Below are 57,671 nucleotides of genomic sequence, written 5' to 3'. Positions count from 1 at the left end.
GGGGCTGGCCGACAGCTTGGGCACCACGCCCGGCACCTCCACGGTCAGGCCGCCGGCCGAGGTCACCGACTCGATCACGCCGCGGGCGCGGTAGTGCGGGTCTTCGGCAATGTCCTTGACGGTATAGATGCGGCCCGACGGCACCTGCGCGTCGCGCAGCACCGCCAGCGCCGACTCGACCGTTTGCGTGCGGGTCCAGTCTGCGATCGCGGCATCGATCTCGTCGACGCGCGCGACGCGGCCGTCGTTGCGCTCCAGCGTGGGATCGTCGGCCAGGTCGGCGCGGCCGATGGCAAGCATCATGCGCTTGAAGATGGCGTCGCCGTTGGCCGCCACCAGCACGTATTCGCCGCTGGCGCAGGGATAGGCATTGGACGGCGCGATCCCCGGCAGCGCACCGCCGGCGGGCTGGCGCACCGCGCCGAAGGCCGAGTATTCCGGCAGCAGGCTTTCGCTCAGGTTGAACAGCGACTCGTACAGCGCCACGTCGATCACCTGCCCCTCGCCGCCGCGCGCATCGCGCTGGTACAGCGCCAGCAGCACGCCCATGGCGCCGTGCAGGCCGGCGATGGTGTCGCCCAGCGACAGGCCGGCGCGCACCGGCGCGCGGCCGGGCTCGCCGGTCAGGTGGCGCAGGCCAGCCATGGCCTCGGCCACCGCGGCAAAGCCGGGCTCGTCCTTCTTCGGGCCGGTCTGACCGTAGCCCGACACGCGCAGCATGATCAGGCGCGGGTTGTCGGCATGCAGCACGTCCCAGCCCAGGCCCCACTTCTCCATGGTGCCGGGGCGGAAATTCTCGATCAGCACATCGGCCTCGGCGGCCAGCTTGCGCACCAGCGCCTGACCTTCCGGCTGGCGCAGGTCGATGCAGACCGACTCCTTGTTGCGCGACTGCGCCTCCCACCACACCGAGGTGCCCTCATGCAGCATGCGCCATTTGCGCAGCGGGTCGCCCTGCCCGGGCGGCTCGACCTTGATGATGTGGGCGCCAAAGTCCGCCAGGGTCTTGGCGGCAAAGGGGCCGGCGATGAGTTGTCCGAGTTCGAGGACGCGAATGCCCTCAAGGATCTGTTGCGCCATGGGTGTCTCCGTGCGATGCGGCAGTCTTGTTGCAGTGCGGCAGCGCCATTGACTGGCATGCCATACATTGCGTTCGGACGGAGTTTGCCCCAACGCGGGGCCGGCCAGGAATCGGCAATCGGAGAAGCGGGCTTTCTCGGAACGCGAAAGGCCGCGTAGAGCCTCGCCGCAGGCGCGTCAGAACGGCGCGCGATCCCCGCACAGGTGGGTGATCAGCAGCCGCGCCGAGACCGTCAGGCCGGCCGGGTCGCGCAGCCCGATCAGCAGCGAGCGGCGCGCCCAGGCATCCTGCAGCGTCACCAGCGACAGCCCCATCGACTTGACGTGCGGCTCGGCCGCGATGCGAGGCAGCACGCCCACGCCCAGCCCGGCCATCACCATGCGGCACATCGCGTCGAAGCTGCGCACCTGGATGCGCAGCCGGAACGGCCGGTCGAGCCGGCTGCTCTCCTCCAGCAGGCGCGCCGCCAGCGAGGTTTCCTGCGGCAGGCTGACGAAATCGAATTCGAGCGTATCGGCGTAATGTACCGGGCCGCGCGCGGCGAGCGGATGGTTGGGCGGGGTGATGATGACCAGCTCGTCCTGGCGGTATTCGATCGTCATCAGCCCGGCGGCCGGAGTGCGGTCGGCGAAGATGCCGACGTCGGCGCGGTTCTCGACCAGCGCGGCAACGATGTCGCGGCTGTTCTGCTCTTCCAGCTCGATGCGGATGGTCGGATGGCGCTGCATGAACGAGGCCAGGTCATCCGGCAGGAACTGCGTGATCGCCGAGGTGTTGGCGCACACCCGCACCTGCCCGCGCACGCCGGAGGCGTAGTCCGACATCACGCCGGCCATGCGCTCGACGTCCTGCAGGATGGTCAGCGCATGGTGGAAGCAGGCCTGGCCGGCCTCGGTCAGCTGCACGCCGGCGGCATGGCGAAAGAACAGCGGCGCGCCGACCGCGGTCTCGAGGTCCGAAATACGCTTGCTCGCCGCCGCCACCGCCAGGTGCGACTGGCGCGCGCCGGCCGAGATGCTGCCCTGCCGGGCCACGGCAACGAACAAGCCAAGCGTGACGAGATCGAAGCGGGCCAGGTTCATGGAAGCGGACGGGAAATGAAAACGGGCGCGCCGGTGGCAGTGCCTGCGACCGGCACGCCGGCCGGCGCGGCGGCGCTCAGAGGTTGCGGCGGTCCATCACCGCGCGGGCGATGGTGCCGGCGTCGACATACTCCAGCTCGCCGCCCACCGGCACGCCGCGCGCCAGGCGCGACACCTTGAGGCCGCGCGCCTTGAGCATCTCGCCGATGTAGTGCGCGGTGGCCTCGCCTTCGCTGGTGAAATTGGTGGCGACGATGACCTCGCCGACCGGGCCGCCCAGCTCGGGCTCGGTGGCGCGCGCCAGCAGCCGGTCCAGGTGGATCTCGCGCGGGCCGATGCCGTCCAGCGGCGACAGCCGGCCCATCAGCACGAAATACTTGCCGCGGTAGGTCAGGGTCTGCTCGATCATGACCTGGTCGGCCGGCGTTTCCACCACGCACAGCACCGAGGCGTCGCGGCGGTCGTCCAGGCAGGTCTCGCAGATCTCCTGCTCGGTGAAGGTGTTGCAGCGCTGGCAGTGGCGGATATGGTCCGCCGCGCCGCGCAGCGCATCGCCCAGCTTGCGCGCGCCCTCGCGGTCGTGCTGCAGCAGGTGGTAGGCCATGCGCTGGGCGGACTTGGGCCCGACGCCGGGCAGCACCCGCAGCGCCTCGACCAGCGCCTGCAGCGAAGTCGGCGACGACGCTTTCACAATCGCCTTAGAACGGCAGCTTGAAGCCCGGCGGCAGCGGCAGGCCCGAGGTCATCGAGCCCATCTTTTCCTGCGTGGTGGCCTCGGCCTTGCGCACGGCGTCGTTGAAGGCCGCGGCGACCAGGTCTTCCAGCAGGTCCTTGTCCTCGCCCTCGGCCAGCAGGCTGGGGTCGATGGTGACACGCTTGACGTCGTTCTTGCAGGTCATGACCACCTTGACGAGACCGGCGCCGGACTGGCCCTCGACCTCGATCAGGGCCAGCTGCTCCTGCATCTTCTTCATGTTTTCCTGCATCTGCTGGGCCTGCTTCATCAGCCCGGCGAGTTGACCTTTCATCATGATGGAATGCTCCTGGATTCGGTAAGAGTTCGGTGACGGAAATTCGGTAACGCCAGCCTGGCCGCCGGTCAGGCGGCGCGCGGCTGGATCGAGCCTGGCACGATCTGGCCGCCGAAGTCGCGCAGCAGCCCCTGCACGAAGGGATCGGCCTCGATCGCGGCTTCGGCCTGGCGCTGGCGTTCGGCACGGGCCTCGGCGTCGGCGGCGGCGGCGGTGACCGTGACCCCGCCGACCTCGCAGACCACGCGCACCGGCTCGCCGAAGTGGTCGCCCAGCGCCTGCTGCAGCCGCTCGGCGACGCCGTTCTCGCCCAGCGCCGCGACCGGGATGCGCAGGTGGAAGGTCCGCCCCACCACCTGCGTCAGTTCACTCTGGTACGCCAGCTGTTGCGCCAGGCCCTTCAGCGGCAGGCCGGCGGCCAGCACCGGCCAGTCGCCGGTGAAGGCCGGCGGGGTGCCGTCCTCGCCCGCGGCAGGCGGGCGCGGCGCGACGAATTTGGTCGACTCCGGCGCGGCCGGGGCCGGCGGAACGGCAGCGGACTCGCGTGCGGGCGCGATATCGCGCGCCTGGGCAGGCCCCGGGCGCGAGACGTTGCGCGGCGCCGCAGCACGCGCTGCGGGTTCGCTGAAACCGTAGTCGTTGTAGCCCGGATCGCTGTCATAGGGCCCGATCACCGGCAGGTCGGGCGGCAGTTCTTCCCACGGCGGCACATCGCTGCCACCGGCGACCTCCCAGGGCGGCACGGATTCCGGTTGCGGTTTGGCGGCCACGGCGCGTGCCGCGGGCGCTGCCGCCGGCGCGGGCGGCTGCGGCGCCGCCGGCCGCGCAGCCGGGGCCGGTGTCGCAGCGGGACGGCTCGCTGCTACGGCCGCGGGGGCGCGCAACGGCTGTGCCGGCGGTCGTTGCGCAGCGGCCGGCGCGGCGGGTGCGGCGGGCATGGCCGGCGGCTTGCGGGCGCCGCCGCGGGCGGCGGAAGCCTGGCGCGCGGCGGCCAGCGCCGCGGCCGCAGGCGACATGGCGCCGCCTGCCGCGCGCGCCGGCGCAGGCTCGGCCGCGGCAGGCTGCGCCGGCGCAGCGGCAGGCTCGGCCACGGGCGCGGCTGGCGCAGCCGTGGGCGGCAGCGCGGCTGGCGCCGGAGCGGAATCGGTAATGGAGGCAGCGGAGGCAGCCGGTGCAGCGGCGGCAGTCGCCGCCTGGCGTGCCTCGGCCGGTCGCGCCGCCGTCGGCATGCCGGCATTGCGCGGGCGTGCAGGCGCTGCGCCGCCGCCCTGCCCCGCCGTGGCGGCTGGTTCGGACGACGGCCGGAACGCCAGCATGCGCAGCAGCGTCATGGTGAAGCCGGCGTATTCGTCGGGGGCCAGCGCCAGTTCGCTGCGGCCCAGGTTGGCGATCTGGTAGAACAGCTGCACTTCCTGCGCGTCGAACACGCCGGCCAGGCGCCGCACCTCGTCGGCTTCGGGCCATTCGTCCTGCACCGACGCCGGCACAGCCTGCGCCAGCGCCACCTTGTGCAGCAGTGAACCCAGGTCCTGCAGCGCGCCCGCGAACGACAGGCTGCGGTCGGCCATGGCATCGGCGATCGCCAGCATGGCGGCGCCGTCCTCGGCGGCCAGCGCGTCGAGCAGTTGCACCAGGTAGCCCTGGTCGATCGCGCCCAGCATGCCGCGCACGGCTTCCTCGGACACCTGCCCCGCGCTGTAGGCGATGGCCTGGTCGGTCAACGACAGCGCGTCGCGCATCGAGCCATGCGCGGCCTGGGCCAGCAGCCGCAGCGCATTGCCGTCGTGGGCAATGCCTTCCTGCGCCAGGATATGGTCCAGGTGCGAGACGATATGCCCCGGCGGCATCTGCTTCAGGTTGAACTGCAGGCAGCGCGACAGCACCGTGACCGGGATCTTCTGCGGGTCGGTGGTGGCGAGGATGAACTTGACGTGCCCGGGCGGCTCTTCCAGCGTCTTCAGCATGGCGTTGAAGGCGTGGTTGGTCAGCATGTGCACTTCGTCGATCATGTAGACCTTGAAGCGCCCGGCGGTGGGAGCGTAGACGGCCTTGTCGAGCAGCTGCGCCATCTCGTCGACGCCGCGGTTGGAGGCGGCGTCCATCTCGATGTAGTCGACGAAGCGGCCGCTGTCGATTTCCTTGCAGGCCTTGCACTGCCCGCACGGCTCGGCGGTGATGCCGCCGCTGCCGTCAGGGCCGGTGCAGTTCAGGGCCTTGGCCAGGATCCGCGACAGCGTGGTCTTGCCGACCCCGCGCGTGCCGGTGAACAGGTAGGCGTGGTGCAGCCGCTGTTGTTCCAGCGCGTGCGTGAGCGCGCGGACCACGTGCTCCTGGCCGACCAGCGTGGTGAAATCCCTGGGGCGCCATTTGCGCGCTAGAACTTGATAACTCATGGCGGCGATTGTAGCAAAAGGCGGCCCCGCTCCGGCCGCCCTTGGGAACGCCTCAGCCGCACTCGCCGACGTAGCCGCAATTGGCGCATTTGGCGCAGCCATCGACCTTGTGCAAGGCGTGCGCGCCACACTCCGGGCACGGCTTGCCGGTGCCCACGCCGGGCGCGCCCGGCGCCGCGCTGGCCGGCCCGGCAAGGTCGGCCCCGGCCGCCAGCGCCAGCGCGCCACCGTCGCGCTGCGCCAGCCTTGCCGCCAGCGCCGCCACCGGCACCTGGCCGCCGTCGGCATCAAGGAAGCCGCGCTTGATCAGGATGCGCTGCAGCGCATAGCCCAGCGCCGCGACCTCGGAGTCATGGAAGCGCGGCACCTCGGTGCCATCCTGGCGCACCAGCGTGCCGTAGCGCACCGTGCCCTTGTCCCACACCACGTTGCGCATGTCGGCCAGCGCCTTGGCCACCGAGCCGCCCGAGCGCGCCACCATCGACAGCAGCCGCATGGTCGAGGTGATCCATTGCTGGCCCTCGCTGCGCTGGCCCGCCGGCATGAAGAACTCCACCGGGCGCTCGATCTCCACCGGCTTGCCGTCGGCGACGCCGGCCACGCGCATGAAGTTGACGGTCAGGTAGACGGTCTTGTGGCCCTCGTAGGTCAGGTATTCGACCTTGGAAGTCACGCCCTCGAGGTCGCCCACCGGCCGGCTGCCGAACGGGCGCACCAGCGGATTGTCGTCGGCCGCGGGCACGGCCGGCGCGACGGGCGCCTCGACCGACAGCACCGCGCCCAGCACCGAGTTCGGCCGATATGTCGCCAGCCCCTTCAGGCCGGCCTTCCAGGCCTCGAGGTAGAGGTTGCGGAAGGCTTCGTAAGGATAATCCTCCGGCACGTTGACGGTCTTGCTGATGCTGGTGTCGATATACGGCTGCACCGCTTCCAGCATCCGCATATGGTCCAGCGCCGACATCTGCAGCGCGGTCACGAACGCATCCGGCAGCTGCGCCATGTCGGCTCCCATGTGACGGTAGAGCCGCCAGGCATGGTCCGCCACCTCGAAGCTGCGGTAGCTGTTGTCCGGCATGCGCTTCTTGCGGTTGTAGGTCCACGAGAAGGCCGGTTCAATGCCATTCGACGCATTGTCGGCAAAGGCCAGCGTGATGGTGCCGGTCGGTGCGATCGACAGCAGGTGCGAGTTGCGCAGCCCATGGCGGCCGATGGCCTCGCGCACCGGCTCCGGCAGCCGGCTGGCGAAGCCGCTCTGCAGGTAGGCGCCGGCATCGAACAAAGGGAAGGCGCCCTTCTGCACCGCCAGTTCCGTCGATACCAGGTAGGCCTCGTCGCGCATGCGTTCCGCGATCCGCGCCGCCAGCTGCCGCGCCGGCTCGGTGTCGTAGCGCAGCCCCAGCATCACCAGCGCGCTGCCCAGCCCGAGGAAGCCCAGTCCGACGCGGCGCTTGGCGTGGGCCTCGGCCTGCTGTTCGGGCAACGGCCAGAAGGTGACGTCGAGCACGTTGTCGAGCATGCGCGTGGACACACGCACCACCTCGGCAAAGGCGTCGAAATCGAACGCGGCCTGCGGCGTGAACGGCTGGCGCACGAAGCGGGTCAGGTTGATCGAGCCCAGGCAGCAGCAGCCATACGACGGCAGCGGCTGCTCGGCGCACGGGTTGGTGGCCTCGATGCGCTCGCAGTAATAGAGGTTGTTGTCGGCGTTGATCTGCGACAGGAACAGGATGCCCGGCTCGGCATGGTCGTAGGTGGCCTGCATGACCTGGTCCCACAGGTTGCGCGCCGGCACGCGCCGGTACACCCACTGCCCGTCGTCGCGGCGGTACGCGCCGGCGGCGATCATGTCGGCGCCCGGCTCGGCCTCGTGCACCAGCTCGACCTCGGCATCGGCCTGCACCGCCTGCATGAAGTCGTCGGTGACGCCGATGGAGATATTGAAGTTGCTGAGCTCGCCCTTGTCCTTGGCGTGGATAAAGCTCTCGATATCCGGGTGGTCGCAGCGCAGCACGCCCATCTGCGCGCCGCGACGCGCGCCTGCCGACTCCACCGTGGCGCACGAGGCGTCGAACACCTTCATGAACGACACCGGCCCCGAGGCACGCGAATGCGTGGCGCGTACCAGCGCGCCGGCCGGACGGATCGCGGAGAAGTCATAGCCCACGCCGCCGCCGCGGCGCATGGTTTCGGCGGCCTGCGCCACCGCGGTGTAGATGCTGGGGCGGCCGTCGCGCGGCTCCGACACCGAATCGCCCACCGGCTGCACGAAGCAGTTGATCAGCGTGGCCTGGATACCCGTGCCCGCCGCCGAATTGATGCGGCCGGCCGGCACGAAGCCGTTTTCCTGCGCCCACAGGAAGCGCGCGCTCCAGGCTTCGCGCTGGTCCTCGGGCTCGGCCTGCGCCAACGCGCGCGCCACGCGCTGCCTGACATCGGCGATGCTGCGCTCCTCGCCCTTGGCGTACTTCTCGAGCAGGACTTCGGTGGAGATTTCCTGCGGCGCCAGCGCGCCGCGAATGATCTGGTCGTTTGCGTTCATGTATTGGCTCACCACGTGTGCAGGTTGGTGAATGGTCGGGCCAGCGCGGCACGCATTGCCTGCGCCAGATCAACCCTGCGCCATGGCGCGGGCAATGACCCGCGCCCGCCAAGGGCATTCGATGCAAATTCTGCGCGCGCCCGCGCTCTGGGGTACAATGCCGCTCGGACGGGCCTCCTCGCATGGTGGCGCGGTCAACCTGGTCAGGTCGGGAACGAAGCAGCCACAGCCGTTTTCCGCCAGTGCCGAGGGTCAGGCTCGTCCACCTCACACTTCCCTTCCGCCGTACCCCTTCCCCCTTTCCCTGTCACCCGTCTACGGCACGTCACGCAGCGATCCCGCAGCGCAGTCCCTGTCACTTTAGTACAGCCCGGCCACCACCGCGCGCGCCATGCGCCCCATTTTGCGCCGATTCCGCTGCCCGTGCCCGCGCGCCGCGCCGGGGTTCAGAACAGCGAGCCTTGTTGCGGAACCTGCGGCGCCAGGTGCTCGGCGGGAATCCATTCGCCCTCGGCGGTGGCCACGCCCGCCTCGATGCGCCTGCCCGGGAACATCGGCGCGATCGCCGCCGCGTAGCGGCCCAGCTGCGCGCGATAGGCGGCATGCTCCTGCGGCAGCAGGCGCAGCTTGTAGTCGATGACGACGACGCGGTCGTCGAATTCCACCAGCCGGTCGATACGCAGCAGCCGGCCACGCGCGTCATACAGTTCGACCTCGTTGCGCGCGCTGCGCGCCTCATCCGCGGTCAGCAGCGGCGCCAGCGCCGGCGCGCGCAGCATCGCGGCCACTGCAGCCAGCGCCTGTTCCACCTGTTGCCGCCAGGCTGACCGTGCCGCCGCGGTGTGCGCGCCGGTCAGCGGGAACCAGCGCAATACCGTATCGAGCGCGGGCACGCCGGCAAAGGCTTCGGGATAGCGCGTCAGGCGTTCCAGCAGCGCATGCACCAGTTCGCCATGGCGGGCCGCGGCGGCGTTGAAGACGATGCCGTCGGACTCCTCCTCCACCTCGGCATCGTCGTCGGCAAAGCCTGCCTGGCGCGGATCATCGACGGCATCGCGGTAGCGCAGCCGGAAGTCGGTGAAGTGCACCGGCTCGCTCAGTCGCGCGGGAAGCAATGCTTGCGCATCAGCCGCATCGCCCTGCGCGTCCGGATAGGCCGGCACCATTTCGCCGACGCCCGCAGCCTGCAGCCGCACATACCAGCTGCCGGCGATCTCGGCATTGCCGTCGCCCGCACTGGCGCGGCTGGCGCGGCCCTTGACGCCGCTGACCAGCAGCCCCTGCTGCGCGCGCGTCATCGCCACGTACAGCAGGTTCCAGTTCTCGCGCTCGCCCAGCGCCGCCTCGGCTTCGAACAGCGGCGCGCGCGCCAGCCCACGCTCGCTGCGCTTGCCGTACGCGGAGAAATGGCGCGGCACCGGCGACGACGGCGGCCAGTCGACCAGAATGCCGCCGCGGTCCGCGGCCGGCTCGCTGTGGTTGGCATCGAGCAGCACCACGAACGGCGCTTCCAGTCCCTTGGCGGCATGCACGGTCAGGATATGGACCGCATCGAGGCCGGCGTAGGCCGGATCGTCCTCGGCCGGCTCGAGGTCTTCGGCGCGCTCGCCCATGCCGCCTTCATCGGGGCTTTCGCCTTCGTCGCCGCGGCGGATTTCCTGCAGCTCGTCGATAAACTTCGGCAGGCTTGGATAGCGCCCGCCGTCCAGGTCGAGCGACAGCTTCAGGAAGGCGTCGAGGTTGGCCAGCACCTGTTCGCGGATATCCGGCGGCGCGGCCTCGGCGTAGCGCCGCCGCACCTCGCCGCCGTGGAAGATCTGGTCGATCAGGTCATGCACTGGCTGGTGCGGCGCGATGCGCAGCCACTGCCGCAGCCGCGGCGCACCCTCGCGCAGCGCGTCGGAGACCTGCGCCGGCAGGCCGCCGGCCTCGAGGCGCGCCCACCAGCCGCCCTCGCCCTCCATTTGCGCAAGGGCCAGCAAGTCGTCGTCGGTGGCGCCCACCAGCGGGCTTTTCAGTACGTGTGCCAGGTCCAGGTCCGACTCGGGCGTCATCAGGAACGCCAGCAGCGCCGACAGGTCGAGCGCCTCGAGCGTGGCCAGCAGGCCGCCGCGACGCGGGCTCAGGCACGGGATGCCGGCCTCCCGCAGGGCGCGCTCATAGTCGGCCAGATGGGTCTTGCGGCGCACCAGCAGGTGCATGTCGCTCCAGCGCGCGGGCCGCTGGGTGTTGCCTTCATGCACCGGCACGGTATCGCGCACCAGCCGCAGCCAAGCCGCCACGCGCCGCCCTTCTTCAAGCCGCAGCGAATCGCCGGCCTGCCGGCGCGGCTGCAGCAGCGTGTCGCGATGCGCGGACGCGGTTCCGGCGCTTTCGGCCGGTTCGTCGTCCGCACCCTCCGCCGCGCTTTCACCGGCTTCATCGGGCTCCACCAGTGGCAGCAGCCACACCGGCCCGCCACAGCCGCCCAGCGCCGTGGTCTGGGTCGAGTACAGCGGATAGCGGCCCTCGGCGCGCGCGCTGTCGAACACGGCGTTGACCCAGTCCAGCACTTCGGCGCGGTTGCGCCGGGTCCGGTTGGTGCGCAGCACGGTGGCGCCGAACGCGTCGCGCAGCATCTCGCCGGCGGCGCCGAAGAGCCTGGCATCGGCGCGGCGGAAACGGTAGATCGATTGCTTGGGATCGCCCACCAGGAACACCGTCGGGCGCTCGCCCAGCCCCGCATACCCGGCCAGCCAGCCCTGCAGGATGCGCCATTGCAGCGGGTTGGTGTCCTGGAACTCGTCGAGCAGCAGGTGTCGATAGCGGGCATCGAGCCGCACCTGCAGGTAGGTCGCGGTCTCCTCGTCCGACATCAGCCGCGCGGCCTGCCATTCGAGGTCGGCGAAGTCCATCGCGCGCTGCTCGTCCTTGTGCTGCTGGTAGCGCGTCAGCAGCGCATCGCCGATGCGGAACAGGGCCTGGTTGATCGCCAGCACCGCGGCTTCGCAGCAGCGTGCGCTGATGTCGTCGAGCATCGCGCAGATCGCGGCATGCTCATCCAGCAGCGCATCAACCATGCCCTCACCGCCCGCGGCCTTGGCCAGTGCCGCGGTGCGCCGCAGCGAGCGCGGCCCGCCCGTGGTGGTGAAGAACGCGGCGCGCAGCTGCGCGAACACGCGTTCGGCGGGCTTGCCGGGAGCGGCGCCGGCCTCGCGCCAGGCGGCGATCGCCATCAGCGCCTCGGTGATGCGGCCGGCGTGGGTCTGCTCGCTCTTGCCGGCCTTGCCCAGTCGCGCCGCGAGCGCTTCGCAGGCATCGCGCCAGCCTTCGTCGGCCAGCGCCTGCAGCAGCACGTCGCCCTGCGCGTCCTCGCCCAGGCAGTCGGACAGCGCCTGCAGCGGATCGCCGCCCTCCTGCATCGCCCACCACTCGCTGCGGGCGTGGAACATCGCGTCGAGCAGCGTGCGCGCCTGGAAGTCGCCCACGGTATCGACCAGCGTTTCCCACGCCGTGCGCAGCTCGGCGTAGGGCGGCGTGGCCAGCGCACGCCATACGGGGGCCCAGGCCTCGCGCTTCATGCGCAGCGCATCCTCGCGCAGCGCCGCGCCCGGCACAATGCCCGACGCCAGCGGCGCGCCGCGCAGCAGTGTGCCGAACCAGCCGTGGAAGGTGTCGATCGCCATGCGCCCCGGTGCCGCCAGCACCTGCGCATGCAGCCGGCGCGCGCGCGGCAGCGCCTCGCGCGCGGCGTCAGCCGAAAGGCCGCGCTGCACCAGCGCGGCGATCACGTCGTCATCGCTGTCGCGCGACAGTTGCGCCAGCACTTCGAGCAGGCGGTCGCGCATCTCTTCGGCGGCCTTGCGCGTAAAGGTGATCGCCAGAATCTCGTGCGGCGCCGCGCCGGCCAGCAGCAGGCGCACCAGCCGCGCCACCAGCAGCCAGGTCTTGCCGCTGCCGGCGCAGGCTTCGACCACCACCGAACGCGCCGGATCGCAGGCCGCGCGCGTGAACTCGGCTTCGGAAACCGGCGCGCCATCGCGCTGGTAAGGCTGGACCTCGTGCAGATCGTGAGGCGTCATGATGTCAGCGCCGGCACGGCGGTGGAGTCCCAGAAACCCTTGCGGCACAGGCCTCGGGCGGTGCAATACACGCACGCCGAGGCATCGCCGAAGGCCGGCAGCCTGGCGCCCTGGCGCAGGCGCATCACGTCGTCGCGCATCTGGCGTTCCAGCCAGGTGACCGCGGCTTCGAAGTCCGGCAGGCCGACCTCGCGCTGCGCCGCCGGCGCGCCGTCGCGCGCGCCTTCGAGCGAGACCCAGCTGCCGGCCGCGGCATCGGCGCGCAGCAGGCCGTAGAACGGCAGCTGGCAGTCTTCCTCGACCTCGGCCAGCTTGCGCTTCAGGCGCGTGGCGCTCTGGGTCTTGTAGTCGAGCACGGCATGCGCGCCGCCAGGACCCTGGTCGAGCCGGTCGATGCGTCCGGTCAGGCGCAGCGGCTGGCCGTCGGGCATCGGCAGGTCGATGCCGGCATCGAGCTCGCCGCCGCGCCAGAACCAGCCCTCGGCCTCGCGCGCGGACTGCCACGCGACATACGACGGCAGCACCTCGCGCCAGCGCCGGTAGTAGGCAATGGCGTTGCCGTCCTCGGCCATCAGCGCGCCGAAGACATCGTCGGAGATCTCGCCCAGGCGCGCCAGGCGCTGCGCTTCGGACAGCGTTTCGCCGCGCTCGCGCCGCGCCTGCAGGTCCTTGTGGTAGGTCAGCAGCACGCGGTGCAGGGTCTCGCCAATCTCGCGCTTCTCCAGCTCGTCGCTGACCACTTCCAACCCGGCCAGGCCCAGCATGCGGCCGGCGAAGAACTGGTAAGGGCAGCGCCGCAGCGCGTTGTACGCCTGCGCGCTCCAGCGCACCGGCACCAGCGCGGGCTCGGCCGCAGGGGCCGGCATGCCGCGCACATCGGCGAAGGTCTCGTGCGCCTGCGGCGCGGCGGTACCTTCGATGCTGACCCCGGCGCGCGCGCAGCACGCCGCCAGCCGCTCGATCCAGCCCGACACGTGGTGCGGCTCGCCGCGGCTGCCGTAGCGCTGCCAGGTCAGCACCACGTCGTCGTTGTTGAGCAGCACTTCGGCCAGGTCGCGCGCCTGCTGCGCAAAGCGTGCCTCGCGGTCTTCCAGGTCCAGCTCGCGCCGCATCTGGTTGGAGAAGAACATCAGCTCGGCGGCGCTGGACGGCAGCTGGGCGTCGTCGCAGCCGACGATCACCACGCCCTCGAAGCGGCGCATGCGCGCGCCGTTCAGCGGCAGGATGGTGATTCGCGCCGGCCCGCTGGCCGACGGCTCCTTGTAGGCCACCGATTCCAGCAGCGCCGACAGCATCGCGCGGAACTCGCCCTGCGACAGCGTGGCGTGGCCGCCGGTCTCGTCGCGCGGCAGCTCCTGCAGCCGCGCCAGTGCATCGAGCAGCTGGCTGCCGGCATCGTCCGCGGCCAGCGCGGCGCGCATGCCCAGGCCATCGAGCATGCCGTCGAGCCGTTCCAGCCAGGTCGCCAGCGGATGCTGGGCGAAACCGCGCGGCCAGCGCGCGGCCTCGTCGGCAAGCACGGCGATCAGCGCATGGGCCGCGCGGCGCGGCGCCTGCCCGGCATCCTCGTCGTCAGCGGGGGCCTGTTGCGTGTTGGCCGGCGCGTGCGCGAACATCTGGCGCAGCCGCGCCCAGCCGCCGGTAATGCCCTCGCGCCGCACCTGGCGCTCGAGCAGCGCGATGGCCGCGCCGCGCGCGGCCACATCGGGCAGGCAGAACGGACTCTTGAGCAGGTCCAGCAGCGCGGCGGTATCGCCATCGCGCACCAGCAGGTCGAACCAGCGCATCAGCGCGGCGGCGGCGCGCGTGGTCGACAGCTTCCAGCCGGTCTCGTCGCGCACCGGCGCGCCGGCGCGTGCCAGCAGCGCGCGCGCGCGGCGCGCCACCACCCGGTCGTGCGCGACCAGTGCCACTTGGCGTCGGCCCGCATTGAGCCATTGCACCAGCTGCGCGGCCGCCGCGGCGGCTTCATCCTCGAAGCGGGCACAGCCGACCACGCGCACCGACGGGCGCTGCGGCGGCAGCGCGGGCATCGCCGGCGCGGTCGCGTGGAGCGCGGCTTCACCGTCGCCGGCGATCCTGGCTTCCGGCCACAACGCCAGCAGCGCGTGGTACCAGACGGCCTCGCCTTGGTCCTGCCCGCTCCAGTCATAGCCCACCTGCAGCACCGGCACCAGCTCGGCGGCATCGCGCAGGAACGCTGCCTCGAGCGGCGTGGGCGGGGTCGGCGCAATCCAGACCACCGGGCCGCGCAGCTGCTGCGACAATTCGCGCAGCGCGCGGCGCTTCGCCGGCAGCGGATCATCGGGCCCGGACAGCGCCTGCCAGAACGCCAGCACGATGCGGGCCTCCTCGCCCAGGAAGCGTTCCGACAGATGCGCATAGGTCCGCGCCAGCGCGCCCTGCAGCAGGCCTGCGCGATCGTCGCCGTCGACCTCGTCGTCGTCACGGATGGCGGCGTCTTCGAGCCAGCGCGCGCTGAGCTCGTCGCAGATCGCCAGCAGCGTCTGCGACAAACCCCATGCCGCGGTTTCGTTCTGCGCGCCGAAGGCCCGGCGCAGCCAGTCCTGCCCGCGCACCGCCTGCTGCACCGCGAGCAGGCGCGCGGCCGGGCTGCGCACCGGCGCGCCCTCGGGCGGCAGGTCGAGCAGCCAGTGGCCCAGCGTCAGCACGCGTGGCAACAGCCGCGGCCGCCCGGCCGCACGCGCCGCGGCGTCCAGCGCCTGGCGCACGCCCGGAATCTGCGCAGCGGTCGGCACCACCACGTGCGCAGCCGCCTCGGACGCGCCGCAGCGGTCGAGGAAATACCAGGCAGCGGTGGCCGCCTGCTCGAGAAAATCAGGACCGGGGCGAAAGCTTAGCGACGTCATGGACCGTCATTGGGGCCTTGGCCGCAAGGATGCGGGAACGGCGTCGGGTTGGAACGAATCAGGAACAACGCGTGGCAACAATGACGCGGCGCCGCCGGCCGGCACGTCCGGCGGCGCAGGCCCCGCGGTACCGGGACAGGCCGCGCCGCTTCAGTCAGAACCGCCTTCCAGACGGGCGCGGATTTCGCGCGCGGTTTCGAGCAGGCCTTCGTAGCCGGAGCGTGCATGCTCGGGCAGGTCGGGGTCGCCCACCAGCGTGCCGAGCGTTTCGATGATGCTGTAGACCAGCCCGCGCGCGGCGCCGGTGGCGATGCTGTTGGTCTCCACGGCGCTGCTGAGATGGTCCAGCGCATCGCTCAGGTGGTCGACGTCCGGCGCCTGGCCGGGCTCGGACTGCGAAGGCTTGCGGGGATCGGTGTTCATGTCGATGACCTAGTCAGAGGGCGCAGGTGCATGGATGGTGCGCCGCGGGTCGCCCGGCGGGCGTCGTGCGGACCGCTTCTATTCTACGCGCACGCCGCACGCATCCGGCACCCCGAGCATGCAAGTGCATTCCATGACACCCACCACGGGCGCGGCGATTGGGCAAATCTCTCGCCGCCATTGAAAATAAGCATTTCAACGAATTAAACCTTTGCACCAGAATGACGGCATTGTTTGCGGGCCCTTATGCCTCCTTGCCGCAGGTTTGCGGGATGTGCCGCCGGCCGGTCTTGAAAATCGGCAAACTGGTAACATATCGGCAGCACCGGGCGCGGTAGCGGCCTCCACCGCCTGCTTCAGGCGTAAAGAGGCGGCCCGACGGGTCCGCGCAATCTCGTGTAAGGTAACGGTTCGGCCGTCCAGCCTTCAACATAAACAGAGCGAAACCAGAGGTTTTCCGCCATGAGCGAACAAATCAAGTATGTGAGCGACGCCTCGTTCGACGCCGACGTCCTCCAGTCCGACAAGCCCGTCCTGCTCGATTTCTGGGCGGAATGGTGCGGCCCCTGCAAGATGATCGCGCCGATCCTGGACGAAGTCGCCAAGGACTACGGTGACAAGCTGCAGGTCGCCAAGATCAATGTCGATGAAAACCAGCAGGTGCCGGCCAAGTTCGGCATCCGCGGCATCCCGACGCTGATCCTGTTCAAGAACGGCGCGGTCGCGGCCCAGAAGGTCGGCGCGCTGTCCAAGTCGCAACTGACTGCCTTCCTCGACGGCAACCTGTAAGCTGCGCGCCGGGACCCGACCCGCGGTCCCGGTTTCGTCACGATCCGACGTGCGTGCGCCACACCCTGGCGCGCCGGTCGGATTGTGCTAAGATGCCACCAACAACTCCCCGAGCGTTCGCTCATTTTCTCCCCCTTCCTTTAGGTCTCGCCCGTCCGGGCCCATCTGTACCCCTCGTCTATGCACCTGACAGAACTCAAATCGCTTCACGTGTCTGCGCTTCTCGAAATGGCGGCTACGCTCGAGATCGACAACGCACAGCGGATGCGCAAACAAGAACTGATGTTTGCGATCCTGAAGAAGCGCGCCAAGATGGGCGAAACCATCTACGGAGACGGCACCCTGGAAGTTCTGCCTGACGGCTTCGGTTTCCTGCGCTCGCCCGAGACCTCCTACCTGGCCAGCACCGACGACATCTACATCAGCCCGTCGCAGATCCGCCGCTTCAACCTGCACACCGGCGATTCGATCGAGGGCGAGGTACGCACGCCCAAGGACGGCGAACGCTATTTCGCGCTGGTGAAGGTGGACAAGGTCAACGGGCAGGCGCCCGAAGCGGTCAAGAACCGCATCATGTTCGAGAACCTGACGCCGCTGCATCCGAACCGGCCGCTCACGCTCGAACGCGATATCAAGGCGGAAGAAAACATCACCGGCCGCATCATCGACATGATCGCGCCGATCGGCCGCGGCCAGCGCGCGCTGCTGGTGGCGTCGCCCAAGTCGGGCAAGACCGTGATGCTGCAACACATTGCACACGCGATCGCCAACAATCATCCCGAAGCCGACCTGTTCGTGCTGCTGATCGACGAGCGTCCGGAAGAAGTGACCGAGATGCAGCGCTCGGTGCGCGGCGAGGTGGTGGCCTCCACCTTCGACGAACCCGCCATCCGCCACGTGCAGGTGGCCGAAATGGTGATCGAGAAAGCCAAGCGCCTGGTCGAGCTGAAGCGCGACGTGGTGATCCTGCTGGACTCCATCACCCGCCTGGCGCGCGCCTACAACACGGTGGTGCCGGCCTCGGGCAAGGTGCTGACCGGCGGTGTCGACGCCAACGCGCTGCAGCGCCCCAAGCGCTTCTTCGGCGCCGCGCGCAACCTGGAGGAAGGCGGCTCGCTGACCATCATCGCCACCGCGCTGATCGAAACCGGCAGCCGCATGGACGACGTGATCTACGAAGAGTTCAAGGGCACCGGCAACATGGAAGTGCACCTGGAACGCCGCCTGGCCGAAAAGCGCGTCTATCCGTCGATCAACCTGAACAAGTCCGGCACGCGCCGCGAAGAGCTGCTGATCAAGCCGGACATCCTGCAGAAGATCTGGGTGCTGCGCAAGTTCATCTCGGACATGGACGAAGTGCAGGCGATGGAATTCATCATGGATAAGATGAAGGCCACGAAGAACAACGCAGAGTTTTTCGATATGATGCGCCGGGGCGGCTGAGCCTCGCTGCGGCCGTGCCGCAACGCAGACAGGAAGGCGTGCCGCGGCACGCCTTTTTTGTTTTTCGACGATGTCATGCTGGGCAAACTGACCACATTCCTGCGCTCGCGCTCGCGCGCCCGCAAGCTCGAGCACTACGCCATCCCCGACGCGCTCTGGTCGCGCACCGTGGCCAGGCTGCCGTTCGTCCAGCGCTACGGCAGCGCCGACCTGGCGGCGCTGCGCGAGCTGGCCACGCTGTTCATCGCCGAGAAGGAATACTCCACCGCGCACGACCTGCCGCTGGACGATGACATGGTGGTCAGCGTCGCGGTGCAGGCCTGCGTGCCGATCCTGAAGCTGGGGTTGCCGTGGTACCGCGGCTGGCATGGCATCGTGCTCTACCCGGGCGAGTTCATCATCCGGCGAACCGTGCAGGACGAGATCGGCCTGGTCCACGGCGTGGTCGAGGAAGCCAGCGGCGAAGCATGGGAGCACGGGCCGGTGATCCTGTCCTGGCCCGATGTGCACAGCCCCGGCGCGGGCATCGACAGCGACCATGAACTGCCGGCGGACACCTACAACGTGGTGATCCACGAATTCGCCCACAAGCTCGACATGCTCGACGGCGAGCCAGACGGCGTGCCGGCGTTCTCGCGCGTGCTGCATCCGGAGGTCGACGCCGAGGCCTGGGCCGAAACCTTCCTGAGCGAGTACGACCGCTTCGCCGCGGCCTGGGACGCGCGCGACGACGCCGACTGGGAGCACCCGCAGCGCTTGCCGGCGGCGCTGCGCATCATCGATCCCTACGGCAGCGAGGCGCCCAGCGAGTTTTTCGCAGTAACGTCTGAGGCATTTTTTGTCGAACCTGTCGGACTGGCGCGGCATTGGCCGGCGGTTTACCAGTCATTGGCGGCGTTCTATCGGCAGGATCCCGCCGCGATGTGAAATACGCGCCGCTTTCCGCCGCAACACTTTGTTGGGCCGAGCCCTTGCGCCCTTCCCCAAGTATTTGTTTTTCTGCCATAATCCCGGTTTGCCCGTAATCGGCAAGTGGTTCGTTCGTGGCCGCGCCATGCCTTCTCCCTGGCGGAGAACCGCGGATTGCAACGGACTGGCTACCCAACCAGAAAGGACTCATCATGAAAGAAGGCATTCACCCGAATTATCGCGAAGTCGTGTTCCAGGACATGTCCAGCGACTTCAGCTTCATCACCCGCTCGACCATCCAGACCAAGGACACGATCGTGAAGGACGGCAAGGAATACCCGCTGGCCAAGATCGAAGTCTCGTCGGAATCGCACCCGTTCTACACCGGCACCCAGAAGATCATGGATACCGCCGGCCGCGTGGAAAAGTTCCGCCAGAAGTTCGGCAACAAGCTGGGCAAGGCTGCGAAGTAATCGCTTTCAGCGACCCCGCTTCGCGCCAGCCGCGGACAAGTTCCGGGCGCGCGCGAACCAGCAAAGAGGCAGCATCGGCTGCCTCTTTGCATTTGTGCCGGAGCGCCGCACAGCCAAGCCCTTCCAGCCCTGCCGGCACTGCCCGCCATTCGGATTTACCCCCACATTCCGTGAGGCTTCCACGCCATGCCACGGCCACGCGGCCGCCGCATGCGCGATACTGTGGCCTTCGCGCCATGGCGCCACGGCCCGACCTGAGCATCGATGCGTCAAGCCAACACCTCACCCGTCCAGTTGACCGCAGCCGCCACCGGCGCCCTGCCGCGCGCGCTGCTGCTGGCCATCTGCATCATCTACGGCCTGGTCGGCCTGTTCGGGCGCGACCCGTGGAAGAACGAAGATGCCGCAGGCTTCGGCGTGATGTGGCAGCTCGCCACCGGCAGCACGCACGACTGGCTGATGCCGAACATCGTCGGCCGCCCGTACAGCGAGGACGGCCCGCTGGTGTTCTGGATCGGCGCGCTGATGATCCGCGGCTTTGGCGGCTGGCTGGGCGCGACCGACGCGGCGCGGCTGGCGACGGCGCTGTTCTTCTTCGCCACCTGCGCCTGCATCTGGTACACCACCTACCTGCTGGGCCGGCGCGACGAGGTCCAGCCCTTTGCCTATGCCTTCGGCGGCCAGCCCAATGCGCGCGACTACGGCCGCACGCTGGCCGACGGCGCGCTGCTGATCTTCCTCGCCTGCGTGGGCCTGGCCATGCGCGGGCACGAGACCACGCCGCAGGTCGGCCAGGTCGCGTTCATCGCGCTGGCGCTGTACGGCATGGTGCGCAGCCTCGACAAGCCCACCCAGGGCAGCCTGATCTATGGCGCAGCGCTGGGCGGCCTGACGCTGGCCAGCGGGCCGCTGCTGGCGCTGGCGCTGCTGCTCGGCACGGCGGTGTGCGCGCTGGTGTGCAAGCCGCTGCCATGGCGGCGCCTTGCCGTGGTCGCGATTCCGCTGGCGCTGCTGATCGTGGCGGCGTGGCTGGCGGCCGCCTATTTCGGCGCGGCCGACCGCAACGAGGCCGTGACCTTTATCCGCGAATGGTCGCGCTATGACCGCCGCAGCTATGGCTCGCCCAATATGGCGACGTTCGGCTTCAACATGCGCAACCTGTTCCTGTACACGTGGCCGGTGTGGCCGATCGCAGGCTGGGCCTGGATCGCCTGGACCGGCATGCGCCGGGCGCCCCATGTCGCGGCGCCGCTGGCGCTGCTGCTGCCGGTGCTGGTCCTGCTGTTCCTGCAGCGCAGTGCCGGCGACGTGCAGTTCATCCTGCTGCTGCCGCCGATGGCCGTGCTGGCCGCCTTTGCGCTGCCAACGCTGGCGCGCGGCGTGATCAACGCCATCGACTGGTTCGCGCTGCTGTTCTTCACCATCTTCGGCGGCACGGTCTGGTTCATGTGGATCGCCAAGACCACCGGCTGGCCGCCGCGCATCGCACGCAACGTGTTCCGCCAGCTGCCGGGCTACCAGCATGAATTCACCATCGCCGCGGTGGTGTTTGCGCTGGCGACGACGGTGGCATGGGTGCTGATCGTGCGCTGGCGGCTGTCGCGCGCGCCCAAGCAGATCTGGCGCCCGGTGGTGATTTCCGCGGCCGGCACCACGCTGATGTGGGTGATGGCGATGACGCTGTGGCTGCCGTCGATCAACTACGGCAAGACCTATCGCGACGTGGCCCAGGCGGCGTCGATGGCGCTGCCGCCGGCCTACCAGTGCGTGCAGCCGATCCGCATGGGCGATGCGCAGCTGGCGTCGTTTGCCTACTTCGGCCATATCCGCTTCGGCGGGCCCAACGACGGCTGCGACGTGCTGCTGCGCCACGATTCGGTCGACTACGGCGAGCCGGGCAATATCTCGCACTTCGAGTGGCGGCTGATCTGGGAAGGCCGGCGCCCGGCCGACCGCGACGAACGTTTCCGCATGTACCGCCTGGTCGATACCGCCCGCGCAGTCCACCCGCGTCCCGACCTGCCGCGACGCCGCCTGCCGCGCCAGCCCTGAGCGCGGCCTCCCGGTAGTCACTACTGGCAGCCACTAGCCGTCACCTCGATACACCGCAGCGCCTGACGCGCCCACGAACCATTCCGGCCGCAGGCGGCTGCGGGGCTGGACCTCCAGGCCCGCCCCCTGCTGAGCCCTGAATGACATTGCTCCAAGACCTTCGCCGCATTGCCGCCCTGGCCGCACCCGTGCTGGCCGGGCAACTCGCCGTGATCGCCTTCGGCGTGATCGATACCGTGATGGCCGGACGCGCGTCCGCCACCGACCTCGCCGCCGTGGGCCTGGGCGGGTCGATCTACGTGACCATCTATATCAGCCTGATGGGCGTGCTGCAGGCGCTCTCGCCCATCGCCGGCCAGCTTTATGGCGCCGGCCGCCTCGAGGCCATCGGCGCGGAAGTGCGGCAGGCCGCCTGGCTGGGTGCGGCGCTGGCACTGCCCGGCGTGCTGCTGCTGGCGTTTCCCGGCCCGCTGCTGGCCTTCGCCAAGGCACCGCCGGAGCTGGTCGAGAAAGCCACCGCGTACCTGCATTTCGGCGCCTTCGGCTTGCCGGCGGCACTGGCCTTCCGCATCTACTCGGCGCTGAACAATGCGCTGTCCCGGCCGATCATGGTGACGGTGCTGCAGGTCGCGGGGCTGGCGCTGAAGGTGCCGCTCAATGCCTGGTTCATCCACGGCGGCCTAGGCGTGCCGGCGATGGGCGGTCCCGGCTGCGGCCTGGCCTCGACGCTGATCAGCTGGGCCTGGTGCATCGCCGGGCTGCTGATCCTGCGCCATGGCAGCGCCTATCACCCGCTGCGCATCTTCGATACCTGGAGCTGGCCCGCCGCCGCGCCGCTGCGCGCGCTGCTGCGCCTCGGCGTGCCGATGGGGCTGACTTACCTGATCGAGATCACGTCGTTCACGCTGATGTCGATCTTCATTACGCGCCTGGGCACGGTGACGCTCGCCGGCCACCAGATCATCGCCAACCTTGGCGCCGTGGCCTACATGCTGCCGCTGTCGCTGGGGATTGCCACCTCGACACTGGTTGCGCAGCATCTCGGCGCGCGCGACCGGGCCGGCGCCAGCCGTCTCGCCTGGCGTGGCATCCGCATGGCGGTGGTGCTGGCGGTGCTGACCGGCGCGCTGTTGTGGCTGCTGCGCAAGCCCGTGCTGGACGCCTATGCCAGCGATCCCGCGGTGGTCGCCGCGGCGCTGCCGCTGGTGCTGTTCGTGGCGTTCTACCAGGCCTTCGACGCGGTGCAGGTGATGACGGCCTTTATCCTGCGGGCGTACAAGATCGCGCTGATCCCGACCGTGATCTACGCCGGCTCGCTGTGGGGCATCGGGCTGGGCGGCGGTTACGTGCTGGGCTTTGGCCTGATCGACGGCATGCCCGCCTTCACGCGCGGCGCGAGCGGCTTCTGGCTGGCCAACAGCATCAGCCTGGCCATTGCAGGCGTGCTGCTGGTGCGGTATTTCAGCCGGGTCAGCAAGGATCCGGAAAACTGAATCGCACACAAGGTCGCCCCAGGCGGCCAGCAGTTTCGATGACAGGAAAAGAAAAAGCCCGCTTGCGCGGGCTTTTCAAAATTGGCGGAGTGGACGGGACTCGCCTACGTGCCGCAGGCCGCTGCTGCGCCTGCAGGCGCAGCCCTTCTCGTCCCGCCGCGAGCCGCGCAGGCGGCTCGCTCCACTTTTTACAAAGGAAAAAGCCCGCTTGCGCGGGCTTTTCAAATTGGCGGAGTGGACGGGACTCGAACCCGCGACCCCCGGCGTGACAGGCCGGTATTCTAACCGACTGAACTACCACTCCTTAGTCGGCTGCCGACTCGAGCTGCTGCTCGAGACGACATGCTGGACGTTTGATTACGCCCCGTTGTTATGGCGTCCCCTAGGGGATTCGAACCCCTGTACTCACCGTGAAAGGGTGATGTCCTAGGCCTCTAGACGAAGGGGACAGAAACTTGTTCTTCAACGCGTTTTCTGTCTTGCGCTGGAAAGTCCGCCATCATAGCAGGCTTTTTCGCGCTTGGGAAGCTTCTTTTCAGACGCTTCCCAGATTCTGGTGGAGCTAAGCGGGATCGAACCGCTGACCTCTTGCATGCCATGCAAGCGCTCTCCCAGCTGAGCTATAGCCCCGTATCCGGTATTCTGGACGGTTACTGCTGGATTCTTCCACCGCCGCCGCTTGCGCAGCGTTTGCAGCGAAGACAGGATTATATAGCGGTTTTGGCAACGAATGCAACACATTTTATTGCATTTACCGCGATTCCCAACATAATCCCTCACCCAAAAGAAAAACCCGCATGGTGGATACACCATGCGGGTTTAGTTTTGGCGGAGTGGACGGGACTCGAACCCGCGACCCCCGGCGTGACAGGCCGGTATTCTAACCGACTGAACTACCACTCCTTAGTCGGCTGCCGACTCGAACCTCTGCTCGAGACGACATGCTGGACGTCTGATTACGCCCTGTTGTTATGGCGTCCCCTAGGGGATTCGAACCCCTGTACTCACCGTGAAAGGGTGATGTCCTAGGCCTCTAGACGAAGGGGACAGAAACTTGTCTTTCAACACGTTCCGTCTGGCACCAACCGATACTACCTGGCTGACGCCTGAATCTTGGTGGAGCTAAGCGGGATCGAACCGCTGACCTCTTGCATGCCATGCAAGCGCTCTCCCAGCTGAGCTATAGCCCCATGGTACTTCTATTTACTGCCACTTGCTGCGCTTTCACTTGAATTAACTACCGTTTCAAGCGAAGCCAAGATTATATATCAATCATTAATCTTTGCAAGTTCCCGCTTCAGCTTTTTCGCCTGCTCTGCGCTTCAATAATCCGCTCAGAGAAAACGAGAATCCTTGCGGATCCACCGGCCCGCTTGGTTGCTTTGTAGCTGCCGCGCTGCAGGGAGAACGAGATTATGCGCAAGTCCTGGCCGAAGCGCAAGCCCCGGCGCGGACTTTTTTTTGCGCCTTTTCAGGCAGCGCTCAAGCCGCGGCGGCCAGGCGGCGCAGCACCGTGTCGCGGCCGAACAGCTCCAGCACCGCGTCGATGCTTGGCGTCTGCAACTGCCCCGCCACCAGCAGCCGTACCGGCATGGCCAGCTTGGGCATCTTCAACCCGAACTCGGCCAGCACGGCCTTGAACGCGGCGCTGATCTCTGCGCGGGTCCACGCCGGCAGCGCGGCCAGCCGGGCCGACAGTGCGACCAGCGCCGGCTGGATCTCCGGCGTGAGATGTTCTGCCTTGAGCGCGGCATCGGCTTGCGGCTCGCCGCGATAGAACAGCAACGCGGCCTGCGCGACTTCCTTGAGCGTGTTGGCGCGGTCCTTCACCAACGCGATCACGCCGACCAGGTCGGCCCCTTCCACCTTGCCGCCCAGCGCCTCGATAAAGGGCTGCGTCAGCGTGGCCAGGCGCTGGTTATCACCGGCCTTGATGTAGTGGTTGTTGAGCCAGGCCAGCTTCTCGGGGTTGTACTGGGCCGGCGACTTGCCCAGGTGTTCCAGGTCGAACCACTCGACGAACTGCTCGCGCGAGAAGATCTCGGCATCGCCGTGGGCCCAGCCCAGCCGCGCCAGGTAGTTCAGCACCGCCTCCGGCAGGTAGCCCTCGTCGCGATACCCGGTCACGCTCATCGCGCCATGGCGCTTGCTCATCTTCTCGCCCTGCTCGTTGAGCACGGTCGGCAGGTGGGCATAGATCGGCGGGGTGCCGCCCAGCGCGCGGATGATGTTGATCTGGCGCGGCGTGTTGTTGACGTGGTCGTCGCCACGGATCACATGGGTGATCCGCATGTCGAGATCGTCGACCACCACGCAGAAGTTGTAGGTGGGCGTGCCGTCGGGGCGCGCGATCACCAGGTCGTCGAGTTCGTCGTTGGCGATCTCGATGCGGCCCTTGACCGCGTCGTCCCACACCACGCTGCCGCCGATGGGGTTCTTGAAACGGATCACCGGGTCCACGCCGGCCGGCGGTTCGGGCAGCACCTTGCCCGGCTCCGGCCGCCAGAAGCCGTTGTAGCGCGGCTTCTCGCCGCGCTCGCGCTGGGCTTCGCGCAGTGCGTCCAGTTCCGCCGTGCTCATGTAGCAGCGGTAGGCCAGCCCGGCCTCGACCATCTGCGCCACCACCTCGCGATAGCGGTCCATGCGCTGCATCTGGTAGAACGGCCCTTCGTCGATATCCAGCTCCAGCCAGGCCATGCTTTCCAGGATCACGTCGACCGCTTCCTGCGACGAGCGCTCGACGTCGGTGTCCTCGATGCGCAGGATGAAGTCGCCCTGCATGCGACGGGCAAAGGCCCAGGGATAGAGCGCGGAGCGGATGTTGCCGAGATGGATGAAGCCGGTCGGGCTCGGCGCAAAGCGGGTGCGGACGCGTTGGGTCATGGTCAGGGGAAAAACAAGAAAGCCCGCGCGCGGCGGCGCGCAGGCTGGTGTATGTGCGGGCCCTGCATTATACCAACGCGTATTCCATGGCCCGTGCGCCCTCGCCCGCGCCCCTGCGCGCACCGGCGCCGCGCGGAATCATTTATGCTTGCGCCGGTCTGAACTGTGGCCGGCGGCCAGGCCGCGACGCGAACGTGGATGGAGAAGCACCCGCATCGCATCGCCGCCGTCCGGTCCCACCTTGTTACCGATCCCCCGCTGCATGCAACGACGTCATTTTCTCGGCATTTCCGCCGCCGCCCTGCTGGCGGGCTGCGCCTTCGGACCGCGCTCCGCACCACCGGTCGCGGCCACGCCGCCCACGCCACCCACCCCGCGGCCCATCAAGATCGGCCTGGCGCTGGGCGGCGGCGCGGCGCGCGGCTTTGCCCACATCGGCGTGATCAAGGCGCTCGAGGCCCAGGGCATTCGCGCCGACCTGGTCACCGGCACCAGCGCCGGCGCGGTGGTGGCGGCGCTCTACGCCAGCGGGCTCAATGGCTTCGAGCTGAACAAGCTGGCACTGACCATGGACGAAGCCGCGATTGCTGACTGGGCGCTGCCGTTCGGCACGCGCTTCGGCGGCTGGCTCAAGGGCGAGGCGCTGCAGAACTACGTCAACCGGCTGGTGCAGAACCGCCCCATCGAAGCCATGAAGCTGCCGCTTGGCATCGTCGCCACCGACCTCAAGAGCGGCGACAAGATCCTGTTCCGCCGCGGCAACACCGGCCAGGCCGTGCGCGCTTCCAGCAGCGTGCCGGGCGTGTTCCAGCCGGTATCGATCCAGGGGCACGACTATGTCGACGGCGGCCTGGTCGAGCCGGTGCCGGTGGATTCCGCGCGCAGCATGGGCGCGGACTTTGTCATTGCGGTCAATATCTCGGCCGACCCCTCGGCGCAGCAGCACGCCGGCCAGAGCGGCGTACTGCTGCAGACCACCGCGATCATGGGCCAGTCGATCAACAAGATGGCGCTGGCGCGCGCCGACGTGGTGATCCGGCCGGAGCTGCCCGACATGGGCGGCAGCGACTTCAACGCGCGCAACCGCGCCGTGCTGGCGGGCGAACAGGCGACCGCGGCGGTCATGGCAACGCTGCGGCAGCGGCTGGAACAGGCCCGGCTGGCACCGGCCGGCAAGATCGCGGCGCAGTAGCCACGCCGCCGCTGCTTCGGAAAACAAAAAGGACTGCCGCAGCAGTCCTTTTTTGTTTAACGAGTCGCCAACTGTCAGCCGCCGTACATCGACGCGCGGGCCGCCTTGGGATCGTAGCGCTTGAGCGTCTCGACCATGTCGCCCAGGCCCTCGGCACTGCGCTCCTTGCCTTCGTCGATGCGGCGCGCGCCGTTGTAGCGGGTCACCCAATAGGCCGCGCGCATGTCGTCGACGCGGATCTTGCTGCCGGTGGATGGCGCATGCACGAACTTGTTGTCGCCGATATAGATGCCGACATGCGAGAAGGTCTGGCGCATGGTGTTGAAGAACACCAGGTCGCCCGGACGCAGGTCGCTGGTCGCCACGGTGGTGCCGACACGGCTAATTTCGACGGAGCGGCGCGGCAGCATGAAGCCGAAGGTGTCATGGAACACGTAGCGGACGAAGCCGCTGCAGTCCAGGCCGGATTCGGGCGTGTTGCCGCCGAAGCGGTAACGCACGCCGATCAGGCCCAGCGCGTTCATGACCAGGTCGCCGGCCTTGCTGGCGACATTGCTGGTGGAATTCACCACCGACGACAGCAAGCCGCGCTTGCCTTCCGGATGCGCATCCACGGCCTGGGCCGCGGACTCGATACGGGTGTCGGCATCCTTGAATACCGTATCCGCCAGCACTCCATTCGACACAGTCGCACCGCAGGCAAGGGCAAATCCGACGGCGGCGCGCGCCAGGGAATGAAGCACCGATCGCTGCATTGGTTCTCCTGTTGATCGTTCCAAAGCAAGCCCCGGCACTAGGTCCGGGGCAGCTGGGTATTGGCTGGATGTCGCGCGAACGTTTCAGTGACGTCGGGCGATCATCGTGTGAACTACAGGGGCAAACCTTACGCAACCTCCGCGCCATGCCGTCTTATCGGCTGCCGCACCGCACGCGTGCGCGACACAGGCAAATGCGCCGGACGCACCACCCCCAAAACTAGTTCTGGCGGGATGGTAAAGGGTTGTCATTCACATGTCAAAGTTCGTTACAAATTCGACGGATTTGGCTTCCGAATCAACGATATAGACCGTTTTTCGCATCTTCTTTATCGGATAAATTCCATGGTTCGGTGCTAGCCGGCGCGGGCAGGCAATGTCGCCGCACTGCAACAGAAAAGTCCTGCCGCATCACGCGGCACCGACCTGAGCCGCCGCCATCAGCTTGCGTGTATAGGGATGCTGCGGTGCGCCGAGCACCACTTCGGTATCGCCGGCCTCGACCACCTCGCCCGCCTTCATCACGATGACCCGGTGCGCCATGGCGCGGATCACCGCCAGGTCATGGCTGATGAACAGGTAGCTGAGGTTGTACTTGTGCTGCAGCTGGGACAGCAGCGCCAGCACCTGCTGCTGGATCGACACGTCCAGCGCCGAGGTGGGCTCGTCCAGCACCAGTATCTGAGGCTTGAGGATCAGCACGCGGGCGATGGCAATGCGCTGGCGCTGCCCGCCCGAGAACTCGTGCGGATAGCGGCCCAGCGCGGTACGGTCGAGGCCGACCTCGCGCAGCGCCTCGATCACGCGCTGGCGCGTGGCCTCGCGCGACAGGCCGGGCTGGTGCAGCGCCAGGCCTTCGCCGACGATCTGCTCGATGGTCATGCGTGGCGCCAGCGAGCCGAACGGGTCCTGGAACACCACCTGCATGCGCGCGCGCAGCTTGCGGCGATCGTCGCGCGTGGCGGTGTCGAAGCTGCGGCCCAGGAAATGGATGGTGCCCGCGCTCTTGCGCTGCAGCGCCAGTACGGTATGCGCCAGCGTGGTCTTGCCCGAGCCGGACTCGCCCACGATGCCCAGGGTCTCGCCCTCGCGCAGCTGGAAGTCGACATCCTTGACCGCCGCGAACTGGTCCTTGCCGAACCACCCTGCCAGGCCGCGGCGCTTGCGCGCATAGCTGACGCCGAGCTTGTTCGCCTCGAGCAGCACCGGCGCCAGCGGCACCAGCGGCAGCACCTCGCGCCGCGGGCGGCTGTCGATCAGCTTGCGGGTATAGGGGTGCTGGGGCGCAGCGAACACGCTGGCGGTCTCGCCGGTTTCCACCAGCACGCCCTTCTCCATCACGCCGACCCGTTGCGCGAAGGCGCGCACCAGGTTGAGGTCATGGGTGATCAGCATCACCGCCATGCCGAACTCGGCCTGCAGGTCGCGCAGCAGGTCGAGGATCTGGGCGCGGATGGTGACGTCCAGCGCCGTGGTCGGCTCATCGGCCAGCAGCAGCTTGGGCCGGCACGCCAGCGCCATGGCGATCATGGCGCGCTGGCGCTGGCCGCCTGAGAGCTGGTGCGGGAAGCTGTCGAAGCGATGCGCGGCATCGCTGATGCCGGTGCGCTCGAGCAGCGCGATGGCGCGCTCGCGCGCGGCGCGGCGGTCGAGGCCTTCGTGCAGGGCCAGGGTCTCGACGATCTGGTTGCCGATGGTGTACAGCGGATTCAGCGCGGTCATCGGCTCCTGGAAGATCATCGCGATCTCGGCGCCGCGGATCGCGCGCATCTCGCGGTCGGAAACCTCCAGCAGGTTCTTGCCCTCGAAACGGATCGCGCCATCGTAGTAGGCGTCTTCCACCAGCCGCAGCATGGCCAGCGCCGTCACGGTCTTGCCCGAGCCAGACTCACCCACCAGCGCATAGCGCTCGCCGGCGCGCAGGTCGAAGCTGACGTCGCGCACGGCACGGGTGGCATGCTCGCCGTGGCCGAAGGTGACCGACAGCTTGTCGACGCACATCAGCATCGATCCCGGCGCGGGCATCGGCGCCGGCTCCACGTCCGGCAAGGTCATCGGCGACACCGCGGTCATGGCGTGGCCTCCGGTGCCGCGCCGGTGGGGGCGCCTGCTGGAACCTTGGGTTCGACGCGGCCGCGCAGCGCGGCCAGGCCCAGCCGGGTATCGAAGGCATCGCGCAGCGCGTCGCCCATGAAGGTCAGCAGCAGCAGCGTTACCACCAGCACCGCGAAGGTCGACAGCGAGATCCACCACGCGTCGAGGTTGGCCTTGCCCTGCGCCAGCAACTCGCCCAGGCTCGGCGTGGTGGGCGGCACGCCCAGGCCGAGGAAGTCGAGGCTGGTCAGCGCCAGGATGGCCGCGCTCATGCGGAATGGCAGGAAGGTGATCACCGGGGTCAGGCTGTTGGGCAGGATGTGGCGCCACATGATCTGCACGTTGGACAGTCCCAGCGCGCGCGCGGCCTTGACGTAGTCGAGCGAGCGGTTGCGGTAGAACTCGGCGCGCACGTAGTCGGACAGGCCCATCCAGCCGAACAGCGACAGCAGGATGATCAGCAGCGCCAGGCTGGGCTCGAAGATCGAGGCGAAGATGATCAGCAGGTAGAGCTCGGGCATCGAGCTCCAGATCTCGATGGCGCGCTGCGAGAACAGGTCGAAACGCCCGCCGAAGAAGCCCATCAGCGCCCCGGTCAGCGTGCCGACCAGCACCCCGATCACGGTCAGCGCCAGCGCGAACAACACCGACACACGGAAGCCATACAGCAGCCGCGCCAGCACGTCGCGGCCGCGGTCGTCGGTGCCGAGCCAGTTCTCGGCCGAGGGCGGCGCCGGGTTCGGTTCCTTGGCGAAGTAGTTGAGCGAGTCGTACGAATACCGGTTCAGCGGGAACACCGCGAAATTGCCGTTGGTGGTGATGCGGTCGCGGATATACGGGTCCAGGTAATCGGCCGGCGTGGCGAAATCGCCGTCGAAGGTGGTTTCCGGATAGACCTTGACGATGGGGAAATACCATTCGCCCTTGTAATGCACCACCAGCGGGCGGTTGCTCGACAGCAGCTCGGCGCCCAGGCTGAGCACGAAGATGACGACGAAGATAACCAGGCTCCAGTAGCCGCGCCGGTTGCGGCGAAAGCGCTGCCAGGCACGCTGGCGCGGCGAAGGCGAATGCGGCAGGCCGTTGGGCGTCGCGTGCGAGAACGGTTTCATCGGTGCAAGCCCTCGAAATGGATGCGCGGGTCCACCAGCACGTAGCAGACGTCGGAGATCAGGCGCGTGACCAGCCCGATCAGCGTGAACAGGTAGAGCGTGCCCAGCACCACCGGATAGTCGCGCCGCAGCACCGCCTCATACGACAGCAGGCCCAGCCCGTCGAGCGAGAACAGCGTCTCGATCAGCAGCGAGCCGGTGAAGAAGGCGCCGATGAACGCCGCCGGGAAGCCGGTCACCAGCGGGATCAGGGCATTGCGGAACACGTGCTTCCACAGCACGCGGCGCTCGCCCAGGCCCTTGGCGCGCGCGGTCAGCACATATTGCTTGCGGATTTCCTCGAGGAAGGCGTTCTTGGTCAGCATGGTCACGACCGCGAAGCTGCCCACCACCGACGCCGTGATCGGCAGCACCAGGTGCCACAGGTAGTCCATCACCTTGCCCATCAGCGACAGCTGCTCCCAGTTGTCGGAAGTCAGGCCGCGCAGCGGGAACCACTGCACGAAGGTGCCGCCGCCGAACACCACCAGCAGCAGCACGCCCAGCACGAAGCCGGGAATGGCATAGCCCACCAGCACGATCACGCTGGTCACCACGTCGAAACGGCTGCCCGCCCGGATCGCCTTGGAGATGCCGAGCGGCACCGATATCAGGTAGGTCAGGAAGAAGGTCCACAAGCCGAGGCTGACCGATACCGGCAGCTTGGACTTGACCAGCTCCCATACGCTGCGGTGCTGGAAATAGCTCTGGCCCAGGTCGAACTGGGCAAAGCGCTTGAGCATCAGCAAGTAGCGCTCCAGCGGCGGCTTGTCGAAGCCGTAGAGGGCCTGGATCTCCTTGATCTTGTCGGGGTCGACGCCACGCCGCCCGCGGTATTCGGCGCCACCGCCGCTGGCTTCGCCAGCGCCGCCGCGCCCTTTCAGCTCCATCATCATCTGTTCGACCGGGCCACCCGGCACGAACTGGATCACGACAAAGGTCAGCGTGATGACCCCGACCAGCGTCGGGATCATCAGCAGAATGCGTTTGAGCAGATAGGCAAGCATGGGGGCCGTCTCTTTCCTTGTCCGCGCTGAAGCCGCCAGCGCCTGAGCGCCTCAGCGGGCTTGCGCCTGCACGTCGGTGCGCCACCAGTGGCTGAGGATCCAGCCTTCCGCCGTGTAGAAATACGGCAGCCGCTCCGGGTACGCCAGGGTCTTGCGGTAGGCGACCCGGTGCGACGCGCTGTACCAGTTCGGCACGATGTAGTAGCCATGCATCAGCACCCGGTCGAGCGCGCGGCCGGCAGTGACCAGTTCCTGTCGGGTATCGGCGCGCAGCACGTTGTCGACCAGCTTGTCGACCACCGGCGACTTCAGCCCGAACAGGTTGTCGGAGCCCGGCGTGCCGGCGGCCTCGCTGGAAAAGCGGTCGCGCAGTTCATTGCCCGGGCTTTGCGAATCGGGGAAGCGGATCGACACCATGTCGAAGTCGAAGTCTTCCAGCCGCTTCTGGTACAGCGCGAAATCCGTGGTGCGCTGGTGTACCTGGATGCCGAGCTTCTCGAGGTTGCGCACATAGGTGGTGATCACCCGGCTCATGGCGCCGCCGTCGTCGAGGAACTCGAATACCAGCGGCTCGCCCTTGGCGTTGCGCAGCGCGCCGTCGGTATAGGTCCAGCCGGCCTGGGCCAGCAGGCGCCGCGCCAGGCGCAGGTTGTCGCGCAGCGAGCGCGGCGGCGCGGTGCTGGGCTGGACCACGTCGGGGCCGAACACCTCCGGCGGCAGCTGCGCGCGCAGCGGTTCGAGCAGCATCAGTTCGCCGGGACCGGGGCGCCCGTCGAAGGTGGCGCTGGCCGACAGCTCGCTGTTGGAGAACCAGCTGTCCAGGCGCTTGTAGGCGCCGTAGAACAGCTGCCGGTTGAGCCATTCGAAATCCAGCGCCAGGATCAGCGCCTGGCGCACGCGCACGTCCTGGAACACCGGCTTGCGCAGGTTCATGACATAGCCCTGCATGCCGGCGCCATTGCGATGCGGGAACTCGGTCTTGAGCAGTTCGCCGTTGCGAAAGCGCGTGCCCTGGTAGCTCTTGGCCCAGTTCTTGGCCTTGTATTCGACGATGGCGTCGAACTCGCCGGCCTTGAAGGCCTCGAGGCGCGCGGTCTCGTCCTTGTACAGGCGGTAGACCACGCGCCCGAAATTGAAGGTGCCGCGCCGCACCGCGAGGTCCTTGCCCCAGTACTTCGGGTCGCGCTGGAAGATGATGCCGCGGCCGGCGTCGAAGCGCTCGATCAGATAGGGACCGCTGGTCACCGGCGGCTCGAAGGTCAGCTTCTCGAACGGAACCTTGGCGGTCCACTTGCGCGAGAACACCGGCAGCGAGCCGACGATCAGCGGCAGCTCGCGGTTGCGCTGCTTGAAATCGAAGCGCACGGTGCGCTCGCCGGTCACGACCACCGCCTTCACATCGGTGCACATGCTGCGATAGCCGGGACTCGAGGCCTTGCTCATCAGCATGTCGTAGGAATACTTGACGTCCGAGGCCAGCACCGGATCGCCATTGGAAAAGCGCGCCTGCGGACGGATCGTGAAGGTGACCGACAACTCGTCGGGCGCCACCGTGACGTCCTCGGCCAGCAGGCCGTAGGCGCTGGCGCTTTCGTCGGCGCTGCTGATCAGCAGCGACTCGAACATCAGCGCGTTCAGGCCCGGGGCCGAGGTGCCCTTCAGCGTGAACGGATTGAACTTGTCGAAACTGGTGCGCCGGTCAGGATTGGCGAGCGTCAGCGTGCCGCCGACCGGCGCGTTGGGATTGGCGTATTGGAAGTGCGAGAAATTCGGCTGGTACTTGAGGTCCCCATGCAGCGCAAAGCCATGCGCCGCCCACGCCGGATCAGAAAAGAGCGAGACCCCCGCCGCCAGCGTCAGCGCCAGCTTCATTGCCGCCCAACCACGCAGTACTGCATCCCGCCGGAAGCACTGCCATGCCGCCTGAAGCGGCCAACGTGCTTGAATAGGCATCCTGTTGGATTCCTCCACTGTCACCTGTGGGGCCCGGCGTTCTGCGGCCGGGCCAAGTATGAGACAATTTTACATGCGTCCGGGGTGGCCCCAGCCATCCGGACATTCCCTCTGCGCGGCGCAATAAAAGGGCCGCAAGACAGCCCGGCACCCGCACGGCCGCACGGCGGACGCACGAAGCGTGCCTGATACACCACCTTGGAGAATTTATGGGATTTCTGGCAGGTAAGCGGATCCTGATCACCGGCTTGCTTTCGAACCGCTCGATCGCCTATGGCATTGCCTCGGCGTGCAAGCGCGAAGGCGCCGAACTGGCCTTCACCTACGTCGGCGAACGGTTCAAGGACCGGATCAGCGACTTTGCCAAGGAATTCGGCAGCGACCTGATTTTCGAATGCGACGTCGGCAGCGACGAGCAGATTGCCGCCACCTTCGCCGCCCTGGGTCAGCGCTGGGAAAAGTTCGACGGCCTGGTGCATTCGATCGGCTTCGCGCCGCGTGAAGCGATTGCCGGCGATTTCCTCGACGGCCTGTCGCGCGAAGGCTTCCGCATCGCCCACGATATTTCCGCATACAGCTTCCCGGCGCTGGCCAAGGCCGCCCTGCCGCTGCTGTCGGACAAGGCCTCGCTGCTGACGCTGACGTACCTGGGCGCCGAGCGCGTCGTCCCCAACTACAACACCATGGGCCTGGCCAAGGCATCGCTCGAAGCCAGCGTGCGCTACCTGGCCTCGTCGGTCGGCCCGCGCGGGATCCGTGCCAACGGCATCTCGGCCGGCCCGATCAAGACGCTGGCCGCTTCGGGCATCAAGGGCTTCGGCAAGCTGCTCGGCCATTTCGAGCAAGCCGCGCCGCTGCGCCGCAATGTCACCATCGAAGAAGTCGGCAACGTCGCCGCCTTCCTGCTGTCGGACCTGGCCAGCGGCGTGACCGGTGAGATCACCTATGTCGACGGTGGCTTCAACGTGGTCGGCGCGAGCGTGGCGGACGCGGAGTAAATCCGGCGCCGGCAACGCGCGCAATGAAAAAGGGGGTGCCGGTATGGCACCCCCTTTTTGCTTCGGGATTCCGACCAGGCGTACACACCAGCCTGCTACGCCGCGGCGGGGACGCGCCGCGCCATGCTCAGCATCGACCAGGCATAGATCACCAGCCCGCCAAGCGCCAGCAGCAGGCCGACCCAGCCGGTCGATTCCCAGCCGAAGCCGGCGGCGATGGTGAGCCCGCCCAGCCAGGCGCCCAGCGCATTGGCCAGGTTGAAGGCCGAATGGTTGAGCGCCGCCGCCAGCGTCTGCGCATCGCCGGCAACGTCCATCAGCCGGATCTGCAGCGCCGGGCCCAGCGCCACGGCGGTGCCGACCAGCAGCACATTGAAGGCGGCCAGCCAGGCATGCGACGCGGTAAAGGTAAAGGCGCCCAGCACCAGCGCGGTCCAGACCAGCACGCCGCCCACCGTGGGCATCAGCGCCTTGTCGGCGAGCCTGGCGCCGGCCAGGTTGCCCGCCACCATGCCGATGCCGAACAGCGCCAGCACCACCGGGATGCCGGCCGCCGGCATATGCGCCAGCTCCAGCATGGTCGGCTTGATATAGCTGAACACCGCGAACATGCCGCCAAACCCGATTGCGCCGATACCCAGCGTCAGCCACACCTGCTTGCGCCCGAGCGCTGACAACTCGCGCAGCGGGCTGGCACGACGGTCGGCCGGCACGAACGGCACCCAGCGCCATACCAGCAGCGTCGTCAGCGCGCCGAGCGCGCCCACGATCACGAAGGCCGAACGCCAGCCCAGCCAGGTGCCGACTGCCGCCGCGATCGGCACGCCGACCAGCGTCGCGGTGGTCAGGCCCAGCATCACCAGCCCCACCGCCTGCGCGCGCCGCTCGCGCGGCACCAGGCTGGCGGCGACCAGCGCCGCGACGCCGAAGTACGTGCCATGCGGAAAGCCCGTGAGCAGGCGCGCCACCATCATCGACAGGTACGACGGCGCCAGCGCGCTGGCGATATTGCCGGCGGCAAACACCGCCATCAAGGCGATCAGCAGGTTGCGCCGCGGCCAGCGTGCGCCCAGCACCGCCAGCAAGGGCGCGCCGACGACCACGCCGAGCGCATAGGCGCTGATCAGGTGGCCGGCTTGCGGGATCGAGATGCCGAGGTCGGTGGCGGCGTCGGGCAGCAGGCCCATGATGACGAACTCGCCGGTGCCGATGGCGAAGCTGCCGACGCCGAGCGCCAGCAGCGGCAGCCGGCCGGAGCGGCTGTGATCGCGGGAAGACAGGGAAGCGTCGGCGCCGCGGCCAGGATCCGCGGCGGATTGTGCAAGTGGGGCGGCCATGTACAGGATTTGCAGGGTTCAACGAAATGCCGCCCGCTGACGGGCGAGGTATTGTCCTCGCCTCTGATCGATCCAGCGTGCTCCTGTGCGGCGCGCAGGCCGTATTGTGCGGTAAAAACGCGAATCCTGCCGGCGCCGCCCCGGCATCCGGCGGGACCGCGACGCGCCCGGCCCGGGCGCGGCATTCCGGCGCTATGGCTCGACGTCCTCGCCCAGGCTGGCCAGGTTGTGCTTGATCACCTCGAGCACCGCCGCCGTCATCACGGAACTGGAGACGCCGAACATCAGGATGCCGTTGGCCGCCTCCAGCGGACCCAGCAGGCGCCACGTGGAAGACATGACGATATCGCCGTAGCCCAGCGTGGCAAAGTTGACGCCCGAGTGATACAGCGCGGTAGCGAAATCGGTGAACTCGCCCAGCAGCATGAAGAGGATGGCCCAGATCGCCATCTGGACGAAGTTGCCAAGCAGCGTCATCACCATCACCCCCGAGAGCAGCAGGATCTCCTGCTCCAGCGACATGCGCCCGTGCCGCGCATGCTTGAAGCGCGTGTAGTAGCGCAAGCACACGGCCACAAACACCGCCTGCAACAGCAGGCAGACCAGCATCACGGGAAGGCCGAGCGCCAGGTTGTGCAGCAAGACCGCCCCTTCATCCAGACAATTGCCGCGCGTCGCGGGGCTGATCGAGCCATGCGACCATCAGCCAGGCATACAGCGTGACGCCGACAAACAGGCCCATGCGCACGGCAAAGGCGGTATAGACGTCCTTCCCGGCGGCGCTGTCCTGCACGGACTGGCCCAGCAGGATAATCAGCGTCACGAGGGTGTTGACCCAGAAGCCTGGCGGGTACCGCGACGGGCTCAGGCGATACAGCCTGCGCCCCACCAGCAGGCCAAACAGCAGCATCCACAGGAAGTACATCCACAAGTGCACGAACAGGCTGAGCGCGGCCCAGAACAGGATCGCCAGCACGCCGCCAAGCAGGGTCGACCCCAGCAGTTCCCGCCCCGCGCCGCGTGCCGAAGTAGTGCAGGTTTGCCGGCCCAGCGTGGCTGCCTTCATGATGACCGGCAGGTAGGCCGACGGATCGTTCAGCGCCAGCAGGAATGCCGGCATGACCACCAGCGCGGCGCGCAGCGCGATCCGGGCGGCCTGCTCTTCCGGCAGGTCCGTGGGCGCAGGCGGCGCGCCCGCGCCAGCGGGTTCGGGAAACAGCCAGTGGCCAAGCCCCAGCGCCATCAGGGCGACCAGCAAGCCCTTGACCAGCGCTTCGATCACCGTGACCGCCAGTCCGAAATCAAAGGTGCCCGCCGCCGAGATCATGGTCAGGCCCACCACCAGGAACGTCGACACCAGGCCGTTGCCGCCGCGCAATCCGTAGCGAAAGGCCAGGAACAGACACAGGCCGACCAGCAGCACGCCACTGGCGGGGTAATAGCGCAGCAGGGGGATCAGCAGCAGGCCGATGCCGGTGGTCAGCATCACCACCAGTGCCAGCCCCAGCCCCGCCCCGAGCGACATCGGCCGGTTGAGCGTCACCAGCAGGAACACGCCGAGCACCGGCGCGACCATGGGGACCGGCAGGGCCAGTCCGAAGCTGGTCGCCAGGCACAGCGCGGTGCCGCTGGCCAGGCGCAGGCAACGTCGGCTGCGTGGATCGCGCGCGGGCCATGGCGGCGCCTGGCTGTCAGTAGACATAGGAAAGCCAGCTCATCAGGTACAGGAACAAGCGGCCCAGCGGATTGAGCGGGTTGCCCTCGGTGGGAAACGCCATGACCTCGGCCTGCCCGCCCACGCGAATGCCGCGCAGGGGGGGAAACTCGCCGCGGTCGAGTTCGACAATGACCGGGAAGCGTTGCGCCGGGCGCAGCCAGTCACGACTGTTCTGCACCGTCGGCAGGCTGCCCGGCGGCGTGCTTGTCCCGGCGTTGACACCGTAGCCGACGCTGCGTACCCGGCCTTTGAAGACCCTGCCCGGCAAGGCATCCAGCACGATGGCAACCGGCGTGCCGGGCTCGACGCGGCCGAGGTTGTTTTCGGTCATTTCGGCGTTGATCCAGACATCATGGATGGCGATCAGCGTCATGACCGGATTGCCGGCCGCGGCAAACTGGCCGACATCGGTGCGCAGGTCGGTGACCAGCCCGGCGGCGCGCGCCCGCACCTGCGTATTGGCCAGGTCCAGTTCGGCCTTTTCCAGCGCCGAGGCGGCGCTGCGCAGCTTGGCGTTGTCTGCGTCGCTGCCGCCCTCCTGCTCGCGCGCACGCTGAACCTCGGCCCTGGCGGCGGCGACCTGGCTGACGGCCTGCTCCAGGCTGGCCCGCGCCACCTCGAGGCGCCGCAGCGAAATGGTGCCGGGATCCTCGCGGTACAGCCGCTCGAGGCGCTCGCTATCCTGCCGCGCCTTGACTTCGTTGGCACGGGCCGCGCGTAACGATGCCTGCGCCGACTCGATGCCTGCCGTGCTGGCGCCGATCTGCCGGCGCGTCGACTCCAGTTCGGCCCGGGCACGCTCCACGGCGATGCGGTAGTGCTGGGGATCCACCTCGAACAGCACCGTGCCCGCCGCAACATCCTGGTTGTTGCGCACATGCACCTTGGTCACGCGTCCGGACACTTCCGCGGCCACCGGCACCACAAAGGCCTGCACCCGCGCCTGTTGCGTGTATGGGGTCAGGCGGTCGGCCAGCAGGTACCAGGCCAGACTGATCACGATCAGCAACAGCACCCAGCGCACGCCCTTCTTTGACGTGTCGGGCGCCGGCGCGGGCACGGGGGTGGGCGCGGAGGGTGGCGTGGCCGTCGGCGCTGCGGAGGGCTGCGGGGTGTCGTTCATCGGCACTCGCTCAGGGGTTACCGTTGCCTGACCGGGAAACCGGCGCGGGCCCTGGCTCGTCGAGCAGAGTTCCCCAGTCAGTACGTTGCCGCATCTGCTCGCGCGTGGCGGCGTCGAGCAGCGGCTGCTCGCTGGACCAGCCGCCCCCTAGCGCCTTGTAAACCGCGATCAGGTCGCTGACGGCATTGCTGCGGTTGACCACGTAGGCATCCTGCTGGGCCGCCAGCGCGCGCTGCGCATCCAGCACGCGCTGGAAGTCCGAGTAGCCCTCGCGGTAAAGCGCGTTGGCCAGCGTCAGCGAACGCCTCGCGGCCAGCGCGCTGTCGCGCAGGATCTGCTCGCGCTCCAGCGCCTTGATCAGCGCGCTCGCGGCATCGTCGGCTTCGCGCGCCGCCTGTCGCACGGCATCCTGGTAGGCGACGATCAGCTGCTGCAGCCGGGCGCCCTGCACGCGCACGGTGTTCTTGATGCGGCCATAGTCGAACACATTCCAGCGCAGGCTCGGCCCGCCGACCAGCGCCAGGCTGTTGGGCGTGCCCGCCAGCGTGCTGGCGGACCAGACAATGCTGCCCAGCAGCGTCAGCGACGGATAAAGATCGGCCTCGGCCACACCGATCAGCGCCGATTGCGCGGCGATCTGCAACTCGGCGGCGCGAATATCCGGCCGGCGCTGCAGCAGGCTGGCGGGCACGTCCTGCAGCACTGCGCGATCGATCAGCGGAATCTGGCCTTCCTTGCCAGACAGCTCCGGCAACTCCGGCAATGGCCCGGGCGGGCGGCCCACCAGCACCGCCAGGGCATTGCGGGTGCGCATGATCTGGCTTTCGAATTCGGGGATGGTGCTCAGGGTGCCGAGGTACTGGGTCTTGGCTTGCTGCAGGTCGAGCTCGTCGGTCTCGCCGCTCTTGAACAGCCGCTCGGTGATTTCAAGGCTGCGCCGCTGCAGCGCCGCGTTGTCGCGGGCGATGCGCAGGCGTGCCTCGGCCGTGCGCAAGGCAAAGTAGGTCTCCGCCACCTGGGCGCGCAGCAGCACCAGCACATCCTCGCGGTTGGCGCGGGCCGCAAAGTAGGCGGCATCGGCGGACTCGATGGCGCGGCTGAAGCGCCCCCAGAAATCCAGCTCCCAACCGATGTCGAAGCCGGCGCTGTATTGCCAGAAGCGGTTGTTCTGGGGATTGCGGCCGCCGGCCTGCCGGCGATGCGTGTACAGGACATCGGCACTGGCCTGCTGCAGTTGGGGGAAGCGCCCGCTCTGGGCAATGCCCAGCTGGGCGCGCGCTTCCATCACGCGCAGGCCGGCAAGCTTCAGGCTGGCATTGTGCGCATCGGCTTCGGCGATCAGGCGTTCGAGTGCCGGGTCACCGAAGACCTGCCACCACTCGCGGATGTCGGGCAGGGCTCGCTGCACCGTAGCCTGCTCGAGCGCCGGGCTGCGCCACTGCTGCGTCCACGGTTCCTGCTGTGGCTGGAAATCCGGCCCGAGGCGCGCGCAGCCCCCCACGCAGCAGGCGGCGGCCAGCAATGCGCGCAGAGGACGGTGCCGGCGCGTCATGGGCGGCCCGGATGGCTTCAGGTCTGTTGCTGGCTGCCAGGCTCGGTCTGCGGCGGCGGATCTTCCACCCATTGCCAGAACAGCTGATAGCCGACCGCCAGCACCACCGGGCCGATGAACAGGCCGATCACGCCGCCTGTCACCATTCCGCCCAGCGCACCGATCAACACCACCGGCATCGGCACGTCGACGCCACGACCGAGCAACAGCGGCTTGAGCACGTTATCGGCCAGCCCGGCCACGAAGACATAGATGGAGAAGACGATGGTAGCCACGCTGGCCCCTTCGCTGGCAAATACATAGATGATCACCGGCACGGTGATCAGCGTGGCCGGCAGCTGCGCGATGCCCAGCAGCAGCACGGCCATGGCCAGCACGCCCGCGGCCGGGACCCCCTTGATCACGAAGGCGACGCCGATCAGCAGCATCTGGATAAAGGCGATGCCGACCACGCCCTGGGCCACCGCGCGAATGGTCGCCGTGCACAGCGAGGCAATGCGCTGGCCCCGGTCAGGGCCAAACATGCGCGCGGCAATCTGCACGGCGCTGCGGTTGCCGGCCTCGCCGTAGGCCATGAAGATGCCCCCGATAATCAAGGCGAAGACGAATATCAGCAGCCCCTTGCCGATGCCGGCGGCGGCGCCGAGCACGGCCAGGCTGATCTCCCGGACCTGGGGCGCATAGGCCTGGATGGCGCCGGTCAGGTTGGAGGCGGCCTGCAGCCAGATGTCGTACAGGCGCTGGCCAATCAGCGGCCAGCTGGCGACTGACTCGGCCGGTGGCGGAATATGCAAGCCCTCTTTCTTGACCATGGCCATGGCACTGCCCACCGAGTCGACCATGGCGGCGCCCAACAGGTATGCCGGCAGCGCGACGATGGCAATGGCGGCCAGGACGATCAGCGTGGCGGCGCGTCCGTCCTTGTTGCCGAGCTTGCGCCTGAGCCTGACCTGCAGGGGGTAGATGGTGACGGCCAGGATCACCGACCAGACAATGAGGTCGAGAAAGGGCCGGAAAATCCGGAAGCAGAAGATCGCCAGCACCGCGATCAGCCCCGCGCGGATCAGCACATCGAGTAGTCCGCGCGACAGCATGCGCTCCGAAGTTGGCGTAGGCATCATCGCTTGTCTCCCTGCAGATCATCACCAAGACCCAGGACCGGCAACCTCGCCGCCGCGCATTCGGCAGGTCAGGTTAAGTACTGACCGCTTGGACGAATGAAATCCAGTCTAGATGAGGGGTGAGGCCGGGACAACCTCAACAGGTATGCCTATCGCTACATGGCATGCATGGGAAACCGCAGGATGGCGCCGGGATGATGTCGGCGAAGCGGCAGGGACCGGACCGGGACGATTTGGCGACCCGAATCCCTGGGCTTTGGCGCGTCCTAGAGGATTCGAACCTCTGACCGCTCGCTTAGAAGGCGAGTGCTCTATCCAACTGAGCTAAGGACGCGAAGGCGTGCATTCTACCGCAGCGCCCGGCCGCGGTGACAAGCGATGCGCCTCAGGACGCCGCACGGGGCTGGCCGCGCGTGACGTAGCGGCCGGCGCCGGCGGAGTCGGCGGCCGATTCCGCGCTATCGCCGCCCGCCGGGTGCAGCGACACGCAGTTGCGCCCCTTCAGCTTGGCGTCATACAGCGCGCGATCCGCGCGGCGCATCAGCGCATCGGCACCCTCGCCGGGCTGGCGCGCGGCCACGCCGATGCTGACGGTATAGGCAATCGGATCGGGCTCGGACGGGCACGGCGTGGCGCGCACCGCCGTGGCCAGCCGCAGGCAGGCAAGCCGCCCGGTCTCCAGCGCGGTATCCGGCATCACGATGGCGAATTCCTCGCCACCCAGACGCCCGGCCAGGTCGCCGTGGCCGAGCGTCTTGCGCAGCAGGCCGGCAAAGTGCCGCAGCACGCTGTCGCCGGCCAGGTGGCCATAGACATCGTTGATGGCCTTGAAGTGATCGAGGTCGACAAACGCGACCGTCATCGGCTTGCGCTGCCGCTCGGCCTGCAGGCAGGCGGCCTCCAGTTCCTCCCAGAAGGCGCCGCGCAGCAGCACATCGGTCAGGTCGTCGTGCCGCGCGCGCCGCTCCAGCATGCGGCGCAGCCGGTCGTGCGCCATCAGCGCAAAGCTCACCGACACCCCGACCAGCGCAAAGACGTTGAACACGGCCAGTTCGCCGTCCCACGGCATCGGCCGCGGCCAGGCGCCGCCCTGCGCCATCGCCGCCAGCGGCCGCAACACGGTCCAGGCATTGATGGCCGCCGCGGCGATCACGATCGCCGCCAGCGACCACGCCGCCAGCCGGCCGGTGCCGCGCGTTGCCGGCACCGCCGGCACCACGCTGCGCGCGAGATCCAGCAGCAGCACGATATGGCAGGCGCTCAGCACCGGCGCCAGATCGGGCAGCGCCACCGTCGTGGCCAGGTAGCGCGGCGCCAGGTCGCCCCAGGCCACCGCTGCCGCGGCCGCCAGGTTCAGCCCCAGCAAGCCGGCGGCACGGCCCGGCCGTTGCGCAAAGTGCCGGGCACCCACCGCCATCACCGAAAGCGCGGCGAGCAGCGCCAGGTCGGTCGACTCCGGCACCAGCCACATCGGCCGCAATGCCTGCACCGCGGCCAGCGCCGCGGCAAAAGCCGCCAGCACGCTGCCCAGCGCCCAGGATGTCAGGCCGCTGCGCTCCATGCCCGACGAGCGGCGCAACACCACGCAAACCACTGCCATCTGCAAGGCAAACAGCCCCGCGATGAGCACAACCACGTGCGACTGAAACATCTTTATTCCCGTCCAAGGCAAGCAGCGGCGTTCCGTGTGCCGCCGCGCTTGCCTGCTTTCTTTGCCGATCCTGTGCCGGATCGTTGTTATCGAATGCCGCATCGCCTGTTTCAGGCCGCCCTTGCCGCCTTTTGGCGAACGCAGGCAGACCGAGCCGCTCGCCCGGGGCGGGGAGCGCCGTTCTTGTTGTGGTGATCAGGTCAGTCCGGAAGGAACTACGCAAAACCGGGCGATCCCAACAGCACGCCGGTCGGACTGGAGCGGTGTGCGGATTATCGCAGCGCGCAAACCCAAGTCAAGACAAAGCGCCCCCGCCAGAAGGGGGAGCATCGCGACCCGCGCGGGCGGCCCGAACCCGCCAGCATCGACGCGCATTGACCGGGGCTCGCCGACGCGGCTACAATGGCCGGCTTCGGAGCGTAGCGCAGCCTGGTAGCGCATCTGATTTGGGATCAGAGGGTCGTAGGTTCGAATCCTATCGCTCCGACCAGAAATACCCAACGGAAACAACGGCCTGGATCGGGAGATCCAGGCCGTTTTTCTTTTTTCCTGCGCGGCGCAGCTACGCCATGCCGTGCGGCATCCGGCGCTTGCCCCCCCTGTCACCACGGGAACAAATCCGGCCAGATCACCGCGCCGGCGAACAGCATCAGTATCACGGCCGCCATCACCAGCCCCCGCCCGGGCCCATGCTGGCTGGCTTCGACTTGCGGCATCCAGGAAGACGCGGCCTCCGGCGGCGGCGCCAGGGGCGGCGGACCCGGCGCGCTGCCGGCGTGCGGGGCGGCGCTCATGGCGAAATCGGCTTCGGCCAGCAGGAAGCCCATCGGCGTCGCCTGCTGGGTGGCGCCGAGGGGCCGAAACAGCAGCTTGGATAGCGCCAGGCAGTCATCCAAAGCCACCTGCGGCCGGGGACGGAAGATATGCAGGTGCTCGCACAGCGTATCGAGCTTGTGGTTGGCGGCATGGAAATACTGGGACCAGCGCACCTGCCGCACCGAGCAGCGCCAGCGCTTGTGCTGGATGCCGGGCAGCACTTTCTCCAGCATCCTGGCGTTGAAGGCGGCGCCGTGGGCCACCAGCACCTCGGCATCGTCGATGATGGCCTGGATGGCGCCGAGGTCGAAGCGGCGCCCGCGCAGCATGTCGGCGGTCAGGCCATGGGTATCGGTGGCGGCCGCGCTGATCGGCACGGTCGGCTCCTGCGAACCGTAGTACTCCGCCACTTCGCGCAGCAGGCCGCCGGCGCGCGGCGACACCTCGACCAGTAGCAAGCCGATGCTGACGGGCTCGTCGGCTGGCGTGAGCCCGGTGGTTTCGGTACTGACGATTGCGACCCGCATGGGCACTCCGGTGTGGCTGTGCGCGGACCTGCCAGGCGCCAGCCGCTATGGTCTTTGCCTCTAGCGTAGTGCGAGCGCGTTAATCGTCATATCAACCAGATGGGCTAAACGGTTCAGGCGGGGGGCTGCGCCTGCGCCCCGCCGCGCCGCCGTTCCAGGTTGCAGTACACATCGGCCGCGACCAGCCCGAACAGCGCATGGGCGAACAGGCTCTCCCAGCCGCGCGCCTCGTCGAACCAGTTCATATAGCGCCCCAGCACATAGAAGTTGACCAGGTACACCAGCACGCCGAATACTATCCCGACCACCGAGGCCAGCCCCAGGCTGGTATCGAGCCGGAACGACGACAGGATCAGCGCCAGCGCCGCCGCCAGGATGATCGACAAGGCAAAATGCACCGTGCCCGCGGCCAGCACGATGGTCCAGTTGAAGGCATCGGCCGACAGCGCCTCTCGGCCCAGGATGATGGCGGCTACCATCTTCACGGTACCCCAGGCGCCCTGGTACAGCAGAAAGCGCGCGGTCAGCAGCTCCAGCACCATGTAGACCGCGCCCGCAATCAGCCCCGCCAGTACCGCGGCGCGCCAGTCGGGACGGCAGCGGACATAGCGGTGCGATTCCAGATGAAGTTCCATGGCAGTCTCCTTTGCGAGATCCGGCCCGGCACGGCCGTACGCGTTAGTTCTAGCTCATATGACACAAATACCAAGCGGACCGCGACACGGTTTGAGACTTTATCGCCATTTTATTGCGGCAGGAGCCAGGCGGGTGCAACCGACGCGCCGGCAATGCTGCATCCGCGTACGTGATACAATGTCGGAGTAGCCCCCGGGGTGTCCGAGCATCCCTGTAACCGGGCGTTCTCACCAGCGCGCTCTCGCTAATGAACAGCAGCGAGCGAACAGCAGCCGCCGGCGCGGGCCATCCGCGACGACACCGAACTGGCGAACCACCGGGTACACCTGCCCGCCTGCTCCGCGAAGCACACGGCCTCTCCGGCTGTCAGCGACCAGGTTTTCGCCCAATCCGCGCCCGCAGGGCAACACCGCTGACGCCGCCGCTTGATCCGGTCATGCAGGCGCCGCCGCCGAGCATTTGCGCCCCTGCCCCCGACCGCCTCAGACGCGAGTGGCCGTATCGGCGCAAGGTGCATCGGTTGGGCGCCGTTGCGGGCGAAGCGAACAGATTTTTTGAAAACGTAACCATGCAGCCTTCGCGGGCTGCCGAAAAGGAAGACAGATTGGCTAAGGAAGAACTCATTGAATTTGGCGGCGTGGTGTCGGAAGCCCTGCCTGACAACCGCTATCGAGTCACGCTGGAAAACGGCGTTGAAATCTGGGCATACGCTTCGGGCAAGATGCAGAAGCACCGCATCCGCATCCTGGCCGGCGACCGCGTAACCCTGGAAATGTCGCCCTACGACCTGACCAAGGGGCGCATCAACTTCCGCCACAAGTCCTGAGTTTCCCGACGGCGCCGATGGCAACGCATTGCCATCGGCGCCGCCGCTGTATTGCGCCGACGCGCTGTCACGCCGCTGACACCGCGCCCGGAGACACTTGCGGGCTGCCCTGACCGGCAGCCCGCTTTTGTTTGCGCCGCGCTTGCGCCGGTCGGGCCGCTTCACCATACTCGAAGCACGCTCATTGCCCCGTCCGACATGAACCTGATCCTGTGGCGCCATGCCGAAGCCGAAGACCTCCCCGACGCCCTCAGCCTTAGCCGCCATGCCGATCTGCAGCGCCCGCTGACGCGCCGCGGCCGCAAGCAGGCGGAGGCCTCGGCCAAATGGCTGCGAGCCCACCTGCCAGCCGATACCCGCATCCTGTGCAGCCCCGCCGTGCGCGCCCGCGAAACGGCGGCAGCGCTGACCGGCGACGCGCAAATCCTGGATGCGCTGGCCCCCGGCGCCGACGTCAGCGCCGTGCTCGCGGCGGTCGAATGGCCCGAGCGCCCGGAACACGTGGTGGTGGTCGGCCATCAGCCCTGGATCGGCCGCGTCGCCAGCCTGTTGCTGGCGGGCACCGAAATGGAGTGGAGCGTGCGCAAGGGCGGCGTCTGGTGGCTGACCGGCCGTACACGCGAAAGCGAAGCCCAGACGGTGCTGCGCGCGGTCATCAACCCCGAATTCCTCTAAGTCCGGTAGGGGTGCGGCACCGCCCAGGGTGCCCCTGAAGGCCTCCCGGACAGGCCCGGCTGTCGAAGTCACGCAACCGTCATCGCCGGGTCACGGCATTGTCACCGGCCCTCACTACATTGCATCGCAACAGTTTCGTCACCAAAAGGACATACTGATGCGAGATCTGCCGACGCCTACCCAGCCGCTCTTCGACTCTCTGCCCAATGGCCTCGGCGGCCAGACGGCGCGGAGGCGTCTTCATCGCCCATCGGATACACCGGCACATGAGTCGCCTGTTCTCAGCGTGGCGTGGGCGCGCCACCAGGACGAAGTAGTCGAGGCCCAGCGCCTGCGCTACAAGGTCTTTGCCGAGGAAATGGGCGCGCGCCTGACGTCTTCGGTGCCCGAACTGGACATCGACATGTTCGATGCCTATTGCGACCACCTGATCGTGCGCGACATGGCCACGCTGCGCGTGGTCGGCACCTACCGCGTGCTGCCGCCGCACCAGGCCAAGCGCCTGGGCTGCCTGTACGCCGAATCGGAATTCGACCTGGTGCGCCTGTCGCACCTGCGCCCGAAGATGCTGGAACTGGGCCGCTCGTGCGTGCACCGCGACTACCGCTCCGGCAGCGTCATCATGGCGCTGTGGGGCGGGCTGGGCGAGTACCTGCAGCGCTGGGGCATCGAGTCGATGCTGGGCTGCGCCAGCGTGCCGATGAGCGACGGCGGCCACTACGCGGCCAGCCTGCACCGGCTGTTCACCGAGCGCTCGCTGGCGCCGATCGAGTACCACGCCTTCCCGCGCCTGCCGCTGCCGGTGGAAGACCTGAACCAGCAGCTGGCGGTCGAGCCGCCCGCGCTGATCAAGGGCTACCTGCGCCTGGGCGCAAAGATCTGCGGCCAGCCCGCCTGGGACCCGGACTTCAACGTGGCTGACTTCCTCACGCTGCTGCGCGTGAACGACATGAACCCGCGCTACGCCCGCCACTTCCTCGGCCTGAACAACGCCGCCTGAACAACGCCGCCTGAGCGGCGTCCCCGCCAGGAAGCCCTTCCGGTCACGGCCGCCGCATCGGCGGCCGGTCGACCCCCTGCCCTGTCAGTCGTAGACCACCTTGTAGCGCTTGCCGATGCGCTGCCATTCGTCGGCTTCCTGCGCCAGGCTGTATTCGATCAGCGGATTGGCGTCGATCCAAGCCTTCGGCAGGCGCACGGTGAAGCCTTCGTCCAGCGCTTCGGCCAGCTGCGTGACGCGGATGTCCGGCAGCGCCACGTCCGAGCGGCGCCGGCACAGCACAAAGGCCAGGCGCAGGCTGAACAGCATGCGCCAGTCGACGAACTTGCCGCTACCCGACAGCTTGCCCAGCTTGCCTGCATGGCCCAGCAGCAGCGTCGCCAGCCGCGCCTGGTCGGTCTTGGAAAAGCCCGGCATGTCGGCATGCGTGGCGATATAGGCCGAATGCTTGTGGTAGCCGCTATGCGAGATCGACATGCCGATCTCATGCAGGCTGGCGGCCCAGCCCAGCAGCGCGAGGTTGTCCTCGCGCCGTTCGTTGGCCGGGTCCGGAAACTGTGACAGCAGTGTCTGCGCGGTGCGCCGCACGCGGCTGGCCTGCGCGCGGTCGACACCATAGCGGCGCATGAACTGGTCCACCGTGACCGTGCGCATGTCCTCATGGTGGCTGCGTCCGAGCAGGTCGTACAGCACGCCCAGACGCAGCGCGCCGTCGGTCACGTCCATGCGCTCGATATCGAGTTCGGCGAACACGCCCAGCATGATCGACAAGCCCCCCGGCAGCACCGGAATGCGGTCCGGCTTGAGCCCGGTCAGCTTGACGCGATTGGTGTTCTCCGCCTTGATCAGCGCACGCTTCAGGCGCTCCAGCCCTTCACGCGTGATGCCGTGCTCGGCATTGCTGTCGTTCATGCCGTTGAGTTCGATCAACTCGGCCAGCGCGCGCGCGGTACCGGACGATCCCACTGCCTGCTCCCAGCCGGCGGCGCGATACTGGCGCACCAGCACCTGGATCTCGCGGCGCGCAGCCAGCTCGGCCTGCTTCATCGCGTAGTCGTCGACATTGCCGCTGGGGAAGAACTGGCGGCTGTGCGATACGCAGCCGATATACAGGCTTTCCATCAGCTTGGACTGGTAGCCGTTGCCGATGATGAATTCGGTCGAGCCGCCGCCGATATCGACCACCAGGCGGTTGCCCTGGCAGGCCGGCGCATCATGCGAGGCGCCCAGGTAGATCAGTCGAGCTTCCTCGCGTCCGGCGATCACTTCGATCGGGAAGCCCAGCGCGCCCTCGGCCTCTATCAGGAACTCGGACGCGTTCTTTGCCACCCGCAGCGTATTGGTGGCCACCGCGCGCACCTGGCCCGGTGCGAACTCGCGCAGGCGGTCGCCGAAGCGCCGCAGCGCATCGATGCCGCGCCGCCGCGCGGGCTGGTCCAGGTACTTGTCAGGGGTCAGCCCGGCCGCCAGCCGCACCGGTTCGCGCAGCGCGTCCACCTGGAAGATCTGGCTGGCCGGGCCATTAGCCGTCGGGGTTTCGTCCACCCGCCCGATCATCAGGCGGAAGCTGTTCGAGCCCATGTCGACGGCGGCCAGCAGGCGTGGAGTGTTGTTCATCGTGTGCTTGGAGGGCAGGTTCGCATTGGCGTTGCGAAGCACGGCAGGGACACGCTGGTGCCAGGGCCTGCCGCGATTCGGGCCCGGAGAAAATATGTCGTGGTCATGTCCGCATCATGACAAAATCAAACTGTCATGAAAGTGACATGATTCTATGAAAAAGTCGCCACATTACCAAAAGAAGGTCATGACCATGTCGACGACTCCGTCCAGTACGCTGCTCAATCGCGAACTGGGCATCCTGGAATTCAATGCCCGCGTGCTGGCGCAAGCCGCGGACCCGAAAGTCCCCCTGCTGGAACGGCTCAAGTTCATCTGCATCGTGTCCAGCAATCTGGACGAGTTCTTTGAAATCCGCATGGCGGGCCTGAAGGAACAGATGCGCGACAATGCCTCGGGCCTGACGCCAGATGGTCTTTCCTTCCAGCAGACCTACCAGCTTGTCACCGAGCGCACGCAACGGCTTGTGGCCTCGCAGTATGACATGCTGCAGAACACCATTTTTCCACTACTTGAAAAAGAAGGGGTCTTTTTCCACCTGACCACCACCTGGACCGACGCCCAGCGTGAATGGGCGCGCCAGTTCTTCCAGCGCGAACTGGCGCCGGTGCTGACCCCGATCGCGCTGGACCCGGCCCACCCCTTCCCGCGCGTGCTCAACAAGAGCCTGAATTTCGTGGTGGAGCTGTCCGGCAAGGATGCCTTCGGCCGCGATGCCGATCTCGCCATCGTGCAGGCGCCGCGCGCGCTGCCGCGCGTGGTGAAGATGCCGGAGAAGCTGTCGGGCTATCCGTACGGCTTTGTCATGCTGTCGTCGTTCATGCAGGGCTTCGTGCACGAGCTGTTCCCCGCCATCACCGTGCATGGCTGCTACCAGTTCCGCGTCACGCGCAACTCGGACCTGTTCGTCTCGGAAGACGACATCACCGACCTGCGCGAAGCGCTGCAGGGCGAACTGCCCGCGCGCCATTTCGGCGACACGGTGCGGCTGGAAATCTCGTCGGATACGCCGGCGGCGCTGGCGCGCCGGCTGCTGCTGGAATCGGGACTTGCCGAACAGGACCTGTACCGCGTCTCCGGCCCGGTGAACCTGGTGCGGCTGATGCAGATCCCCGACATGGTCGACCGGCCCGGGCTCAAGTTCCCGCCGTATGTTCCCGCCCCGGTCAAGGCCTTTTCCGGCGGCGCGTCGATGTTCGACGTGATGCGCCAGCAGGACGTACTGCTGCACCATCCGTACGAGAGCTTCAGCTCGGTGCTCGACCTGCTGCAGCTGGCCGCGGCCGATCCCAACGTGGTGGCGATCAAGCAGACCGTCTACCGCACCGGCAACGAATCGCTGGTGATGGAAGCGCTGATGACCGCGGCGCGCAACGGCAAGGAAGTAACGGTGGTGGTGGAGCTGCTGGCGCGCTTCGACGAGGAAACCAATATCAACTGGGCCGAGCGGCTCGAATCCGCCGGCGCGCACGTGATCTACGGCGTGGTCGGGCACAAGTGCCACGCCAAGATGCTGCTGATCGTGCGGCGCGAGCCGACCGGACCCAAGGCCAAGCAGGTCAAGCTGCGCCGCTACGCCCACCTGGGCACCGGCAACTACCATCCGCGCACGGCTCGGCTCTATACCGACTTCGGGCTGCTCACCGCCGACGAGGCCGTCTGCGAAGACGTGCACCATGTGTTCCAGCTGCTGACCGGCACCGCCGGCACGATCCGGCTGAACCACCTGTGGCAGTCGCCGTTCACCATGCAGAGCAACCTGGTCGACCATATCCGCGCCGAGGCCCGCAACGCGCGCGCCGGCAAGCCGGCACGCATCATCGCCAAGATGAATGCGCTGCTGGAACCGTCGATCATCGACGAGTTGTACAAGGCCTCGCGCGCCGGCGTGAAGATCGACCTGATCGTGCGCGGCGTGTGCGCGCTGATGCCGGGCGTGCCGGGCATGTCCGAGAACATCTCGGTGCGCTCGATCATCGGGCGCTTCCTCGAACACCACCGCGTCTATTACTTCCACGCCGCCGGCGAAGAGGTGCTCTACCTGTCCAGCGCCGACTGGATGGACCGCAACCTGTTCCGCCGCGTGGAAGTCGCGTTCCCGGTGCTGGACAAGGCGCTGAAGGCGCGCGTCCTCAAGGAGAGCCTGCAGGTCCATCTGCGCGACAATGCCTCCGCGTGGATCATGCAGTCGGACGGCAATTACGTGCGCAGCCAGACGCGTTCCAAGCATCCACATGTCAGCCAGAACGATATGCTGGTGATGTTTGGCGGCACGCCCTGAGCGCGCGCCGCGAGCAACAAGAAACCCCGCCGCGGGGTTTTTCTTTGAGATCAGGCTGCGCGCCGGGAATTGTCCGGTGCCTGCGGCGTTACCGTCGGACCGACGCCCGGCACCGGGCTGTCCGCGCTTGCGGCAGCGGAGCGCAGGCTGCGCTCGAGCGGGAACACCACGCGGAAGACGCTGCCCCGGCCCTCCTCGCTGGTGACGCGCAGTTCGGCATGGTGGCGCGACAGCACATGCTTGACGATGGCCAGCCCAAGGCCGGTGCCGCCGGTGTCGCGCGAGCGGCTGCGGTCGACGCGGTAGAAGCGTTCGGTCAGCCGGGGAATATGCTCGGCAGCGATGCCCAGCCCGGTATCGGCCACCGAGAACACCGCGTGGCCGTCTTCCCAGGCCAGCCGCATGGTGATGCGCCCGCCCTCCGGCGTGTAGCGCACCGCATTCGACACCAGGTTTCCCAACGCCGACATCAGCTCGGTCTCGGCGCCGCGCATGCCCACGGTCGGGTCGATCTCGGCCGCGACGTGGTGGCGGCCCTGCGACAGCGCCTCGGCATCGTGCATCAGGTGCGCCACCATGGCGCGGATCGGCACCGCATCATGCCCCGGCGGCTGCGCATCGCTTTCCAGCTTGGCCAGCGCCAGCAGGTCTTCGACGATGCTCTGCATGCGCACCGACTGCGCCAGCATCATGTCGATGTAGCGGCGCCGGTCCTCCTCGGACACCGGCAGGTCGCGCACGGTTTCGAGGAAACCGGTCATCACGGTCAGCGGGGTCTTCAGCTCGTGCGAGACATTGGCGACGAAGTCGCGCCGCATCGCCTCGGTGTTTTCCAGCTTGGTGATGTCCTGCGTGATCACCAGCTTGCGGTTGTCGCCGTAGGGCAAGATCTGCACCGCGATCGCGCTGTGCTTGTGCTCGCCCATGTCGCGCATCACCAGCGGGTCGTCGAACTGCTGGCGCGTCAGGTAGTGGACGAACTCGGGCCGGCGGATCAGGTGGGTAATGCGCTGGCGCACGTCGCGCCGCGCGTTCAGGCCGAAATGCTGCTCGGCGACGTCGTTGCACCACTCGATCTGGTCGGCGTCATCGAGCATCAGCACGCCGTTGGGCGAGGCCTGGATCGCCTGGATAAAGCGCGTGTGCTGCTGTTCCACCTGCAGCACCTGGGTGCGCCAGCGCTTGACCAGCCGGTGCAGGCGGTAATACACCTCGCCCCACAGGCCGAGCGCGCTCGGGATCTCGCCATAGACGGGCGCGTCCAGCACCTTCCACAGCCGGTTGATCTGGTACAGGTAGTAGAACAGCAGCCCGAGCAGCGAAACGCAGGCCAGCGCCAGCGCCGGCACCGGGCCGGCGACCAGGTAAACGCCGGCGGACAGCACCAGCAGGCTGATCAGGATGGCCGCGGAACGGGCCCAGATGACATTCATGCGCAGGGTTCAGGCTCGCAGCCAGCCACGGAAACGGCTGCCTGCAGGGTTGCGACGGAGTGTGCCACGATTTCGCCGCGCCCTGCCAGCGGCTCGAGACCCGTGCGGCGGTTCAGGCGCCAGGGGTGCGCACCAGCCGGTAGCCGCTGCCGCGCACGGTTTCGATCATGTTGCTGTAGCCGCCAGGCGTCAGTGCGGCGCGCAGGCGCTTGATATGGACGTCGACGGTGCGCTCCTCGACGAAGACGTGGTCGCCCCAGACCTGATCGAGCAGTTGCGAGCGGCTGTGCACGCGCTCCGGATGCGTCATCAGGAAGTGCAGCAGGCGGAACTCGGTGGGCCCCAGGTCCAGCTTGATCGGTCCGCTCTCGTCCTGGCCGGTCACGCGGTGCGTGGCCGGGTCGAGCCGCAGGCCATTGATCGCCACCACGTCGTCGGTCAGCTGCGGCGCGCGGCGGCGCAGCACGGCCTTGATCCGCGCCAGCAGTTCCTTGGGCGAGAACGGCTTGGTGACGTAGTCGTCGGCGCCGGCTTCGAGCCCCATCACCTTGTCCTGCTCCTCGCCGCGCGCAGTCAGCATGATGATGGGGATCTGGCGGGTGCGGTCGTTGGCGCGCAACTCCTTGGCGAAGTTCGCGCCTGACTTGCCCGGGAGCATCCAGTCGAGCAGCACCAGGTCGGGCAGCACATCGCTCATCAGCGACAGCGCCTGCTCGGCGTTATAGGCCCGGATCGGATAATGCCCCGCGTGCTGCAGGTTCACGGCGATCAGTTCGGCGATCGCCGGTTCGTCTTCGACAACGAGAATACTGCTTGGCATGTGTATGGTTCTCCGTGGGCGGCTGTATTCAGCTCAGCGCTTCGCGCTCCATGTCCTCGCGCGAGACATGGCGGACGTCCGTCCCCTTGACAATGTAAATGATAAATTCCGCGATGTTCTTGGCGTGATCGCCGATGCGCTCGACAGCCTTGGCGATGAACAGGAAATCCAGCGCGACCGAGATCGTGCGCGGGTCTTCCATCATGTACGTGATCAGCTTGCGCACGAAGCCGCGGAATTCCTCGTCGATGGCCTTGTCATCCTTGACGATGCGCGCCGCCGCGACCGTGTCCAGGCGCGCGAAGGCGTCGAGCGCCTGGCGCAGCAGCGCGATCGCCATCTCGCCCGAGAGCTTGACCTCGGCGTAGTTGATGCTGTGCGCCGACGCATCTTCCATGATGTGCTTGGTGCGCTTGGCGATCTTCTCGGCCTCGTCGCCGGCGCGCTCCAGATTGGTGATGGTCTTGGAGATGGCCATCACCAGGCGCAGGTCGCGCGCCGTCGGCTGGCGCCGCGCGATGATGTTGCCGCAATCGGCGTCGATCTCGACTTCCAGCGCATTGAGCTGGATCTCCCGGGCGATCACCTGGTCGGCGATGTCGGCGTCGAAGTCGGTCAGCGCACGCATGGCGAGTTCGATCTGCGACTCCACCAGCCCGCCCATCTGCAGCAGCTTGGTGTTGATGGCGTTGAGGTCTGCGTCGAACTGGGTCGACAGGTGCTTGTCAGTCATGGGATTCTCCTGGGCGCTTATGGATATGCTAGTCCCTGCCCTGCCTGTCAGCCGAAGCGGCCGGTGATGTAGTCTTCCGTTTCCTTGCGGTGCGGCTTGATGAAGATCTTCTCGGTCTCGCCGAACTCGATCAGCTCGCCCAGGTACATGTAGGCGGTGTAGTCCGAGCAGCGCGCAGCCTGCTGCATGTTGTGCGTGACGATCACCACGGTGTACTCGTCCTTCAACTCGGCGATCAGCTCTTCGATGCGGCCGGTGGAAATCGGATCCAGCGCCGAGCACGGCTCGTCCAGCAGCAGCACTTCGGGGCGGATGGCGATGCCGCGCGCGATGCACAGGCGCTGCTGCTGGCCGCCGGACAGGCCGTAGCCCGACTGGTGCAGCTTGTCCTTGGCCTCGTTCCACAGCGCCGCCTTGGTCAGCGCCCATTCCACGCGATCGTCCATTTCCGAGCGCGAGAGCTTCTCGAACAGGCGCACGCCGAAGGCGATGTTGTCATAGATCGACATCGGGAACGGCGTCGGCTTCTGGAACACCATGCCGACCTTGGCGCGCAGCAGCGCGATGTCCTGCTTGGCGGTCAGCAGGTTGTCGCCGTCCATGTTGATCTCGCCCTCGGCACGCTGCTCGGGATAGAGCGCGTACATCTTGTTGAAGGTACGCAGCAGCGTCGACTTGCCGCATCCCGACGGGCCGATGAAGGCCGTGACCTTGCGGTCCGGGATCGACATGTTGATGTTCTTCAGGGCATGGAACTGGCCGTAGTAGAAGTTCAGGTTGCGCACGTCGATCTTGGCGCGAACCGAATCGGGAATGTCGATGACGGTGGAGGTCATTGCGTTTTCTCGCTTGCAGTCTTGGGGCGGTCCGGATGACGGGCGCGCCGCTTATTTCTTGAACAGGATGCGCGCCAGGATATTCAGGGCCAGCACGCCGATCGTAATCAGGAACACACCCGCCCAGGCCAGTTGCTGCCATTCGGTGAACGGGCTCATGGCGAAGCGGAAGATCGTCACCGGCAGGTTGGCCATCGGCTTGTTCAGGTCGCTGGTCCAGAACTGGTTGGACAGCGCGGTGAACAGCAGCGGCGCGGTTTCGCCGGCGATACGGGCCACGGCCAGCAATACGCCGGTCACAATTCCCGCGTACGATGACTTCACCGTGATCGACAGCACCATCTTCCACTTGGGCGTGCCCAGCGCGAACGCGGCCTCGCGCAGCGCGTTGGGCACCAGATTCAGCATGTTCTCGGTGGTGCGCACCACGATCGGCACCTGCAACAGCGCCAGCGCGCAGATGCCGGCCCAGCCCGAGAAGTGGCCCATGCGGGTCACCACCAGCGCGTAGACGAACAGGCCGATCACGATCGACGGCGCCGACAGCAGGATGTCGTTGATAAATCGGATAAGGCTGGCCAGCGGCGAACTCTTGCCGTACTCGGCCAGGTAGATGCCCGCCAGGATGCCCAGCGGCGTGCCGAACAGCGTGGCCATGCCGACCATCACGAAGCTGCCGAAGATGGCATTGGCGAGGCCGCCGCCGGCGGTGTTGGGGGCCGGCGTCATCTGCGTGAACAGGTCCAGCGACAGCCCGCCCACGCCCAGCGTGACGGTGGTCCACAGGATCCACGCCAGCCAGAACAGGCCGAAGCCCATCGCCACCAGCGAGGCGCTCAGCGCGTACAGGTTGACGCGGCGGCGGCGGCCCTGCAGGCGCGCGCGCACGGCATCGGCATCGGGACGGACGGCGGGAATCGATACGGAAGACATGGCCTGGCTCGCTTGGGTCATTTGGCTCATTTTGCGCCCTCATTCTTGGCCAGTCGCAGCAGCAACAGCTTGGACAGCGCCAGCACCACGAAGGTGATGAAGAACAGGATCAGGCCCAGTTCCATCAGCGCGGCCGTATGCAGGCCGGCGCCGGCTTCGGCGAACTCGTTGGCGAGCGCCGAGGTGATGCTGTTGCCCGGCGAGAACAGCGAGGCGCTGTCCAGCAGGTTGGTGTTGCCGATCACGAAGGTGACGGCCATGGTCTCGCCCAGTGCGCGGCCCAGGCCCAGCATCACGCCGCCGATGACGCCGGCGCGGGTGTAGGGCAGCACCACGTTCCACATCACTTCCCAGGTAGTGCAGCCCACGCCGTAGGCGGATTCCTTGAGCAGCACCGGGGTGACTTCGAACACGTCGCGCATCACCGAGGCGATGTACGGAATGATCATGATCGCCAGGATCACGCCCGCGCACAGCAGGCCAATGCCCAGCGGAGCGCCCTGGAACAGCTTGCCGATCAGCGGCAACTGGCCCACCGTGGCCGCCAGCGGCTTCTGGAAATACTCGCCGAAGATCGGCGCGAACACGAGCAGGCCCCACATGCCGTACACGATCGACGGCACCGCGGCCAGCAGCTCGATAGCGGTGCCGAGCGGGCGGCGCAGCCAGGCCGGCGACAGCTCGGTCAGGAACAGGGCGATGCCGAAGCTGACCGGCACCGCGATGATCAGTGCGATCAGCGAGGTCACGATGGTGCCGTAGATGGGCACCAGCGCACCATAGACATCGGCGGGAGGATCCCACTCCGCGGACCACAGGAAGCGCGCGCCGAAGGCCTCGATCGAGGGCCAGGCGCTGATCGCGAGCGAGACGATGATGCCGCCGAGCAGCAGCAGCGTCACGATCGCGGCGCCCCGCGTCAGGCCGCCGAACAGGATGTCGCCCATGCGGCTCGGGGGCTGGACGTTGCGGGTGTCGGAGGGGATAGTCGCCATGTCGGAGAATTCAGGGTGGATCGCCGCTCCCGCCGGGGCGGGAGCGGATGCCGGCCGCGCGCTGGCGCGGGCCGGCGATGCCTTCAGATCAATACAGCGCCTTGCCCGAAGCGTCCTTCACGATGGTCTTCCAGGTCGTGCGGATCTGGTTGACCACGTTCTCCGGCAGCGGCACGTAATCCAGGTCGGCAGCCATGCCGGTGCCGTTCTTGTAGGCCCAGTCGAAGAACTTCAGCACTTCCGCGCCCTGCGCCGGCTTGTCCTGGTTCTTGTGCACCAGGATGAAGGTGGCGCCGGCGATCGGCCAGGCGTCCTTGCCCGGCTGGTTGGTCAGGATCTGGTAGTAGCTCTTGCTCCAGTCCGCACCGGC

44 protein-coding genes, 8 tRNA genes and 1 other RNA gene (2 of these 53 only partly in view) are annotated in these 57,671 nt (G+C 67.7%); 14 read left to right on the top strand and 39 right to left on the bottom strand.

Going from position 1 to position 57,671, the window contains the following annotated elements; translation table 11 throughout:
- The 6 genes from MKD38_RS18230 to MKD38_RS18205 all read right to left on the bottom strand — a co-directional run.
- Positions 1-1,080: the 5' portion of a CaiB/BaiF CoA transferase family protein gene (locus tag MKD38_RS18230; protein WP_116387424.1), read on the bottom strand. 117 nt of this gene lie to the left of the window's left edge; 1,080 of the gene's 1,197 nt are visible here — the first part of the coding sequence; it begins with the start codon at positions 1,078-1,080; the stop codon falls past the left edge of the window.
- Positions 1,081-1,257: 177 nt separating this feature from the next.
- Entirely contained in the window at positions 1,258-2,163 is a 906-nt protein-coding gene (locus MKD38_RS18225) for a LysR family transcriptional regulator (protein WP_116356801.1), read from the bottom strand.
- 76 nt (positions 2,164-2,239) lie between these two features.
- The gene (gene recR / locus MKD38_RS18220) at positions 2,240-2,854 is read right to left on the bottom strand and encodes a recombination mediator RecR (protein ID WP_010814257.1); all 615 of its coding nucleotides are present in this window, start codon (positions 2,852-2,854) and stop codon (positions 2,240-2,242) included.
- A gap of 7 nt (positions 2,855-2,861) precedes the next feature.
- A complete protein-coding gene (locus MKD38_RS18215; protein WP_062800650.1) occupies positions 2,862-3,194 on the bottom strand; it encodes a YbaB/EbfC family nucleoid-associated protein in 333 nt (110 codons plus the stop codon).
- Positions 3,195-3,262: 68 nt separating this feature from the next.
- Entirely contained in the window at positions 3,263-5,587 is a 2,325-nt protein-coding gene (locus MKD38_RS18210; protein ID WP_252678725.1) for a DNA polymerase III subunit gamma/tau, read from the bottom strand.
- Between the two features lie 52 nt (positions 5,588-5,639).
- Entirely contained in the window at positions 5,640-8,126 is a 2,487-nt protein-coding gene (locus tag MKD38_RS18205) for an adenosylcobalamin-dependent ribonucleoside-diphosphate reductase (protein ID WP_252678723.1), read from the bottom strand.
- Between the two features lie 167 nt (positions 8,127-8,293).
- Between MKD38_RS18205 and ffs the strand changes: the two genes are divergently transcribed.
- An RNA gene (ffs, locus tag MKD38_RS18200) (signal recognition particle sRNA small type) lies at positions 8,294-8,392 on the top strand.
- Positions 8,393-8,572: 180 nt separating this feature from the next.
- Here the strand turns inward: ffs and MKD38_RS18195 are convergent.
- The 3 genes from MKD38_RS18195 to MKD38_RS18185 all read right to left on the bottom strand — a co-directional run bounded on the left by MKD38_RS18195 (position 8,573) and on the right by MKD38_RS18185 (position 15,480).
- On the bottom strand, positions 8,573-12,187 hold the full coding sequence (locus MKD38_RS18195; protein ID WP_252678722.1) for a UvrD-helicase domain-containing protein: 3,615 nt from the start codon (positions 12,185-12,187) through the stop codon (positions 8,573-8,575).
- Positions 12,184-15,057: a PD-(D/E)XK nuclease family protein gene (locus tag MKD38_RS18190; protein ID WP_252678721.1), complete on the bottom strand. Its 2,874-nt coding sequence runs from the start codon at positions 15,055-15,057 to the stop codon at positions 12,184-12,186. Before MKD38_RS18190 ends, MKD38_RS18195 begins: the two co-directional genes overlap by 4 nt.
- A 150-nt stretch (positions 15,058-15,207) precedes the next feature.
- Complete coding sequence (locus MKD38_RS18185; protein ID WP_092309328.1) at positions 15,208-15,480, bottom strand: hypothetical protein; 273 nt, start codon at positions 15,478-15,480, stop codon at positions 15,208-15,210.
- A 462-nt stretch (positions 15,481-15,942) separates the two neighbouring features.
- Here MKD38_RS18185 and trxA point away from each other — a divergent pair, with 462 nt between their 5' ends.
- The 6 genes from trxA (at position 15,943) to MKD38_RS18155 (ending at position 22,639) form a co-directional block, all read left to right on the top strand.
- Positions 15,943-16,269, top strand: a complete 327-nt coding sequence (gene trxA, locus MKD38_RS18180; RefSeq protein WP_029046118.1) for a thioredoxin TrxA — start codon at positions 15,943-15,945, stop codon at positions 16,267-16,269.
- A gap of 180 nt (positions 16,270-16,449) precedes the next feature.
- Positions 16,450-17,712, top strand: coding sequence for a transcription termination factor Rho (gene rho / locus MKD38_RS18175; protein WP_012353193.1), 1,263 nt, complete (start codon positions 16,450-16,452; stop codon positions 17,710-17,712).
- Positions 17,713-17,787: 75 nt separating this feature from the next.
- Positions 17,788-18,639 carry a M90 family metallopeptidase gene (locus MKD38_RS18170; protein WP_252678719.1) on the top strand — a complete coding sequence of 284 codons (852 nt, stop codon included), beginning with the start codon at positions 17,788-17,790 and terminating at the stop codon, positions 18,637-18,639.
- A gap of 194 nt (positions 18,640-18,833) precedes the next feature.
- Entirely contained in the window at positions 18,834-19,094 is a 261-nt protein-coding gene (locus MKD38_RS18165; RefSeq protein WP_012353195.1) for a type B 50S ribosomal protein L31, read from the top strand.
- Between the two features lie 264 nt (positions 19,095-19,358).
- Entirely contained in the window at positions 19,359-21,146 is a 1,788-nt protein-coding gene (locus MKD38_RS18160; protein ID WP_252678718.1) for an ArnT family glycosyltransferase, read from the top strand.
- Between the two features lie 140 nt (positions 21,147-21,286).
- On the top strand, positions 21,287-22,639 hold the full coding sequence (locus MKD38_RS18155) for an MATE family efflux transporter (RefSeq protein WP_252678716.1): 1,353 nt from the start codon (positions 21,287-21,289) through the stop codon (positions 22,637-22,639).
- 227 nt (positions 22,640-22,866) lie between these two features.
- On the opposite strand, the gene MKD38_RS18150 is transcribed toward MKD38_RS18155, so the two are convergent.
- The 7 genes from MKD38_RS18150 to gltX all read right to left on the bottom strand — a co-directional run bounded on the left by MKD38_RS18150 (position 22,867) and on the right by gltX (position 25,522).
- Positions 22,867-22,943 (bottom strand) — tRNA-Asp (locus tag MKD38_RS18150).
- Positions 22,944-23,012: 69 nt separating this feature from the next.
- Positions 23,013-23,088 (bottom strand) — tRNA-Glu (locus MKD38_RS18145).
- A 105-nt stretch (positions 23,089-23,193) separates the two neighbouring features.
- Positions 23,194-23,269: transfer RNA gene (locus MKD38_RS18140), tRNA-Ala, on the bottom strand.
- A 196-nt stretch (positions 23,270-23,465) separates the two neighbouring features.
- Positions 23,466-23,542: transfer RNA gene (locus MKD38_RS18135), tRNA-Asp, on the bottom strand.
- A gap of 69 nt (positions 23,543-23,611) precedes the next feature.
- Positions 23,612-23,687, bottom strand: a tRNA-Glu gene (locus MKD38_RS18130).
- A 66-nt stretch (positions 23,688-23,753) separates the two neighbouring features.
- Positions 23,754-23,829: transfer RNA gene (locus MKD38_RS18125), tRNA-Ala, on the bottom strand.
- Positions 23,830-24,121: 292 nt separating this feature from the next.
- Positions 24,122-25,522 (bottom strand): glutamate--tRNA ligase, encoded by a 1,401-nt coding sequence (gene gltX, locus MKD38_RS18120; protein WP_252678714.1) that lies wholly within the window; start codon positions 25,520-25,522, stop codon positions 24,122-24,124.
- A 262-nt stretch (positions 25,523-25,784) separates the two neighbouring features.
- Here gltX and MKD38_RS18115 point away from each other — a divergent pair, with 262 nt between their 5' ends.
- A complete protein-coding gene (locus MKD38_RS18115; protein ID WP_252678712.1) occupies positions 25,785-26,714 on the top strand; it encodes a patatin-like phospholipase family protein in 930 nt (309 codons plus the stop codon).
- A 74-nt stretch (positions 26,715-26,788) separates the two neighbouring features.
- On the opposite strand, the gene MKD38_RS18110 is transcribed toward MKD38_RS18115, so the two are convergent.
- The 5 genes from MKD38_RS18110 to MKD38_RS18090 all read right to left on the bottom strand — a co-directional run bounded on the left by MKD38_RS18110 (position 26,789) and on the right by MKD38_RS18090 (position 33,674).
- Entirely contained in the window at positions 26,789-27,469 is a 681-nt protein-coding gene (locus MKD38_RS18110) for a C40 family peptidase (RefSeq protein ID WP_111517688.1), read from the bottom strand.
- A 411-nt stretch (positions 27,470-27,880) separates the two neighbouring features.
- Complete coding sequence (locus MKD38_RS18105; RefSeq protein WP_371925712.1) at positions 27,881-29,542, bottom strand: ABC transporter ATP-binding protein; 1,662 nt, start codon at positions 29,540-29,542, stop codon at positions 27,881-27,883.
- Entirely contained in the window at positions 29,539-30,675 is a 1,137-nt protein-coding gene (locus tag MKD38_RS18100) for an ABC transporter permease (RefSeq protein WP_252678711.1), read from the bottom strand. Before MKD38_RS18100 ends, MKD38_RS18105 begins: the two co-directional genes overlap by 4 nt.
- Positions 30,672-31,721 carry a microcin C ABC transporter permease YejB gene (locus MKD38_RS18095; RefSeq protein WP_092309346.1) on the bottom strand — a complete coding sequence of 350 codons (1,050 nt, stop codon included), beginning with the start codon at positions 31,719-31,721 and terminating at the stop codon, positions 30,672-30,674. Before MKD38_RS18095 ends, MKD38_RS18100 begins: the two co-directional genes overlap by 4 nt.
- Before the next feature lie 51 nt (positions 31,722-31,772).
- A complete protein-coding gene (locus MKD38_RS18090) occupies positions 31,773-33,674 on the bottom strand; it encodes an extracellular solute-binding protein (RefSeq protein ID WP_252678710.1) in 1,902 nt (633 codons plus the stop codon).
- Positions 33,675-33,883: 209 nt separating this feature from the next.
- On the opposite strand from MKD38_RS18090, the gene fabI reads away from it, so the two are divergent.
- Entirely contained in the window at positions 33,884-34,672 is a 789-nt protein-coding gene (gene fabI / locus MKD38_RS18085) for an enoyl-ACP reductase FabI (RefSeq protein WP_115703742.1), read from the top strand.
- 95 nt (positions 34,673-34,767) lie between these two features.
- On the opposite strand, the gene MKD38_RS18080 is transcribed toward fabI, so the two are convergent.
- The 8 genes from MKD38_RS18080 to MKD38_RS18045 form a co-directional block, all read right to left on the bottom strand.
- Positions 34,768-36,009 carry an MFS transporter gene (locus tag MKD38_RS18080; RefSeq protein WP_252678709.1) on the bottom strand — a complete coding sequence of 414 codons (1,242 nt, stop codon included), beginning with the start codon at positions 36,007-36,009 and terminating at the stop codon, positions 34,768-34,770.
- Positions 36,010-36,201: 192 nt separating this feature from the next.
- Positions 36,202-36,651 carry an ion channel gene (locus MKD38_RS18075; protein WP_252678706.1) on the bottom strand — a complete coding sequence of 150 codons (450 nt, stop codon included), beginning with the start codon at positions 36,649-36,651 and terminating at the stop codon, positions 36,202-36,204.
- A 10-nt stretch (positions 36,652-36,661) separates the two neighbouring features.
- The gene (locus MKD38_RS18070; RefSeq protein ID WP_252678705.1) at positions 36,662-37,711 is read right to left on the bottom strand and encodes a DUF2955 domain-containing protein; all 1,050 of its coding nucleotides are present in this window, start codon (positions 37,709-37,711) and stop codon (positions 36,662-36,664) included.
- Complete coding sequence (locus MKD38_RS18065) at positions 37,701-38,849, bottom strand: HlyD family secretion protein (protein WP_252678704.1); 1,149 nt, start codon at positions 38,847-38,849, stop codon at positions 37,701-37,703. The genes MKD38_RS18070 and MKD38_RS18065 overlap by 11 nt, the downstream gene beginning before the upstream one ends.
- 10 nt (positions 38,850-38,859) lie before the next feature.
- Positions 38,860-40,401, bottom strand: coding sequence for an efflux transporter outer membrane subunit (locus tag MKD38_RS18060; protein ID WP_252678703.1), 1,542 nt, complete (start codon positions 40,399-40,401; stop codon positions 38,860-38,862).
- Positions 40,402-40,418: 17 nt separating this feature from the next.
- The gene (locus MKD38_RS18055; protein ID WP_252678702.1) at positions 40,419-41,522 is read right to left on the bottom strand and encodes an AI-2E family transporter; all 1,104 of its coding nucleotides are present in this window, start codon (positions 41,520-41,522) and stop codon (positions 40,419-40,421) included.
- A 257-nt stretch (positions 41,523-41,779) separates the two neighbouring features.
- Positions 41,780-41,856 (bottom strand) — tRNA-Arg (locus MKD38_RS18050).
- Between the two features lie 51 nt (positions 41,857-41,907).
- Positions 41,908-43,173, bottom strand: coding sequence for a GGDEF domain-containing protein (locus MKD38_RS18045; RefSeq protein ID WP_252678701.1), 1,266 nt, complete (start codon positions 43,171-43,173; stop codon positions 41,908-41,910).
- A 413-nt stretch (positions 43,174-43,586) separates the two neighbouring features.
- Here MKD38_RS18045 and MKD38_RS18040 point away from each other — a divergent pair.
- Positions 43,587-43,663 (top strand) — tRNA-Pro (locus tag MKD38_RS18040).
- Between the two features lie 112 nt (positions 43,664-43,775).
- Here MKD38_RS18040 and MKD38_RS18035 read toward each other — a convergent pair.
- Positions 43,776-44,516, bottom strand: coding sequence for a DNA polymerase III subunit epsilon (locus MKD38_RS18035; protein WP_252678699.1), 741 nt, complete (start codon positions 44,514-44,516; stop codon positions 43,776-43,778).
- Positions 44,517-44,629: 113 nt separating this feature from the next.
- Positions 44,630-45,151 (bottom strand): hypothetical protein, encoded by a 522-nt coding sequence (locus MKD38_RS18030; protein ID WP_252678697.1) that lies wholly within the window; start codon positions 45,149-45,151, stop codon positions 44,630-44,632.
- A gap of 605 nt (positions 45,152-45,756) precedes the next feature.
- On the opposite strand from MKD38_RS18030, the gene infA reads away from it, so the two are divergent.
- The 3 genes from infA (at position 45,757) to MKD38_RS18015 (ending at position 47,653) form a co-directional block, all read left to right on the top strand.
- A complete protein-coding gene (infA, locus tag MKD38_RS18025) occupies positions 45,757-45,978 on the top strand; it encodes a translation initiation factor IF-1 (RefSeq protein WP_008641674.1) in 222 nt (73 codons plus the stop codon).
- 198 nt (positions 45,979-46,176) lie between these two features.
- Complete coding sequence (locus tag MKD38_RS18020; protein WP_252678695.1) at positions 46,177-46,653, top strand: SixA phosphatase family protein; 477 nt, start codon at positions 46,177-46,179, stop codon at positions 46,651-46,653.
- A 157-nt stretch (positions 46,654-46,810) separates the two neighbouring features.
- Positions 46,811-47,653 carry a GNAT family N-acetyltransferase gene (locus tag MKD38_RS18015; RefSeq protein WP_112774029.1) on the top strand — a complete coding sequence of 281 codons (843 nt, stop codon included), beginning with the start codon at positions 46,811-46,813 and terminating at the stop codon, positions 47,651-47,653.
- 84 nt (positions 47,654-47,737) lie between these two features.
- Here the strand turns inward: MKD38_RS18015 and ppx are convergent, their stop codons facing one another.
- Positions 47,738-49,270 (bottom strand): exopolyphosphatase, encoded by a 1,533-nt coding sequence (gene ppx, locus MKD38_RS18010; RefSeq protein ID WP_252678693.1) that lies wholly within the window; start codon positions 49,268-49,270, stop codon positions 47,738-47,740.
- A 154-nt stretch (positions 49,271-49,424) separates the two neighbouring features.
- Between ppx and ppk1 the strand changes: the two genes are divergently transcribed.
- Positions 49,425-51,551 carry a polyphosphate kinase 1 gene (gene ppk1 / locus MKD38_RS18005; RefSeq protein WP_256505331.1) on the top strand — a complete coding sequence of 709 codons (2,127 nt, stop codon included), beginning with the start codon at positions 49,425-49,427 and terminating at the stop codon, positions 51,549-51,551.
- A gap of 50 nt (positions 51,552-51,601) precedes the next feature.
- Here ppk1 and phoR read toward each other — a convergent pair whose 3' ends face one another.
- The 7 genes from phoR to pstS form a co-directional block, all read right to left on the bottom strand.
- The gene (phoR, locus tag MKD38_RS18000) at positions 51,602-52,984 is read right to left on the bottom strand and encodes a phosphate regulon sensor histidine kinase PhoR (RefSeq protein ID WP_252678689.1); all 1,383 of its coding nucleotides are present in this window, start codon (positions 52,982-52,984) and stop codon (positions 51,602-51,604) included.
- Between the two features lie 112 nt (positions 52,985-53,096).
- On the bottom strand, positions 53,097-53,804 hold the full coding sequence (phoB, locus tag MKD38_RS17995; RefSeq protein WP_252678687.1) for a phosphate regulon transcriptional regulator PhoB: 708 nt from the start codon (positions 53,802-53,804) through the stop codon (positions 53,097-53,099).
- Between the two features lie 28 nt (positions 53,805-53,832).
- Positions 53,833-54,537 (bottom strand): phosphate signaling complex protein PhoU, encoded by a 705-nt coding sequence (phoU, locus tag MKD38_RS17990; RefSeq protein WP_111517617.1) that lies wholly within the window; start codon positions 54,535-54,537, stop codon positions 53,833-53,835.
- Between the two features lie 47 nt (positions 54,538-54,584).
- Positions 54,585-55,373 carry a phosphate ABC transporter ATP-binding protein PstB gene (pstB, locus tag MKD38_RS17985; RefSeq protein ID WP_012353223.1) on the bottom strand — a complete coding sequence of 263 codons (789 nt, stop codon included), beginning with the start codon at positions 55,371-55,373 and terminating at the stop codon, positions 54,585-54,587.
- A 51-nt stretch (positions 55,374-55,424) separates the two neighbouring features.
- Entirely contained in the window at positions 55,425-56,327 is a 903-nt protein-coding gene (gene pstA / locus MKD38_RS17980) for a phosphate ABC transporter permease PstA (RefSeq protein WP_252678686.1), read from the bottom strand.
- Between the two features lie 5 nt (positions 56,328-56,332).
- Positions 56,333-57,301, bottom strand: a complete 969-nt coding sequence (pstC, locus tag MKD38_RS17975) for a phosphate ABC transporter permease PstC (protein WP_252678685.1) — start codon at positions 57,299-57,301, stop codon at positions 56,333-56,335.
- Positions 57,302-57,389: 88 nt separating this feature from the next.
- Positions 57,390-57,671, bottom strand: the 3' portion of a protein-coding gene (gene pstS / locus MKD38_RS17970) for a phosphate ABC transporter substrate-binding protein PstS (protein WP_252678684.1). Its footprint extends 750 nt past the window's final position; only the last 282 of its 1,032 coding nucleotides appear in the window; the start codon falls outside the window, past its right edge — the gene reads right to left on this strand; it ends in the stop codon at positions 57,390-57,392.

It is taken from the genome of Cupriavidus sp. WGlv3, assembly GCF_023952475.1.
GTDB classification, from domain to species: Bacteria; Pseudomonadota; Gammaproteobacteria; order Burkholderiales; family Burkholderiaceae; genus Cupriavidus; species Cupriavidus phytorum.
This window is presented reverse-complemented; position numbering and strand designations above follow the sequence as displayed.

Excerpts from the sequence above, each read along its gene's own strand:
- MKD38_RS18225 (WP_116356801.1), bottom strand. The coding sequence starts at position 2,163 with ATGAACCTGGCCCGCTTCGATCTCGTCACGCTTGGCTTGTTCGTTGCC.
- MKD38_RS18215 (WP_062800650.1), bottom strand. The coding sequence starts at position 3,194 with ATGATGAAAGGTCAACTCGCCGGGCTGATGAAGCAGGCCCAGCAGATG.
- MKD38_RS18210 (WP_252678725.1), bottom strand. The coding sequence starts at position 5,587 with ATGAGTTATCAAGTTCTAGCGCGCAAATGGCGCCCCAGGGATTTCACC.
- MKD38_RS18205 (WP_252678723.1), bottom strand. The coding sequence starts at position 8,126 with ATGAACGCAAACGACCAGATCATTCGCGGCGCGCTGGCGCCGCAGGAA.
- MKD38_RS18195 (WP_252678722.1), bottom strand. The coding sequence starts at position 12,187 with ATGACGCCTCACGATCTGCACGAGGTCCAGCCTTACCAGCGCGATGGC.
- MKD38_RS18190 (WP_252678721.1), bottom strand. The coding sequence starts at position 15,057 with ATGACGTCGCTAAGCTTTCGCCCCGGTCCTGATTTTCTCGAGCAGGCG.
- MKD38_RS18185 (WP_092309328.1), bottom strand. The coding sequence starts at position 15,480 with ATGAACACCGATCCCCGCAAGCCTTCGCAGTCCGAGCCCGGCCAGGCG.
- trxA (WP_029046118.1), top strand. The coding sequence starts at position 15,943 with ATGAGCGAACAAATCAAGTATGTGAGCGACGCCTCGTTCGACGCCGAC.
- rho (WP_012353193.1), top strand. The coding sequence starts at position 16,450 with ATGCACCTGACAGAACTCAAATCGCTTCACGTGTCTGCGCTTCTCGAA.
- MKD38_RS18170 (WP_252678719.1), top strand. The coding sequence starts at position 17,788 with ATGCTGGGCAAACTGACCACATTCCTGCGCTCGCGCTCGCGCGCCCGC.
- MKD38_RS18165 (WP_012353195.1), top strand. The coding sequence starts at position 18,834 with ATGAAAGAAGGCATTCACCCGAATTATCGCGAAGTCGTGTTCCAGGAC.
- MKD38_RS18160 (WP_252678718.1), top strand. The coding sequence starts at position 19,359 with ATGCGTCAAGCCAACACCTCACCCGTCCAGTTGACCGCAGCCGCCACC.
- MKD38_RS18155 (WP_252678716.1), top strand. The coding sequence starts at position 21,287 with ATGACATTGCTCCAAGACCTTCGCCGCATTGCCGCCCTGGCCGCACCC.
- gltX (WP_252678714.1), bottom strand. The coding sequence starts at position 25,522 with ATGACCCAACGCGTCCGCACCCGCTTTGCGCCGAGCCCGACCGGCTTC.
- MKD38_RS18115 (WP_252678712.1), top strand. The coding sequence starts at position 25,785 with ATGCAACGACGTCATTTTCTCGGCATTTCCGCCGCCGCCCTGCTGGCG.
- MKD38_RS18110 (WP_111517688.1), bottom strand. The coding sequence starts at position 27,469 with ATGCAGCGATCGGTGCTTCATTCCCTGGCGCGCGCCGCCGTCGGATTT.
- MKD38_RS18105 (WP_371925712.1), bottom strand. The coding sequence starts at position 29,542 with ATGACCGCGGTGTCGCCGATGACCTTGCCGGACGTGGAGCCGGCGCCG.
- MKD38_RS18100 (WP_252678711.1), bottom strand. The coding sequence starts at position 30,675 with ATGAAACCGTTCTCGCACGCGACGCCCAACGGCCTGCCGCATTCGCCT.
- MKD38_RS18095 (WP_092309346.1), bottom strand. The coding sequence starts at position 31,721 with ATGCTTGCCTATCTGCTCAAACGCATTCTGCTGATGATCCCGACGCTG.
- MKD38_RS18090 (WP_252678710.1), bottom strand. The coding sequence starts at position 33,674 with ATGCCTATTCAAGCACGTTGGCCGCTTCAGGCGGCATGGCAGTGCTTC.
- fabI (WP_115703742.1), top strand. The coding sequence starts at position 33,884 with ATGGGATTTCTGGCAGGTAAGCGGATCCTGATCACCGGCTTGCTTTCG.
- MKD38_RS18080 (WP_252678709.1), bottom strand. The coding sequence starts at position 36,009 with ATGGCCGCCCCACTTGCACAATCCGCCGCGGATCCTGGCCGCGGCGCC.
- MKD38_RS18070 (WP_252678705.1), bottom strand. The coding sequence starts at position 37,711 with ATGTCTACTGACAGCCAGGCGCCGCCATGGCCCGCGCGCGATCCACGC.
- MKD38_RS18065 (WP_252678704.1), bottom strand. The coding sequence starts at position 38,849 with ATGAACGACACCCCGCAGCCCTCCGCAGCGCCGACGGCCACGCCACCC.
- MKD38_RS18060 (WP_252678703.1), bottom strand. The coding sequence starts at position 40,401 with ATGACGCGCCGGCACCGTCCTCTGCGCGCATTGCTGGCCGCCGCCTGC.
- MKD38_RS18055 (WP_252678702.1), bottom strand. The coding sequence starts at position 41,522 with ATGATGCCTACGCCAACTTCGGAGCGCATGCTGTCGCGCGGACTACTC.
- MKD38_RS18045 (WP_252678701.1), bottom strand. The coding sequence starts at position 43,173 with ATGTTTCAGTCGCACGTGGTTGTGCTCATCGCGGGGCTGTTTGCCTTG.
- MKD38_RS18035 (WP_252678699.1), bottom strand. The coding sequence starts at position 44,516 with ATGCGGGTCGCAATCGTCAGTACCGAAACCACCGGGCTCACGCCAGCC.
- MKD38_RS18030 (WP_252678697.1), bottom strand. The coding sequence starts at position 45,151 with ATGGAACTTCATCTGGAATCGCACCGCTATGTCCGCTGCCGTCCCGAC.
- MKD38_RS18020 (WP_252678695.1), top strand. The coding sequence starts at position 46,177 with ATGAACCTGATCCTGTGGCGCCATGCCGAAGCCGAAGACCTCCCCGAC.
- MKD38_RS18015 (WP_112774029.1), top strand. The coding sequence starts at position 46,811 with ATGCGAGATCTGCCGACGCCTACCCAGCCGCTCTTCGACTCTCTGCCC.
- ppx (WP_252678693.1), bottom strand. The coding sequence starts at position 49,270 with ATGAACAACACTCCACGCCTGCTGGCCGCCGTCGACATGGGCTCGAAC.
- ppk1 (WP_256505331.1), top strand. The coding sequence starts at position 49,425 with ATGAAAAAGTCGCCACATTACCAAAAGAAGGTCATGACCATGTCGACG.
- phoR (WP_252678689.1), bottom strand. The coding sequence starts at position 52,984 with ATGAATGTCATCTGGGCCCGTTCCGCGGCCATCCTGATCAGCCTGCTG.
- phoB (WP_252678687.1), bottom strand. The coding sequence starts at position 53,804 with ATGCCAAGCAGTATTCTCGTTGTCGAAGACGAACCGGCGATCGCCGAA.
- phoU (WP_111517617.1), bottom strand. The coding sequence starts at position 54,537 with ATGACTGACAAGCACCTGTCGACCCAGTTCGACGCAGACCTCAACGCC.
- pstB (WP_012353223.1), bottom strand. The coding sequence starts at position 55,373 with ATGACCTCCACCGTCATCGACATTCCCGATTCGGTTCGCGCCAAGATC.
- pstA (WP_252678686.1), bottom strand. The coding sequence starts at position 56,327 with ATGACCCAAGCGAGCCAGGCCATGTCTTCCGTATCGATTCCCGCCGTC.
- pstC (WP_252678685.1), bottom strand. The coding sequence starts at position 57,301 with ATGGCGACTATCCCCTCCGACACCCGCAACGTCCAGCCCCCGAGCCGC.